57 protein-coding genes and 3 tRNA genes (1 of these 60 cut by a window edge) are annotated in these 56,398 nt (G+C 75.8%); 37 read left to right on the top strand and 23 right to left on the bottom strand.

The annotated features are described in order from the left end of the window. The 4 genes from HLV61_RS19475 to HLV61_RS19460 form a co-directional block, all read right to left on the bottom strand. A protein-coding gene (locus HLV61_RS19475) for an Fpg/Nei family DNA glycosylase (protein ID WP_369258398.1) crosses the window boundary here: on the bottom strand, positions 1–738 show its 5' portion. Its footprint begins 72 nt before the window's first position; 738 of the gene's 810 nt are visible here — the first part of the coding sequence; its start codon is at positions 736–738; its stop codon lies beyond the left edge, outside the window. Next, entirely contained in the window at positions 731–2,104 is a 1,374-nt protein-coding gene (locus HLV61_RS19470) for a cryptochrome/photolyase family protein (RefSeq protein WP_369258396.1), read from the bottom strand. Before HLV61_RS19470 ends, HLV61_RS19475 begins: the two co-directional genes overlap by 8 nt. Before the next feature lie 89 nt (positions 2,105–2,193). Then, a complete protein-coding gene (locus tag HLV61_RS19465) occupies positions 2,194–2,514 on the bottom strand; it encodes a GNAT family N-acetyltransferase (RefSeq protein ID WP_369258394.1) in 321 nt (106 codons plus the stop codon). A gap of 200 nt (positions 2,515–2,714) precedes the next feature. Beyond that, positions 2,715–3,011 (bottom strand): hypothetical protein, encoded by a 297-nt coding sequence (locus tag HLV61_RS19460; RefSeq protein ID WP_369258392.1) that lies wholly within the window; start codon positions 3,009–3,011, stop codon positions 2,715–2,717. 62 nt (positions 3,012–3,073) lie between these two features. Between HLV61_RS19460 and HLV61_RS19455 the strand changes: the two genes are divergently transcribed. The 4 genes from HLV61_RS19455 (at position 3,074) to HLV61_RS19440 (ending at position 7,508) form a co-directional block, all read left to right on the top strand. Beyond that, positions 3,074–4,987: a SpoIIE family protein phosphatase gene (locus tag HLV61_RS19455; RefSeq protein ID WP_369258390.1), complete on the top strand. Its 1,914-nt coding sequence runs from the start codon at positions 3,074–3,076 to the stop codon at positions 4,985–4,987. Positions 4,988–5,164: 177 nt separating this feature from the next. Further along, positions 5,165–5,977, top strand: coding sequence for a class I SAM-dependent methyltransferase (locus HLV61_RS19450; protein WP_369258388.1), 813 nt, complete (start codon positions 5,165–5,167; stop codon positions 5,975–5,977). 204 nt (positions 5,978–6,181) lie between these two features. Then, the gene (locus HLV61_RS19445) at positions 6,182–6,790 is read left to right on the top strand and encodes a helix-turn-helix domain-containing protein (RefSeq protein ID WP_369258386.1); all 609 of its coding nucleotides are present in this window, start codon (positions 6,182–6,184) and stop codon (positions 6,788–6,790) included. Between the two features lie 46 nt (positions 6,791–6,836). Then, entirely contained in the window at positions 6,837–7,508 is a 672-nt protein-coding gene (locus HLV61_RS19440; RefSeq protein WP_369258384.1) for an enoyl-CoA hydratase-related protein, read from the top strand. Between the two features lie 8 nt (positions 7,509–7,516). Here the strand turns inward: HLV61_RS19440 and HLV61_RS19435 are convergent. Continuing rightward, positions 7,517–7,592 (bottom strand) — tRNA-Arg (locus tag HLV61_RS19435). A gap of 94 nt (positions 7,593–7,686) precedes the next feature. On the opposite strand from HLV61_RS19435, the gene HLV61_RS19430 reads away from it, so the two are divergent. Then, positions 7,687–8,025: a hypothetical protein gene (locus HLV61_RS19430; protein ID WP_369258382.1), complete on the top strand. Its 339-nt coding sequence runs from the start codon at positions 7,687–7,689 to the stop codon at positions 8,023–8,025. On the opposite strand, the gene HLV61_RS19425 is transcribed toward HLV61_RS19430, so the two are convergent. Next, entirely contained in the window at positions 7,961–8,860 is a 900-nt protein-coding gene (locus HLV61_RS19425) for an alpha/beta fold hydrolase (RefSeq protein ID WP_369258380.1), read from the bottom strand. The two genes, HLV61_RS19430 and HLV61_RS19425, sit on opposite strands and share 65 nt — an antisense overlap. Positions 8,861–8,935: 75 nt before the next feature. Here HLV61_RS19425 and HLV61_RS19420 point away from each other — a divergent pair, with 75 nt between their 5' ends. From HLV61_RS19420 to HLV61_RS19405, 4 genes are read left to right on the top strand one after another with little or no spacing between them, the layout of a single operon-like run. After that, positions 8,936–9,373: an SRPBCC family protein gene (locus HLV61_RS19420; protein WP_369258378.1), complete on the top strand. Its 438-nt coding sequence runs from the start codon at positions 8,936–8,938 to the stop codon at positions 9,371–9,373. Between the two features lie 41 nt (positions 9,374–9,414). Next, the gene (locus HLV61_RS19415) at positions 9,415–10,269 is read left to right on the top strand and encodes an NAD-dependent protein deacetylase (RefSeq protein WP_369258376.1); all 855 of its coding nucleotides are present in this window, start codon (positions 9,415–9,417) and stop codon (positions 10,267–10,269) included. Then, entirely contained in the window at positions 10,266–10,574 is a 309-nt protein-coding gene (locus HLV61_RS19410; RefSeq protein WP_369258374.1) for a biopolymer transporter Tol, read from the top strand. The genes HLV61_RS19415 and HLV61_RS19410 overlap by 4 nt, the downstream gene beginning before the upstream one ends. Positions 10,575–10,605: 31 nt before the next feature. Beyond that, entirely contained in the window at positions 10,606–11,568 is a 963-nt protein-coding gene (locus tag HLV61_RS19405) for an MSMEG_6728 family protein (RefSeq protein WP_369258372.1), read from the top strand. On the opposite strand, the gene HLV61_RS19400 is transcribed toward HLV61_RS19405, so the two are convergent. From HLV61_RS19400 to HLV61_RS19390, 3 genes are read right to left on the bottom strand one after another with little or no spacing between them, the layout of a single operon-like run. Next, positions 11,538–12,356: a phosphotransferase family protein gene (locus HLV61_RS19400; protein ID WP_369258370.1), complete on the bottom strand. Its 819-nt coding sequence runs from the start codon at positions 12,354–12,356 to the stop codon at positions 11,538–11,540. The genes HLV61_RS19405 and HLV61_RS19400 overlap by 31 nt on opposite strands. Next, complete coding sequence (locus HLV61_RS19395) at positions 12,353–12,772, bottom strand: PaaI family thioesterase (RefSeq protein ID WP_369258368.1); 420 nt, start codon at positions 12,770–12,772, stop codon at positions 12,353–12,355. Before HLV61_RS19395 ends, HLV61_RS19400 begins: the two co-directional genes overlap by 4 nt. Continuing rightward, positions 12,769–13,128: a VOC family protein gene (locus tag HLV61_RS19390; RefSeq protein WP_369258366.1), complete on the bottom strand. Its 360-nt coding sequence runs from the start codon at positions 13,126–13,128 to the stop codon at positions 12,769–12,771. The genes HLV61_RS19395 and HLV61_RS19390 overlap by 4 nt, the downstream gene beginning before the upstream one ends. 91 nt (positions 13,129–13,219) lie before the next feature. Between HLV61_RS19390 and HLV61_RS19385 the strand changes: the two genes are divergently transcribed. Continuing rightward, the gene (locus tag HLV61_RS19385) at positions 13,220–13,927 is read left to right on the top strand and encodes a YbaK/EbsC family protein (protein ID WP_369258364.1); all 708 of its coding nucleotides are present in this window, start codon (positions 13,220–13,222) and stop codon (positions 13,925–13,927) included. A 23-nt stretch (positions 13,928–13,950) separates the two neighbouring features. Here the strand turns inward: HLV61_RS19385 and HLV61_RS19380 are convergent, their stop codons facing one another. The 3 genes from HLV61_RS19380 to HLV61_RS19370 form a co-directional block, all read right to left on the bottom strand. Beyond that, a complete protein-coding gene (locus tag HLV61_RS19380) occupies positions 13,951–14,046 on the bottom strand; it encodes an MscL family protein (protein ID WP_369258362.1) in 96 nt (31 codons plus the stop codon). A gap of 12 nt (positions 14,047–14,058) precedes the next feature. Next, positions 14,059–14,667 carry a Flp pilus assembly protein CpaB gene (gene cpaB / locus HLV61_RS19375; RefSeq protein WP_369258360.1) on the bottom strand — a complete coding sequence of 203 codons (609 nt, stop codon included), beginning with the start codon at positions 14,665–14,667 and terminating at the stop codon, positions 14,059–14,061. A gap of 85 nt (positions 14,668–14,752) precedes the next feature. After that, the gene (locus HLV61_RS19370; protein ID WP_369258358.1) at positions 14,753–15,106 is read right to left on the bottom strand and encodes an FmdB family zinc ribbon protein; all 354 of its coding nucleotides are present in this window, start codon (positions 15,104–15,106) and stop codon (positions 14,753–14,755) included. Between the two features lie 166 nt (positions 15,107–15,272). Between HLV61_RS19370 and HLV61_RS19365 the strand changes: the two genes are divergently transcribed. Beyond that, positions 15,273–15,851, top strand: coding sequence for an MBL fold metallo-hydrolase (locus tag HLV61_RS19365; RefSeq protein ID WP_369258356.1), 579 nt, complete (start codon positions 15,273–15,275; stop codon positions 15,849–15,851). 12 nt (positions 15,852–15,863) lie between these two features. Here the strand turns inward: HLV61_RS19365 and HLV61_RS19360 are convergent, their stop codons facing one another. Next, on the bottom strand, positions 15,864–17,141 hold the full coding sequence (locus HLV61_RS19360) for an aminotransferase class I/II-fold pyridoxal phosphate-dependent enzyme (protein ID WP_369258354.1): 1,278 nt from the start codon (positions 17,139–17,141) through the stop codon (positions 15,864–15,866). 216 nt (positions 17,142–17,357) lie between these two features. On the opposite strand from HLV61_RS19360, the gene HLV61_RS19355 reads away from it, so the two are divergent. Further along, positions 17,358–17,858, top strand: coding sequence for a MarR family winged helix-turn-helix transcriptional regulator (locus HLV61_RS19355; protein ID WP_369258352.1), 501 nt, complete (start codon positions 17,358–17,360; stop codon positions 17,856–17,858). On the opposite strand, the gene HLV61_RS19350 is transcribed toward HLV61_RS19355, so the two are convergent. Beyond that, entirely contained in the window at positions 17,855–18,178 is a 324-nt protein-coding gene (locus HLV61_RS19350) for a DUF1801 domain-containing protein (RefSeq protein WP_369258350.1), read from the bottom strand. The two genes, HLV61_RS19355 and HLV61_RS19350, sit on opposite strands and share 4 nt — an antisense overlap. 83 nt (positions 18,179–18,261) lie before the next feature. Here HLV61_RS19350 and HLV61_RS19345 point away from each other — a divergent pair, with 83 nt between their 5' ends. Continuing rightward, entirely contained in the window at positions 18,262–19,302 is a 1,041-nt protein-coding gene (locus HLV61_RS19345; RefSeq protein ID WP_369258348.1) for an LLM class flavin-dependent oxidoreductase, read from the top strand. A gap of 107 nt (positions 19,303–19,409) precedes the next feature. Here HLV61_RS19345 and HLV61_RS19340 read toward each other — a convergent pair whose 3' ends face one another. Genes HLV61_RS19340 through HLV61_RS19325 form a run of 4 tightly spaced genes read right to left on the bottom strand, consistent with a single transcriptional unit; the run spans position 19,410 to position 24,121 of the window. Then, positions 19,410–20,930 carry a carboxyl transferase domain-containing protein gene (locus tag HLV61_RS19340; protein ID WP_369258346.1) on the bottom strand — a complete coding sequence of 507 codons (1,521 nt, stop codon included), beginning with the start codon at positions 20,928–20,930 and terminating at the stop codon, positions 19,410–19,412. After that, entirely contained in the window at positions 20,927–22,105 is a 1,179-nt protein-coding gene (locus HLV61_RS19335) for a CaiB/BaiF CoA transferase family protein (protein ID WP_369258344.1), read from the bottom strand. Before HLV61_RS19335 ends, HLV61_RS19340 begins: the two co-directional genes overlap by 4 nt. A gap of 23 nt (positions 22,106–22,128) precedes the next feature. After that, positions 22,129–23,484 (bottom strand): SLC13 family permease, encoded by a 1,356-nt coding sequence (locus HLV61_RS19330; protein WP_369258342.1) that lies wholly within the window; start codon positions 23,482–23,484, stop codon positions 22,129–22,131. Between the two features lie 43 nt (positions 23,485–23,527). Then, on the bottom strand, positions 23,528–24,121 hold the full coding sequence (locus HLV61_RS19325; protein ID WP_369258340.1) for a 5-formyltetrahydrofolate cyclo-ligase: 594 nt from the start codon (positions 24,119–24,121) through the stop codon (positions 23,528–23,530). Between the two features lie 67 nt (positions 24,122–24,188). Here HLV61_RS19325 and HLV61_RS19320 point away from each other — a divergent pair, with 67 nt between their 5' ends. From HLV61_RS19320 to HLV61_RS19300, 5 genes are all read left to right on the top strand, one after another. Then, entirely contained in the window at positions 24,189–25,106 is a 918-nt protein-coding gene (locus HLV61_RS19320) for a UTP--glucose-1-phosphate uridylyltransferase (RefSeq protein ID WP_369258338.1), read from the top strand. A gap of 31 nt (positions 25,107–25,137) precedes the next feature. Beyond that, a complete protein-coding gene (glp, locus tag HLV61_RS19315; protein WP_369258336.1) occupies positions 25,138–26,529 on the top strand; it encodes a molybdotransferase-like divisome protein Glp in 1,392 nt (463 codons plus the stop codon). A 10-nt stretch (positions 26,530–26,539) separates the two neighbouring features. After that, entirely contained in the window at positions 26,540–27,151 is a 612-nt protein-coding gene (locus HLV61_RS19310) for a GNAT family N-acetyltransferase (protein WP_369258334.1), read from the top strand. Positions 27,152–27,315: 164 nt separating this feature from the next. Next, positions 27,316–28,014 carry a divisome protein SepX/GlpR gene (sepX, locus tag HLV61_RS19305; RefSeq protein WP_369258332.1) on the top strand — a complete coding sequence of 233 codons (699 nt, stop codon included), beginning with the start codon at positions 27,316–27,318 and terminating at the stop codon, positions 28,012–28,014. Between the two features lie 67 nt (positions 28,015–28,081). Beyond that, positions 28,082–28,155 (top strand) — tRNA-Ala (locus HLV61_RS19300). A 207-nt stretch (positions 28,156–28,362) separates the two neighbouring features. On the opposite strand, the gene HLV61_RS19295 is transcribed toward HLV61_RS19300, so the two are convergent. Continuing rightward, positions 28,363–29,895 carry a dolichyl-phosphate-mannose--protein mannosyltransferase gene (locus HLV61_RS19295; RefSeq protein ID WP_369258330.1) on the bottom strand — a complete coding sequence of 511 codons (1,533 nt, stop codon included), beginning with the start codon at positions 29,893–29,895 and terminating at the stop codon, positions 28,363–28,365. 54 nt (positions 29,896–29,949) lie between these two features. Between HLV61_RS19295 and rsmI the strand changes: the two genes are divergently transcribed. Then, positions 29,950–30,786, top strand: coding sequence for a 16S rRNA (cytidine(1402)-2'-O)-methyltransferase (rsmI, locus tag HLV61_RS19290; protein WP_369258328.1), 837 nt, complete (start codon positions 29,950–29,952; stop codon positions 30,784–30,786). 79 nt (positions 30,787–30,865) lie between these two features. Here the strand turns inward: rsmI and HLV61_RS19285 are convergent, their stop codons facing one another. After that, on the bottom strand, positions 30,866–31,789 hold the full coding sequence (locus HLV61_RS19285; protein WP_369258326.1) for a DUF559 domain-containing protein: 924 nt from the start codon (positions 31,787–31,789) through the stop codon (positions 30,866–30,868). Between the two features lie 169 nt (positions 31,790–31,958). Beyond that, positions 31,959–33,065: a magnesium/cobalt transporter CorA gene (gene corA / locus HLV61_RS19280; RefSeq protein ID WP_369258324.1), complete on the bottom strand. Its 1,107-nt coding sequence runs from the start codon at positions 33,063–33,065 to the stop codon at positions 31,959–31,961. A 110-nt stretch (positions 33,066–33,175) separates the two neighbouring features. On the opposite strand from corA, the gene HLV61_RS19275 reads away from it, so the two are divergent. From HLV61_RS19275 to HLV61_RS19240, 8 genes are all read left to right on the top strand, one after another. Next, the gene (locus HLV61_RS19275; protein WP_369258322.1) at positions 33,176–34,696 is read left to right on the top strand and encodes an amino acid permease; all 1,521 of its coding nucleotides are present in this window, start codon (positions 33,176–33,178) and stop codon (positions 34,694–34,696) included. A 97-nt stretch (positions 34,697–34,793) separates the two neighbouring features. Next, complete coding sequence (locus tag HLV61_RS19270) at positions 34,794–35,399, top strand: hypothetical protein (RefSeq protein ID WP_369258320.1); 606 nt, start codon at positions 34,794–34,796, stop codon at positions 35,397–35,399. Positions 35,400–35,434: 35 nt separating this feature from the next. Then, positions 35,435–37,228 carry a methionine--tRNA ligase gene (metG, locus tag HLV61_RS19265; protein WP_369258318.1) on the top strand — a complete coding sequence of 598 codons (1,794 nt, stop codon included), beginning with the start codon at positions 35,435–35,437 and terminating at the stop codon, positions 37,226–37,228. Next, positions 37,225–38,127, top strand: a complete 903-nt coding sequence (locus HLV61_RS19260; RefSeq protein WP_369258316.1) for a TatD family hydrolase — start codon at positions 37,225–37,227, stop codon at positions 38,125–38,127. Before metG ends, HLV61_RS19260 begins: the two co-directional genes overlap by 4 nt. Positions 38,128–38,153: 26 nt before the next feature. Next, positions 38,154–38,993: a hypothetical protein gene (locus tag HLV61_RS19255; protein ID WP_369258314.1), complete on the top strand. Its 840-nt coding sequence runs from the start codon at positions 38,154–38,156 to the stop codon at positions 38,991–38,993. Between the two features lie 318 nt (positions 38,994–39,311). Beyond that, positions 39,312–40,421: a ubiquitin-like domain-containing protein gene (locus HLV61_RS19250; RefSeq protein WP_369258312.1), complete on the top strand. Its 1,110-nt coding sequence runs from the start codon at positions 39,312–39,314 to the stop codon at positions 40,419–40,421. After that, positions 40,388–41,293 carry a 16S rRNA (adenine(1518)-N(6)/adenine(1519)-N(6))-dimethyltransferase RsmA gene (gene rsmA / locus HLV61_RS19245; protein ID WP_369258310.1) on the top strand — a complete coding sequence of 302 codons (906 nt, stop codon included), beginning with the start codon at positions 40,388–40,390 and terminating at the stop codon, positions 41,291–41,293. The genes HLV61_RS19250 and rsmA overlap by 34 nt, the downstream gene beginning before the upstream one ends. Positions 41,294–41,340: 47 nt before the next feature. After that, on the top strand, positions 41,341–42,249 hold the full coding sequence (locus HLV61_RS19240; protein ID WP_369258308.1) for a 4-(cytidine 5'-diphospho)-2-C-methyl-D-erythritol kinase: 909 nt from the start codon (positions 41,341–41,343) through the stop codon (positions 42,247–42,249). A gap of 6 nt (positions 42,250–42,255) precedes the next feature. On the opposite strand, the gene HLV61_RS19235 is transcribed toward HLV61_RS19240, so the two are convergent. Together HLV61_RS19235 and HLV61_RS19230 are read right to left on the bottom strand one after the other, a co-directional pair. After that, the gene (locus HLV61_RS19235) at positions 42,256–42,843 is read right to left on the bottom strand and encodes a TetR/AcrR family transcriptional regulator (RefSeq protein WP_369258306.1); all 588 of its coding nucleotides are present in this window, start codon (positions 42,841–42,843) and stop codon (positions 42,256–42,258) included. Positions 42,844–42,881: 38 nt separating this feature from the next. Next, a complete protein-coding gene (locus HLV61_RS19230) occupies positions 42,882–43,865 on the bottom strand; it encodes an acyl-CoA desaturase (protein WP_369258304.1) in 984 nt (327 codons plus the stop codon). Positions 43,866–44,077: 212 nt separating this feature from the next. Between HLV61_RS19230 and HLV61_RS19225 the strand changes: the two genes are divergently transcribed. The 10 genes from HLV61_RS19225 to HLV61_RS19180 form a co-directional block, all read left to right on the top strand. After that, positions 44,078–44,150 (top strand) — tRNA-Gln (locus HLV61_RS19225). Between the two features lie 59 nt (positions 44,151–44,209). Beyond that, positions 44,210–45,721, top strand: coding sequence for a bifunctional UDP-N-acetylglucosamine diphosphorylase/glucosamine-1-phosphate N-acetyltransferase GlmU (glmU, locus tag HLV61_RS19220; protein ID WP_369258302.1), 1,512 nt, complete (start codon positions 44,210–44,212; stop codon positions 45,719–45,721). Positions 45,722–45,733: 12 nt separating this feature from the next. Continuing rightward, positions 45,734–46,714 (top strand): ribose-phosphate diphosphokinase, encoded by a 981-nt coding sequence (locus HLV61_RS19215; RefSeq protein WP_369258300.1) that lies wholly within the window; start codon positions 45,734–45,736, stop codon positions 46,712–46,714. Between the two features lie 189 nt (positions 46,715–46,903). Continuing rightward, positions 46,904–47,608: a 50S ribosomal protein L25/general stress protein Ctc gene (locus tag HLV61_RS19210; RefSeq protein ID WP_369258298.1), complete on the top strand. Its 705-nt coding sequence runs from the start codon at positions 46,904–46,906 to the stop codon at positions 47,606–47,608. A gap of 92 nt (positions 47,609–47,700) precedes the next feature. Continuing rightward, positions 47,701–48,264, top strand: a complete 564-nt coding sequence (pth, locus tag HLV61_RS19205; protein ID WP_369258296.1) for an aminoacyl-tRNA hydrolase — start codon at positions 47,701–47,703, stop codon at positions 48,262–48,264. Positions 48,265–48,437: 173 nt separating this feature from the next. Further along, positions 48,438–49,931, top strand: coding sequence for a sugar transferase (locus tag HLV61_RS19200; protein WP_369258294.1), 1,494 nt, complete (start codon positions 48,438–48,440; stop codon positions 49,929–49,931). Between the two features lie 153 nt (positions 49,932–50,084). Continuing rightward, positions 50,085–51,368 (top strand): DUF1972 domain-containing protein, encoded by a 1,284-nt coding sequence (locus HLV61_RS19195; protein ID WP_369258292.1) that lies wholly within the window; start codon positions 50,085–50,087, stop codon positions 51,366–51,368. Further along, entirely contained in the window at positions 51,365–52,114 is a 750-nt protein-coding gene (locus tag HLV61_RS19190; RefSeq protein WP_369258290.1) for a CDP-alcohol phosphatidyltransferase family protein, read from the top strand. Before HLV61_RS19195 ends, HLV61_RS19190 begins: the two co-directional genes overlap by 4 nt. After that, positions 52,111–52,782, top strand: a complete 672-nt coding sequence (locus HLV61_RS19185; RefSeq protein WP_369258288.1) for a hypothetical protein — start codon at positions 52,111–52,113, stop codon at positions 52,780–52,782. Before HLV61_RS19190 ends, HLV61_RS19185 begins: the two co-directional genes overlap by 4 nt. A gap of 233 nt (positions 52,783–53,015) precedes the next feature. After that, a partial coding sequence (locus HLV61_RS19180; protein WP_369258286.1) for a LamG-like jellyroll fold domain-containing protein occupies positions 53,016–56,398 on the top strand: 3,383 nt, incomplete at its 3' end.

The following is a 56,398-nucleotide window of genomic DNA, read 5'->3' as shown; positions in this document are numbered from 1 at the left end:
GCAGATTCGGCAGGGCAGGCCGGTGCGCCGGTAGACGTAGTGCGCGTCCTCGCGGCGGACGGCACCCGAGCGGCGGGAGCGGTCGGCCGGGTGCGTCGTCACGATCCGGCCCAGCCGGACGCCGGCGCGCATGAGCACCACGAGGTCGTCCCACAGCGCCTGCCACTCCTGCTCGCCGACGTCGCGGCCCGGGCGGAACGGCGAGATGCGGTGCCGGAAGAGGATCTCGGCGCGGTAGACGTTGCCGACACCGGCCAGCACCGACTGGTCCATGAGCAGCGCGCCGACCGCCGTCCGGCTGCGGCCGACCCGCGCGTACGACAGCGCCCCGCCGCGGCGGGTGCGCAGCGGGTCGGGGCCGAGGCGGTCGAGGATGGCGTCGACCTCGGGCTGGGTCAGGACGTCGCACGCCGTCGCCCCGCGCAGGTCGGTCCAGACGCCCTCGCCCTTCGGCCCGTCGGCCACCCAGCGCATGCGCAGCGCTCCGCGCGGGGACGGCGGGTCGCCGACGCCGGCGGCGTAGGTGCCGTAGAGCCCCAGGTGCACGTGCAGCACGTCGCCGCCGAAGTCGGCGAACAGGTGCTTGCCGTAGCTGGTGACCTCCTCGAGCACGCGCCCGTCGAGCAGCGCGGCACCGGCGGCGAAGCGGCCCTGCGGGCTGGTCACGTGCACCGGGCGGCCGGCGAACAGCTCCGACTGCTCCCTGGCCAGCCGGTAGAGGGTGTGCCCCTCAGGCATCGCGGACCGCCTGGTAGCGGGCCAGCGCCACCTGGCGCTCCTCGGCGTGGTCGACGATCGGCGCCGGATAGCCCTCCGGCGGCCCGCCGGGCATCGTCCACGGCTCGTGCACGTACCGGTCGGGGACGTCGCGCAGCTCGGGCACCCAGCGCCGCACGTAGGCGCCGTCGGGGTCGAACTGCTGGCCCTGCCGGGTCGGGTTGAACACGCGGTAGTACGGCGAGGGGTCGGTGCCGGTGCCGGCCACCCACTGCCAGCCGTGGTGGTTGCTGGCCAGGTCGCCGTCGACGAGGTGGTCGAGGAAGTAGCGGGCGCCGCGCCGCCAGTCCACGTGCAGGTCCTTGCAGAGGAACGACGCCACGACCATCCGCACCCGGTTGTGCACGTAGGCCTCGCCGTGCAGCTGGCGCATCCCGGCGTCGACGATCGGATAGCCGGTCCGGCCCTCGGCCCAGGCGGTGAAGTGCTCGTCGGCGGCCGGGCCGCTGTCGTACTGCATCGCCTTCATCTGCCCGTTGAACGGCTCGCGCGCGGTCTCGGGGCGGTGCCAGAGGACGTCGGCGTAGAAGTCGCGCCAGACGAGCTCCCCGACGAACTTGTCCACCGCCTCGGCGTGGTCCTCGCCGAGCTGCTGCGCCTCGGCGAACAGGGTCCGCGGGTGCACGGTGCCGTACTTCAGGTGCGCCGAGAGCCGGCTGGTGCCGTCGGTGCCGGGGGTGTTGCGCGAGGTGGCGTAGCCGAGCAGCCGCTGGTCGCGGAACAGCGCCCACGCGTCGCGCCCGGCCCGCTCGCCGGCCGGTGGGAGCACCGTGCCGTCGAGGTCCTGCGCCGGCGGGAGGTCCTCGGTGCGCACGTCCGCGGCCCAGGCGACGTCGTCGGGACGGGGTGCGGGGCCGTGCAGGCCGCGGGCCCGCCAGGCCCGGGCGAAGGGCGAGTAGACCTTGTACGGCGTGCCGTCGTCCTTGGTCAGCCGCCCGGGTGTGACGCCGTAGGGCGATCCGGTGCGGACGAACGGGACGTCGCCCAGCGCCCCCTCGACCGCCGCGTCACGTGCCCGGCCGTAGACGCCGGCGTCGGCGGACAGGTGCACGCTCTCCGCACCGGTCTCGCGGACCAGGTCGGGCAGGACGCGCGCCGGGTCGCCGGAGCGGATGACCAGCGCCCCGCCGGTCTGCTCGCGCAGGTCGGCCAGGCAGCCGCGCAGGAACTCCCGCCGGGGCCGGCCCGACGTCTCCCACAGCCGCGGGTCGACGACGAAGACGGGCACCACCGTGCCGTCCCTGCCCGCCGCCTCGACCGCGGCGACCAGCGCCGGGTGGTCGCTGAGCCGGAGGTCGCGTCGGAACCAGATCAGGGCTGTGGGCACCCCCGCCACGCTAGGCAACGCGGCGGGGTGCCGCAGGTCAGCGACCGGGTGGTCGGCGGCGCGGTGGTGGGCGGCTCAGTGGTGGGGGCTCAGTGGTCGGCGGTGGCCAGGCCGAAGTGCGGCTTGTCCTCGTCGGCGACCAGGTCGAGGGTCTCGGGGTGCTGCTCGATGTAGTGGCGCACGAAGGAGCAGTAGGGCAGGACGGTCAGCCCGCGCTCGCGGGCGGCGTCGAGGACGCCGCTGACCAGGATCTTGCCGAGGCCGCGGCCGCCCATGCTCGGGTCCACCTCGGTGTGCGGCAGCGCCATCGTCCCGTTCTCGACGTGGTAGCTGGCCAACCCGACCACGCGTCCGCCGACCCGCACCTCGAAGCGTCCCCGCTCGGGGACGTCGACCACCGTGCTCTCCATCGTTGCGTTCCCACCTCCGCTGTCCCCCGGCGCCGTTGCCGGGAGGTACGACGTGCTCCTGGAAAGGTAACGCTTCAGAGCCGCAATGGTCTCCTGCTGCGAGCAGTGTCCGCCCAACGGGTCTCTCAGCCGGTGCCGCTCCACAGCGCCAGGACGGCGCCCGCGACCGCCGCCGGCGGCAGGAGGCGCCACGGGAGCGGTCAGGGACGGGGGTTCGTGCGGGTCCAGCCGCGGTCGTCGCGGCGGGCCCCCAGGGCGGCGCGGCAGCGGCGGCAGACGTCCCGGACCTCCTCGGCGTGCCGGCCGGACTCGGGCTGGACGTCGGCCCAGCCCACGTGCGGGAAGCGGGTCAGCCGGGAGCGGGAGAGCGACAGGCCGCAGACCGTCTCGTTGCGCCCCCGCTCCCAGGCGTGCACCTCACCGCTGGGGTAGCGGATCCCGTCGTCGGGGTCGGTCCACCGTCCGGCGGCGGCGACCGCCGCGTTGCGCACTGCCATGCGCGCCTGCGTACCCGCGCAGCGCACGCGGCTGCTCCTCCGCGGTCGGGCAGGATGGACGCGTGGACGCCCGCCCCGCTGTCGACGACGACGGCGCGGAGGGCGGAGCGGCGGCCGCGCCCGGCCGGCTGGCTGCCGTGCGCGCCACCCAGCTCCTGGACGCCGCGGCCGAGGAGTCCTTCGACCGGCTCACCCGGATCGCGCAGCGGCTGACGGGGGCGCCGCTGGCGTTCATGACCGCGGTCGACGACGTCCGCTCGTACTGGCTGAGCAGCCAGGGCCTGCCGGAGGGCGGCCCGACGCAGAACACCGTCGAGGAGTCCTTCTGCCAGTACGTGCTCCGGGGGGACCCGCTCGTCCTGGCCGACGTGACCACCGACGAGCGCACCGCCGGCAACCCCTCCATCACCGGCATGGGTGTGCGCGCGTGGGCGGGGTTCCCGGTCCGGACGCCCGACGGGCAGGTGCTGGGCAGCTTCTGCGTCGTCGACACCGCGGTGCACCCGTGGACCGAGGAGGACGTGCAGCTGCTGGAGGAGCTGGCCGCGATCGCCTCCCGGGAGGTCGCGCTGCGGATGGCCACCCTGGAGGCGCAGGCTGCGCACGTCGTCGCCCGGGCCGAGGCCGACCGGGCCGCGCTGCTCGCGCGCATCAGCGACCTGCTGACCGCCGACCTCGGGCCCGAGGACGTCTGGGAGGCGCTGGTCGCCCTCGCCGTTCCCGACCTCGGCGACCTCGCCCACGTCGGCACCGTCGACGGTGACGGCGGCCTGACCCCGGTCGCGGCCGCGCACCGCGACCGGACGCAACTGCCGGCCCTGCGGGCGTGGATCGACGGCGCGGGGCGGCGCACCGGTGAGCCGGCCGGCCCCGGGCACGTCGCGGTGACCGGGCAGGTGGAGCTCATCGACCTGCCCGAGGCGCCGGGGCTGACCGTCGCCCAGCACGAGGCCGTCGACCTGCTGCGCGTGCGCAGCGCGCTGGTCGCGCCGGTGGTCGTCCGCGGTGGGGTCGTCGCGGTGCTGACGATCGCCCGCGTGCAGGGCTCGGCGCCCTACACCGAGCGCGACCGCGAGCTGGTCGGCGCACTGATGACCCGCGCCGGCCTCGTCGTGGAGGCCGCCCGGGCGTCGTCCTTCGAGCGGGCGGTGTCGGAGACGATGCAGCGGGCCCTGCTGCCGGCCCTGCTGCCCCAGCCCGACCACCTGCAGCTGGCCTCGCGCTACCAGCCCGCCGAGGACGCCCAGCTGGTCGGCGGGGACTGGTACGACGCCTACCTCGACGCCACCGGCACCACCAGCCTGGTCATCGGCGACGTCGCCGGCCACGACATCACCGCGGCCGCCACGATGGGCCAGTTGCGCACCATGCTGCGCATGGCCGGCCACGACGGCACCGCCGGGCCGGCACGGGTCCTGAGCGCCGTCGACATCGCCTGCGACACCCTCCGTCACGACGTGTTCGCCACCGCGCTGGTCGCCCGCGTCGAACGGTTCACCCCGGACGAGCCCGCTCGCGACCGCGCGATCACCTGGAGCTCGGCCGGGCACCCGCCGCCGCTGCTGCTGCACGACGACGGCTCCGTCGACGTCGTCACCGACCGCGTCGGGTTCCCCCTCGGGGTCGACCCGCGGCATCCCCGCCCGGAGCACCACCTCGTCCTGCCCGTGCGCTCGACCCTGCTGCTCTACACCGACGGGCTGCTCGAGCAGCACGACGCCGGCGGGGGACGATCCGCCGACGGACGCGGGACGCCGGCCGGCGCAGGTGCCCGTGACATCGACCGCGGCCTGGAGCGCCTGGCCGACCTGCTGGCCGACAACGCAGGCCTGGACCTCGAGAGCCTGTGCGACCGGGTCATGACGACGCTGCTGCCCGCGGGCGGGGCCGCCGACGACGTCGCGCTGATCGCCATCCGCCCCTACGCCGAGGACCTCCCGCGACCGGCGCACGCCGGCCCGCACGCCCTGCCCTGACCACGCGGGCCGGGCGCCCGGCGGCGACCCCGCGAGCCCCCCGGGTCGCCGGACCCTGGAGCCCCACGAGCGTCCCGACGGACGATCGGGCTGCCCCGTGACCCCGGGCGCGTGGACGGTCGGGGCCGGCGCACGGGGCGGACGAGCACCGCGGTCGTGCAGGGACGGTGGGCGCAGATGACGGAACGAGAGAGCTGGCAGGTCTCCGGGACCGCCGCCGAGGTCTACGAGAGGTGTTTCGTGCCGGCCATCTTCGGCCGGTGGGCGCCGCAACTGGTGGCTGCTGCCCGGGTGTCCTCGGCGGACCGGGTCCTGGACGTCGGCTGTGGCACCGGGGTCCTGGCCCGGGCAGCGGCCGACCGCGTCGCCGACGAGGCGCAGGTCACCGGGCTGGACGTCAACGAGGGCATGCTCGCCGTGGCCCGGCGGATCCGGCCGGGGGTCGACTGGCGGCAGGGGGACGCCGCGGCGCTGCCGTTCCCGGACGATGCCTTCGACGTGGTGGTGAGCCAGTTCGCCCTGATGTTCTTCCCCGACCCCGTCGCTGCGGTCCGGGAGATGCGGCGGGTGCTCGAGCCCGATGGCCGGCTCGCGGTCGCCGTCTGGGGCCCGCACGAGCGGGCGACCGGCTACGTCGTCCTGACCGGGATCGCGGAGCGCCGGTGTGGACGGGCGGCCGCGGACGTCCTCACGGCGCCGTTCGTCCTCGGTGACCGCGACGCGCTGGTCGGCGTCTTCCGAGCCGCCGGCATCGACGACGTGACGGTCGAGTTGCGGCCCGGCACCGTCAGCTTCCCGACCGTCGACGCCTTCGTCGAGACCGAGGTCACGGGCTCCCCGCTGGAGGCGCTCCTGGACGGGGAGGGCTACCGGGGTCTGCTGGCGGAGGCCCGCGACGCCCTGCGGCCGTTCTGCGCCGACGACGGGCGGGTGACCATGCCGCTGGACGCCTACCTGGTCACGGCGGGCCCGCAGCCCACTGCCCGCTGACGAACCGGGGGACGACCGGGGGACCCTCTCCACGGGCGGGACGTGACACCCGGTCATGCGGTCGGCCAGGACTCGTGCTGTCGACCCCGGTCGGTCGGACCGGGCCGCCGGGGACCTCGTGCGGAGGGCATCGTGCTCGCGTAGTGGAGCGCAGGCTCTACTACGCTGCGGAAGTCGCGCCCCGGCCCGCGGAGGAGGTCGCCGATGCCCCGGCCACGCGTCCACGCCCCGGACGCCGTCCTGGACGCCGCCGAGGACCTGCTCGTCGAGCGCGGCCGCGCGCAGCTGACCATCCGCGCCCTGGCCGAACGGTCCGGCGCCTCCAACGGCAGCATCTACCACGCCTTCGGCTCGCTGGAGAGCGTCGTCGGCGCTGCCTGGCTGCGCCGAGCGCGGCAGTTCCTCACCCTGCAGCGCACCGCCGTGGACGAGGCGCTGGCAGCCGGCGACGCCCGGCGGGCGGTCCGGGCCGCGGCCGACGCGCCGGCCCGGCTGGCCGACGGCGATCTGGGCGCGGCGCGACTGCTGGTCGCCCTGCAGCGCGACGACGTGCTCACCGACGCGGTCGCCACGCCGGTCGCCGAGGGCCTGCGGGCGCTCGACGCCACGCTCACCGCCACCCTGCGCCGGCTGGCGCAGGGGTGCTGGGAGCGCGGCGATGCCGCCGCGGTCGAGGTCGTCACCGTCTGCGTGGTGCGGCTGCCCGCGGCGCTGCTGTTCGGCGAGATCCGCGCCGGGGGCGTCCGTGCACACACCCGCGCCCAGCTCGCCGCCGCCGTCGGCGCCGTCCTCGACTGCGGCCCGCCGCCCTGAGCACGTCCCACCCCCGCGCACGGTCACACCACCCCGGAGGAGCCCCATGCCCACGCTGGAGCGTCACGACGACGTCTTCGTCCTCGACCTCGGCGACACCGAGAACCGCTTCCACCCCGACTGGCTGGCCGCGGTCGACGCCGCTCTGGACGAGGTCGAGGGAGCCGACGGCCCCCGCGCCCTGGTCACCGCCGCCACCGGCAAGTTCTTCTCCAACGGCCTGGACCTGGACTGGCTGGGCGCCCACCCCGACCGGCACCAGGACCACGTCCGTGACGTCCACGCACTGCTGGCCCGGATGCTGGCGCTGCCGGTGTTCACCGTGGCCGCGCTGCAGGGGCACACCTTCGCCGCCGGCGCCATGCTCTCCCTCGCTCACGACCTACGGGTGATGCGCGCCGACCGCGGCTTCTGGTGCCTGCCCGAGGCCGACATCGGCCTCCCCTTCACCCGGGGCATGTCCGCACTCATCCAGGCCCGGCTCGCCCCGCAGACCGCCCACGAGGCCATGACCACCGCCCGTCGCTACGGCGGCACCGAGGCTCACGCGGCCGGCATCGTCGACTCCGCCGTCCCCGAGGACGCCGTCCGCTCCGCCGCCGTGGACCTCGCCGCCGCCCAGGCCGGCAAGGCGGGCACCACCCTCGCGACCATCAAGGCCCGCATGTACGCGCCGGTCCTCGACCTCCTGCGCGCCGGGACCGACCCCCGCGGCTGATCTCGCCGTGGTGCCCCCGGCAGGATTCGAACCTGCGACACACGGTTTAGGAAACCGATGCTCTATCCCCTGAGCTACGGGGGCTCGTCGGCGCGGGGCCGACCGGGGCGTGCCGGACGAGGTTACCGGGGTGGCCCGGGAGCGACCGCGCAGCGTCCGGGATGGCTACCGTCGGACCGTGCTCCTCGCGGTGGTCGAGATCGTGCTGCTGCTGGTGGTCCTCGGCCTGCTGGTGACCCGACTCGGCGCCTGGTCGGCGGGGCCGGCCGCGCGACGGCGGGCGGCCCCGGCACTGACGCAGGCGCGCTGGACGGCGGCCCACGCCGAGGTCGACGGCGAGACGCGGGTCCTGCTGCGGCGCTGGCACCCCGGGCCCGACGGGTCGCCGGTGGTGCTCGAGGAGCGGGTCTTCGAGACCTTCCCGTCGGACGACCCCGCTTGGGAGGCGCGGTTCACCGAGGCGATGGCCGGCGCGCGGTACCGGTGCTCGTACCTGGACGCCGAGGAGGAACGCTGACGGCGGGGACCTCGTCGGCGGGGGCCCGGTCGGCGGCGGCGCGGCCGGCGGTCTCCTCCACCAGCCGGACGAGGGTCCGCGGCCGGTCCGACTGCGGTGCGTGGCCGGCCCACACGAGCGGACGGAACCGGGACCCGGGGACCAGCGGCAGGTAGCGGACGGTCTGGCCCGAGGCGATCCAGTCGGCGACGCCCTGCACCAGCGTGACGGGGCAGGCGATGCGGTCCATGCCGCGGGGCACGTCCAGGAGCAGCGCGTAGAGCAGCGTGCGCCAGTAGTCGCGGGCGTCGGAGAAGCCCTCGCGGGCGCCGACCGCCTCCTCGCGGCTGGTCGACCACGGCTGGGCCTTGAGCGGCGCGAGCACGGCGCTGCGGCCGATCCGCGAGCGCGACAGCGGCTCGACCAGCGGCGCCGCCGTCCGCATCGCCACGCGCGCGACCGCCATCCCGGTGCCCTGGAACACGCGCTCGGGCAGCACGTTGAGCCCGGACGGCGCGATGGCGACCACCGACCGCGCCCGGCCGCGGCGGGCCAGTTCCAGCGCCACGCGGGCGCCCAGGGAGTTGCCGAGCACGTGCACCCGGCCGACGCCCTCGGCGTCGAGGGTGCGCTCGACGGCGTCGGTGATCGCCGCGACGGTCGGGCGCTCCTCCAGGTGCCGGGACTCCCCGGACCCGGGCAGGTCCAGCGCCAGGACGTCGAAGCGCTCGGACAGCTCGGGGACGACGGCGGCGAAGTCGCGCCGGGAGCTCCCCATGCCGTGCAGGAGGAGCAGGGGCTCGCCGGCCCCGGAGCGGGCGACGGACAGCGGCATGCGGAGGGGGAGGACGGGCACCGGGGACGGATACCCCGCGCGGCGCCGTTCCCCCGGTGACGTCGGCCACGGGCCCGGTGGGGGGAGGATGGGGTCATGGGACAGGTCGTGGCCACCGCCGAACGCGTCGTCCGTGCTCCCGCGGAGCGGGTCCGCGCGGCGCTCGCCGACTACACCGGCACGCGGCGGGAGGTGCTGCCGGAGCAGTTCAGCGACTACCGCGTGGAGGCCGGCGGCCAGGGCTCGGGCACCCGCGTGCACTGGCGGTTCGCCGCGACGTCGAAGCGGGTGCGCGAGCAGGACGTCGAGGTCAGCGAGCCCGACGGCAGCCTCGTCGAGCGCGACACCCGCTCGTCGATGGTCACCACCTGGACGGTCACCCCCACGGACGCCGAGAGCAGCACCGTGCGGGTGCGCACCACCTGGGACGGCGCGGGCGGCGTCGGCGGCTTCTTCGAGCGCACCTTCGCACCCCGCGGCCTGCGCCGGGTGTACGGCGACCTGCTCGACCGGCTGGAGCGCCGGCTCTCCTGACGCCGGCGGCACGGCGCGCCGTCGCGGAGGACGATGGCCCGGTGACCGCCGCCCTCCCCGCCGTCGCGAGCTCTCCGCCCCTCGACGAGCTGGCCGGCCTGGTCGCCGACGGCGACGTCCTCGTCCTCTCCGGCGCCGGCCTGTCCACCGACTCCGGCATCCCCGACTACCGGGGCGCCACCGGCTCGCTGCGCCGGCACACCCCGATGACCTGGCAGACCTTCCGGCGCGACCCGCGCGGGCGGCACCGCTACTGGGCGCGCAGCTACGTCGGCTGGCCGCAGATGGCCGCCGCCCGCCCCAACGCCGGGCACTCCGCCGTCGCCCGGCTGCAGCGCGCCGGCCTGCTCGGCGGCGTCGTCACGCAGAACGTCGACGGCCTGCACCAGGCGGCCGGCGCGCGCGACGTCGTCGAGCTGCACGGCGGGCTGGACCGCACCGTCTGCCTGGCCTGCGGCGACGTGGCGAGCCGCGCCGTGCTGCACCGCCGGCTGCGGGAGGCCAACCCGGGGTTCGGCCCGCGCGCCGGCGAGGTCAACCCCGACGGCGACGCCGAGCTGCCCGACGAGGTGCTCGACGGGTTCGTCATGGTCGACTGCACCGCGTGCGGCGGCGGACCGCTCAAGCCCGACGTCGTCTTCTTCGGCGAGACCGTGCCGCGCGACCGCGTGGACACCTGCTTCCGCATGCTCGAGGACTCCGGCAGCCTGCTCGTCCTCGGCTCCTCGCTCACGGTCATGAGCGGCTACCGGTTCGTGCTGCGCGCCGCGGAGCTCGGCATCCCGGTGGGCGTGGTGAACCTCGGCCCCACCCGCGGCGACGCGAAGGTCGACGTGCGGGTGGACGCCCCGCTCGGCGAGGTGCTGCCCGACCTCGCCCGCCGCTGCGGCGCGTGACCCGCCGCGAGGTCACCCACACCGACGACGGCCGCTGGATCGTCGTCGACGGACGGCGGTGGCGGAAGGCCGACCCGGCACTGCCCGACGACGTCCGCACCCGGCTGCTCTCGCACCTGGGCACGGCCCGCTCCGCGGTGCGCACGGCGGCCGACCCCGCGGCCGTGCGGGCCGCCCGCGACCGGGTGCAGCTGGCCAAGACCGGCCTGGGGGAGCGCGGCCCGGCCTGGTGGGACCAGGACGACGACGCCCGTCGCGCCCGCTGGGAGTCCGCGCTGGCCGCCCTGGAGTCGCCGGGCGGTTGACCGCCCCTCCGCACGGGCAGGAGGTCCCGCGATGCAGACCTTCCTCCCGGTGACCGACTTCGCGGAGAGCGCGCGGCTGCTGGACTCACCGCGGCTGGGCAAGCAGCGCGTGGAGACGCTGCAGGTGCTGCGCGCCCTCGAGCTGCCCGACTACGGCTGGGCCTCGCACCCGGTCGTGCACATGTGGCGCGGGCGGACGGCGGCCCTGGTGGTCTACGGCCTGGCGATGGTGCGGGTCTGGCGCGAGCGCGGGTTCGCCGACAGCACGCACACCCTGATCGCCGAGTTCGCCCCCGACGTCGAGGGTGCCTCCCAGGACGAGCTGGCCCGCGCCGGCCTGCTGCCCTCCTGGGTGGGCGACGACGCGCTGCACCTGTCGCACCGGTCCAACCTGCTGGCCAAGGACCCGGGCTTCTACCGGCCGCTGTTCCGGCCCCTGTTCGGCGACGAGCCCGACGACCTGCCCTACCTGTGGCCCGGCTCCGACGACGTCCCGCCGGCTCCCGAGCCGGAGGGCACGCGGGTGTGGGTGGCGCGGCCGCGGGCGCACAACGAGCTCGGCGCGTGCCTGGCCGCGGGGGTCGTCGGCCTGGGCACGCAGTCGGGCATCGACGTCGACGCCACCGGCCTGTCACCGGCCGAGCTGCGGGCGCTGGCCAAGGAGATCTCGGGACGGCGGCCGAGCAAGGACCTGCGCCAGCTGTCGACGTTCCTCGACGAGGTCCGGCCCGGTGACCCGGTGGCGCTGCCCGTGGAGCACGGCGCCGGCCTGCTCGTCGGCGAGGTGATGGGCGACTACCTCTTCGACGGCCGGGAGCTGCTGCCGCACCGCCGCCCGGCCCGCTGGGACCGCGTGGTGCCCCGTGCGGCGGCCCGCCCGCCGGCCACGCTGCAGGACCCGCGGGCGCTGTTCTCCGTGGTGATCGACCCGGACGTGCTGCCGCCGTCTCTGGCCGGCACCTCCTACCGGGAGCCCGCGCTGCCCCTGGTCTGATGGCCGGCGACCACGGTCGTCCAGGCCTGCGCGTGCAGCCGGCGCAGCTCCAGCCAGGGCGCGAGCTCGGCGTCGGACGGGCCGGCCATCGCGTCCAGTGCCGCCCGGCCGTCGAGCCGGGAGGTGAGCCGCAGGCAGGCGAGGTCCCACGTGGCCGGGCCCGCGCAGGTGTCCTCGAGGTCGGTCCACCGCCACCCCTCCGGCGTGGCGAGCAGGTTGCCGGGGTGGGCGTCCCCGTGCAGCACCTGCACGGGCCCGGCCAGCCGCGGACGCAGGGCGTCGAGCTGCTCCGCCACCCGCGCGCGGACGGCGGGCTCCACGCCCCAGTCGCCGGCGCGCTCGGCGAACACGGCCAGGTCGTCGAGCGGGGTGTCCAGCGGCGACCCGCTCACCGGGAGCGCGGCCAGGTGGCGGTGCAGTCCGACCAGTTCCGCGGCCACCTCGGCCGGCGTCGGCGTCCGCGGGAGGACCTCGACGTGCGTCCAGAAGGTGAGCGTCAGCCCGTCGTGCACGTGCGGCCCGGGTGGCAGCAGGCCGCTCGGCGGGACGACGGCGGCACCGGCCTCCACCAACGCCGTGGCCAGCGCGACCTCCCGGCCGGACGGGCGGGCGGGATCGGGGCGCAGCAGCGGCGTGAGGGTGGCGACCCGGGCCACCACGGGTGCCGGCGCGAGGTGCACGACGGCGTTGACGCCGTCGTGCAGCACCCGCGGGGTGCCGGACCGGACGCCGTGGGCGGCGGCCACCGCGACCGCGGCGGCCGCCGCGCGGGCGGCGCGCGCGGTCACGCCCCGGGCAGCGGCACGTTCTGCAGGCGCACCTGGCCGCGGGCGACGAGCTTGCCGTCCTCGGCGCGGGTGAGCTGCACCAGCCACAGCTGCAGGGTGCGGCCCTGCTGGACCGGCTCCGCGACCACGTCGAGCCGCCCGGCGGTGACCGGCCGCAGGAAGTCGGTGTTGTTGTTCACCCCGACGGCGAACTGTCCGCGGTCGGCCACGGCCGCGCTGGCACCGATGGAGGCCGCCGACTCGACCACCGCGCAGTAGACGCCGCCGTGGACGACGCCCCACGGGGTGTGCTGGTCGGGACCCAGTTCGACGGTGCCGGTGACCCGGGTGCCGCTGACCTCACCGACGTCGAAGCCGGTGGCGGCGACGAAGGCGCTGCTCGAGGACCGGTCGACGCCGGGCAGCCCGGCGCTCACGCGTCCCACACCAGGCAGAAGGGATGGCCGGCCGGGTCGGCGTAGACGCGGAAGTCGCCGCCACCGCCGGGCAGCTTCCGCGCGCCGAGCGCCAGCACCTGCGGCTCGGCCTCGTCGACGTCGGGCACGTAGACGTCGAGGTGGAACTGCTGGGGGCGCTGCGGATCCGGCCAGTCCGGCGGCACGAGGTCCGGCGCCTGCTGGAACGCCAGCCGGTGGCCCTGTCCGCTCACCACGACCCAGTCGTCGCCGGGGCCGCCCTTGCTCACCTCCAGACCCAGCAGCTCGGCGTAGAAGCCGGCGAGCGCGTGTGCGTCGGGCGCGTCGATCACGACGGAGTGCAACTGACCGATCATGGTCCCCATCCTGACCGGATCCGGCCGCCGGCACCGCCGGGGATCGGGCCGACGATCGCGCCGATCCGGCCACCGGGGCAGGATCGCGGGCGTGCCGGACCCCCTCGACCAGCCCCCCGTCCTCGGCTCGCTGACCTGGGAGCCCGCCGCCGCGCGGCCGGACCTGCTCGGCGGCCCGGTCGCGGCCGCCCTGCCCGGCCTGCCCGGCCCGGTGTGGGTGGCGCCGGTGGACGACGCGCTGGCCGACACCGCGGCGTTCACCGAGGCCTACGGCGTGCCGCCCGAGGCGTCGGCGAACTGCGTCGTCGTGGCCGCCCGCCGGGCCGGTCAGACCACCCTCGTCGCCTGCCTCGTCCTGGCGACCACCCGCGCCGACGTCAACGGGCTGGTCCGCCGGCACCTGGCGGCCCGCAAGGCGTCGTTCGCGCCGCAGGACGTGGCGGTCGCCGAGACCGGCATGGCCTACGGCGGCATCACCCCGATCGGCCTGCCGGCGTCCTGGCCGGTGCTGGTCGACGCCGCGGTGGCCGCCGCCGACCTCGTCGTGGTCGGCTCGGGCACCCGCGGGGCGAAGATCGCCGTGCCCGGGGCCGTCCTGGCCGGGCTGCCGACGGCCGAGGTCCTCGAGGGACTGGGCGTGCCGGTGGCCGAGGTCCCCGCCCCCGACCCGGCACCGGCGGCACCGGCGGCCCCGGCGGAGCGGGCGCCCGACGACCGCGACGTCGGCTGGGGCGAGCGGCCCGACGACCCCGACCGGCGCTACCTCGAGGACCGCCCGCCGCACTGGGGCAGCGACTAGCGGGTGGCGCTCGGCCAGCCGCGTCAGACGACCGCGGTGAACGCCGCGCCGATGACGACCGCGACGGCCGGCTCCACGACGTTGCCGCGCAGCACGAAGTCCTCGGATCCCCCCAGCACGCGGTCATCCCCTCACGCCGCCCCCGGCAGGCTCAACGTGAGCGTGGCGGTGGTGGCCGCCGCGGCGAGCGTGGCGGCCGCGGCCTCCTCGACGGCCAGCACGAGCAGCCCGTCCTCGTCGCCGGGTGCGGCGAGGACCAGCGCCCCGGCGGCGACCACCTCCGCGCGGGCCGCGCCCGGGGCGGTGGCGAGCACGTCGACCCGGTCGCCGGCCGCGGCCAGCCCGGCGACGGCGAGGTCGGCCAGCCGGACCGGTGCGGCGACCTGTCCCGGCGGGAGCAGTGCGGTCAGGCCCGGTCCGAGCAGCCGGACGTCGGTGACCGGCTCGCCGGCCCGCAGCGGCGCGGCGAGCACCCGGCCGCCCAGCGCCGCGGGCTCCGCGGTCGTCCCGGCGGGGACCGCGGCGGCCGGCAGCTCCGCCGTCGTCAGCAGGTCCGGGGTGAGCACGGTGCCCGCCGGCAGGTCGGCGGCGGCGCTGACCACCGGGGTGCCGGCGGGGAGAGCTGCGACCGGCACCGGCGGCGGGCGCAGGGCGAGCACGAGGGCGCCGACGGCGAGCGCCGCCGCGAGGCACCGGCGCAGCAGGGTGGCGGGGGAGCGGGGACGGCGGAGGCGGACCACCGGCCCAGGCTCGGGCCCGGGCGCCCGCGGGAGGCCCGGGACGGCGCAGCTGTGGAGCGGCCGTCCGGCTGTGGACGGCCGGGGCTCAGCCGGCGGCGGCCTTCGTGCCGCCGCCGCCGGAGGAGGACGACGACGTGCCGCTCGCGGACTCCTTCTTCGACGACGACGACGAGCTCGACGACGGGCTCGAGGACGACGAGTCCGAGGACGAGTCCGACGACGACGCGGTGCTCGCCTTCTCACTCGCCGTGGAGCTGGACCGGCTGTCGGTGCGGTAGAAGCCCGAGCCCTTGAAGACCACGCCGACCGAGCCGTAGACCTTGCGCACCGCGGCACCGCAGGTCGGGCACTCGGCCACGGCCGCGTCGGTGAAGGACTGCACCACCTCGAACTGGTGCTTGCCCTGGGGGTTGGTGCAGACGTACTGGTACGTGGGCACGGCGTGGCACTCCTGGTCGAGCGGGGTCGGGTGGGTCCGGCACCGGCGACGGCTGGCACTCAGGACCCTCGACTGCCAATCATGCGCCAGCCTCCCGCGCCCGTCCACGTGATCCGCGCGGTGTCGCCCTCCTGCAGGGGCCCCCGGCCGCTCTACGGTCCAGCCCATGGCCGACCTCGCCCGCACCGCCCGCGTCGACGTCCTCCTCGAGGGCTACGCCCGCCTGCCGCACGTCGCCGGCACGGTCAGCCTGGTCCGCGACGCCGGGCGGGTGGTCGTCGTCGACCCCGGGATGGTCGCCGACCGGGACCTGCTGCTGCGCCCGCTGCACGACCTGGGGGTGGCACCCGGGGACGTCACCGACGTCGTGGTCAGCCACCACCACCTCGACCACACCGTGAACATCGCGCTGTTCCCGGTGGTCCCGGTGCACGACTTCCAGTCGGTCATCGAGGGTGACGTCTTCACCCGCCGCCCGGCCGACGGGGTGCAGCTGACGCCGTCGGTGCGGCTGCTGGCCACGCCCGGGCACACCGAGCAGGACGTTACGACGCTGGTGGGCACTCCCGACGACGTGGTCGCGCTGACCCACCTGTGGTGGACCGGTGAGGGCCCCGCCGACGACCCGTACGCCCCCGACCGCGAGCAGCTCCGGCAACAGCGCGAGCGGGTGCTGGACCTGGCCACACTGGTCGTCCCGGGGCACGGCGCGCCGTTCCGCCCGGGGGCGTCGACCCCGCGCTGAGGGCCGGAGCGGTCAGGCGACGGCGAGCCGCCCGCCGAGCTGCTGCCCGGGCTCCTGCACGTCCCGCGTCGACCGCACGGCCGCGGCCACCGTGCCCGCGGCGGCCTGCAGTTGCTCGGCGGTGTGCGTGGCCATCACCGACAGCCGCAGCACGCCCGCACCGCGGGGCACGGCCGGGTAGGCGACGGCGTTGCAGTAGACCCCGGCCTCGTAGGCGCCCCGCCACGCCGCGGCGGTCGCCTCCTCGCTGCCGGTCGGGACCGCGATCACCGCACCGCTGCCGGGCAGCGGCGGGGTGCCGGCCACCGACAGCTCGACGCGCAGGCGGGCGCCGTTCTCCCGCAGCCGGTCGCGGCGCTCCGGCTCCGCGCGGAGGATGCGCAGCGCCGCGAGGGCCGCCCCCACCCCGGCCGGCTCGTTAGCGGCGCTGAAGACGTAGGGCATGGCGCTCGCGCGGATGCCGTCGGCCACCGCTCCCGACGTCAGCACCGCGCCGCCGACGCTGGCCAGCGACTTGCTGAAGGCGAGCGTCACGGCGTCGACCCGGTCGAGGACGCCGCAGTGCTCGGCCGCGCCGCGGCCCCGCTCGCCGAGGACACCGAGGCCGTGCGCCTCGTCGACCACCAGGCGGGCGCCGTACGCGGCGCACAGCTCGGCGAGCCCGGCCAGTGGCGCGGTCTCACCGGTCATCGAGTAGACGCCGTCGGCGACGACGACCGCGCCGGCCCGCGCGTCGAGCCGGTCCAGCCGCTGCGCCAGCGACTCCAGGCTGTTGTGCCGGAACCGGACGACGGTGCCGCGGCTGGCGGCCGCCCCGGCGTGCACGCTGGCGTGCGCGTGCGCGTCGACGAGCAGGGCGTCGCCGGGGCCGCCGGCGGTGGAGAGCAGCGCGACGTTGGCGTTCACGCCCGAGGAGGTCAGCACCGCGGCCTCGACGCCGTAGTGGTCGGCCAGCTCCTCCTCCAGCTGCAGGTGCAGCCGGGTGGTGCCGTTGAGGACGCGGCTGCCCGAGGTGCTGGTGCCGAAGCGGCGGACGGCGTCGACGGCGGCCTCGACCACGCGGGGGTCACCGGCCAGGCCGAGGTAGTTGTTGCTGCCCAGGTTCACCCGCGGGACGCCGTCGTCGTAGACGGTCACCGGCTCGGGGGCGCCGCCGGTGGGGACGCCGTGCGTGGCCACGCCCGCGCGGTCGTGCTCCCGGAACCGCGCGGCGAGGGGGTTGTCGAGCAGGGGGGCGAAGGCGTCGCGCCGGCCGGCGGAGGAGGGAGCAGGCGTCTGGCCGTGGGGCACGAGGTCTCCGTTCGGTGCGCGGCCGGTCGATCCGGCCGCAGGACACCCTCAGGTGCTGGTCACGGAGCGTCAACGGTGTGTCAGCTCACAGTCCCTGCGGGTGTCACCCGTCCCCCCAACAGGTGTCATGCGGTGGTCGACCGCTCACAGTGCGTACCACCGGGTCGGGCGGCGGAGTGCGCATCCGGATGACGACGCGCCGGTAGCGTCGCCGCCGTGACCGCGCGCTGGCTCGACGACACGCAACAGCGGGCCTGGCGGGCCTGGCTGTCCCTGGCCGAGCTGCTCCCGCGCGAGCTCGACGCCCAGCTCCAGCGCGACGCCGGCCTGTCCCACGCCGCCTACGTCGTGCTGGCGATGCTGTCCGAGGCGCCCGGCCGCAGCCGCCGGATGAGCGACCTCGCACGGCGGGCCAACCAGTCACAGAGCCGGCTCTCGCACACCGTCGCCCGGCTCGAGGACCGCGGCTGGGTCCGCCGGGAGCGCTCGGCCGAGGACGGCCGCGGCAACCTCGCCGTGCTCACCGACGCCGGCTGGGACCTCGTCCGCAGCGTGGCGCCGGGGCACGTCGACGCCGTCCGCGCCGCGCTGTTCGACCCGCTGACCCCCGGGCAGACCGAGTCGCTGCGCGAGGTGCTCGAGACCGTCGTCGAGGCGCTGGACCCCGACAGCAGCCGCCGGGTCGCCCACGGTGGCGGCGCGGGGGCCGCCTGCTAGGCGCGCACCCAGTCCCGGACCGGCCCGGTCAGCACCGGGACGGCGGCCTGGAGGGCCGCGGAGTCGGTGTGGGGGACCAGCGCGCGGTCGGGCCCTCTCCACTCCAGCAGGCCGGTGGGGCCGGCGCAGACGAAGGCGTCCGAGCGCACCCGGGCGCCGCGGTGGAACACCGGCACCGCTCGGCGGGCCCGCGACAGGTCCACCGTCATCCGGCCCACCCCGCCGTGCACGAACGTCGGGGAGCGCCACTTCACCTGCTCGGTGAGCCCGTCGACGCCGTCGAGCAGAGCCGTCCGCAGGCGCTGGACGGCGTGGGCCATGGGGTGCTCCGAGGCGGCCAGCAGGGCGTCGACGCCGGGATCGCGCCCCGGGCCCTCCTCGGGAAGCCGGGGAGGTCCCGGCGGTGTTGCCGCTGATGATGTCCGAGTCCGCGCCTCTGCCGCTGTCCGTCCTCGAGCTGGCCACCGTCGGCACGGGACAGTCCACCGCCGACGCCCTGGCCGCCACCACCCGCGTGGCCCAGGCCGCCGACCGGCTCGGCTTCACCCGCATCTGGGTGGCCGAGCACCACAACATGCCGGCGGTGGCCAGCACCAGCCCGCCGGTGCTCATCGCGCACCTGGCCGCGGTGACCGACCGGATCCGCGTCGGCTCGGGCGGCGTCATGCTGCCCAACCACGCACCGCTCGTCGTCGCCGAGCAGTTCGCCCTGCTCGAGGCGCTGCACCCGGGCCGGATCGACCTCGGCATCGGCCGCGCGCCGGGCACCGACGCGCACACCGCGATCGCGCTGCGCCGCGACCCGGCGGCACTGAGCGCCGACGACTTCCCGCAGCACCTGCTCGACCTGCTGGGGCTGCTCGGCGACCGGCGGGTCGAGGGCGGGCTGGCCGAGCGCTTCGCCGCGACGCCCGCCCCGACCTCCGCGCCGGAGGTGGTGCTGCTGGGCTCCAGCGGCTTCTCCGCCCAGCTGGCCGGGGCACTCGGGCTGCCGTTCGCCTTCGCGCACCACTTCGGCGGGCCCAACGTGCAGGCCGCCGTCGAGCTGTACCGCGCGTCCTTCCGCCCCTCCCCGGCGCTGGAGCGGCCCTGGACCGTGGTGACGGCGAACGTGCTCGCCGCCGACACCGAGACCGAGGCCCGCCGGCTCGCGCTGCCCGGCCAGCTCATGCGCCTGGCCATCCGCACCCACCGGCTGCGCCCGGTGCCCAGCCTGGAGGAGGCGCAGGTCGACCCCGAGCGGGCGGCCGCCGAGGGGATGCCGAGCAACGCCGTCGTCGGGGACCCGGTGCAGGTCGCCGACCAGCTGCGCGAGCTGGCCGCGGACACCGGCGCCGACGAGCTGATGCTGTCGGCGTCCACGCACGGCGTCGGTGAGCGGGTGCGCAGCCTGGAGCTCGTCGCCGCCGCGTGGGGCCTGGCGCCGGCGGCCGTCGCGGCCTGACCGGGGTCCCCGATGATCAGCTGAGCTCACCGTGCTGCGTCCTGGCTCACCGTCGACGCTGAGCCAGGACGCAGCACGATCAGGTCACCTGATCGTGCCGCGGCCCGTCAGCGCCCCAGGCGGCGGTAGCGGTGCAGGCGGCTGCGGTGCCGCTCGGCGTCGTCCCGGCCGAGCAGCCCGGCCAGCTCCGCGCCGAGCACCCGCCCGAGCCTGCGGCAGAACTCGACCGGCTCGTCGGCGGCGTCGGGCCGCTCGGGCACCACGCGGTCGACGATCCCGGCCCGCCACAGGTCGGTCGCCCGCACGCCCTGCGCGGCCGCCATCTCCGCCGCACGGTCGACGGTGCGGTGCACGATCGCCGAGGCGCCCTCCGGCGGCAGCGGGCCCAGCCAGCCGTTGGCCGCGGCGAGCACCCGGTCGGCGGGGACGAGCGCCAGCGCGCCACCGCCGGTGCCCTGGCCGAGCAGCACCGCCAGCGTCGGCGCCTTCAGCGTCACGAGGTCCTCCAGGCAGCGGGCGATCTCCGCGGCCAGCCCGCCCTCCTCGGCCTCGACCGACAGCGCCGCCCCCGGGGTGTCGATCAGCGTGACCAGCGGCAGGTGCAGCTCGGCGGCCAGCCGCATGCCCCGCCGCGCCTCGCGCAGCGCGGCCGGGCCCAGCGGCGCCGACATCACCTGACCCCGACGGTCCTGCCCGAGGACGACGCACGGCGCGCCGCCGAAGCGGGCCAGTGCCAGCAGCAGGCCGGGGTCCTTCTCGCCGGCGCCGGTACCCGACAGCCCGACGACGTCGGTGGCCGCCGTCCGCAGCAGCCGCCGCACGCCCGGCCGGTCCCGCCGCCGCGAGGAGGTGACGACGTCCCACGCGGTGCGGCCGTCCTCGGGGTCGTCGGTCTCGGTGCCGTCCTCGGGCAGGACGCGCTCGGCGTCGCGGACGTCGGTGTGCCACGTCCGCCGGGCCGAGAGCACGCTCAGCGCCCGGTCGGCGAGGTCGGCGACGTCCCGGTGCGGCACGACGGCGTCGATGAGCCCGAGCTCGGCGAGGTGGTCGGAGGTCTGCACGCCGGAGGGGAAGGGCTCGCCGTAGAGCGCCTCGTACACCCGCGGGCCGAGGAAGCCGACCGCGGCGCCGGGCTCGGCGATCGTCACGTGCCCGGTCGACCCCCACGAGGCGAGCACGCCGCCGAAGGTCGGGTCGCGCAGGTAGACCAGGTAGGGCAGGCCCGCAGCCTTGTGCCGGGCGATCGCCGCGGTGATGCCGATCATCTGCAGGAAGGCGACCGTGCCCTCCTGCATGCGGGTCCCGCCCGACACCGGCGCGGCCAGCAGCGGCAGGCCCTCGTCGGTGGCCCGTTCGACGGCCGACACCAGCCGCTCCGCCGTCGCCACCCCGATGGAGCCCGCGAGGAAGCCGAACTCCCCGGCGACGACGGCCACCCGGCGGCCGCGCAGCGTGCCCTCGCCGGTGACGACGGCCTCGTCCTGCCGGCTGCGCTCCGCGGCGGCGCGCAGGTCGGCGGCGTAGGACGGGTCGACGTCGCGGGGGCCGACCGGCGCGTCCCAGCTCGTCCAGGAGCCGGGGTCGAGGACGAGGTCGCGCAGCGTCCGGGCGTCGAGCCGGGGCGTCACTCCTCGAGCCAGGCGCGGATCTCGGCGTCCGAGCCGCCCAGCACCGGGGGCGCCGCGTGCTCGCGGCGCGTGGTCTCGGTCTCGCCGTCGGGACCGGCGGCGAAGAAGCGCAGCGGCGGGCCGGGCAGCTGCAGCCGGCCCAGCGTGGCGTGCTCGACGTCGACCAGGAGCCCCTGCGACAGCGTCTGGTCCCAGCCGTAGACCTCGTCGATCGTGCGGACCTTGCCCGCCGGGACGCCGGCGGCGGCCAGCCGGGCGAGCAGCGTCTCGGGCTCGACGTCGGCGAAGGTGCGCTCGAGCAGCTCGATCACCTGCTGCCGGTTGCCCACGCGCTCGCCGTTGGTGGCCAGGCCCGGCGCGTCGGGGTCGAGGCCGAACTCGGCGCACAGCCGCCGCCACAGCCCCTCCGACCCGCAGGACAGCTGCACGCTGCCGCCCCTGCAGTGGAACAGGCCGTACGGCGCGATCGAGGGGTGGTGGTTGCCCTGCGCGCGGCCCACCTGCCCGCCCACCGTCCACGCCGTCCCCTGGAAGGCGTGCACGCCCACGACGGCGGCCAGCAGCGAGGTGCGCACGACCTGGCCGCGACCGGTCCGCTCGCGCTCCATCAGCGCGGCGAGCACGCCGTAGGCGCCGTACATGCCGGCCAGCAGGTCGCCGATCGGGACGCCGACCCGCTGCGGGTCGTCCGGGCCCGGGCCGGTCAGCGACATGAGCCCGGCCTCGCCCTGGGCGATCTGGTCGTAGCCGGCCCGCCCGCCCTCGGGGCCGTCGTGGCCGAAGCCGCTGATCGACAGCGTGACCAGCCGCGGGTTGAGCCCGGCCAGCACGGCGGTGCCGAAGCCGAGGCGCTCCAGGGTCCCGGGGCGGAAGTTCTCCAGCAGCACGTCGGCGCGCCGGACCAGCTCCCGGAGCAGGTCCTTGTCGGCTGCCTCCTTGAGGTCCAGCCGGACCGACTCCTTGTTGCGGTTGGCCGACAGGAAGTACGTGGACTCCCGGTCGCCGGAGTCCGGCTGGACGAACGGCGGGCCCCAGCCGCGGGTGTCGTCCCCGCCGCCGGGGTTCTCCACCTTGATCACCCGGGCGCCGAGGTCGCCGAGCATCATCGCGGCGTGCGGCCCGGCCAGGGCGCGGGTCAGGTCGACGACGAGGATCCCGTCGAGCGGTCCGGTCATGGGGTCCCTCTCCCTGGTGCGGTCTAGAGCCAGCCCGGGACGACGAAGACCAGCCAGGCCAGGAGCGGTCCGACGGCCACGACGATCCCCGCGTAGGCGAGCATCTGCTTGTAGAAGCGGTCCCTGTCCACGCCCTGCGCGTTGGCCAGCACCAGCGCGCCGTTGGTGGAGAACGGGCTGACGTCCACGATGGTCGACGCCACGGACAGGGCCACCACCACCCCGACGGCGCCGACGTCCCCGGCCAGCAGGAACGGCACCGCCAGCGCGATGGCGACGCCGATGATCGCGGTCGACGACGCGAAGGCCGACACCACCCCGCCGATGTAGCACAGCAGCAGCGCGATGAGCAGCGGGATGCCCAGGCCGATGACCGCCTCGCCGACGTAGTCGATCGTGCCGGCCTCCTGCAGGACGAACACGAAGGTGAGCACCCCGGCGATCAGCAGCACGGTCGACCAGCTGATCTGGCTGACCGCGCCCTTGTGCCGGGCGGCGGCGAACAGCGCCAGCACGGTGGCCACGGTGATCGACACGAAGCCGATGTCGAGGTCGAAGACCAGCGCGAGGACCGCGACGGTCACCAGCCCGACGAGCGTGGCCACCTGGTCCAGCGTCACCCGCGGCGGCGTCGTCCCGTCGCCGCCGTGGTCGCCGTCGTCCCCGCGGAGCTCGTCGGGACCCACGGCCGGGCCGGGGGGAGCGCCGTGGCCGCTCACCACGGGCTCCTCCGCGTGCTCGACGTGCGCGGGGACCGCTGCCGACACCCGGCGCCCGATCAGCTTCCGCCCGCCGAGCACGAGGAAGAGGACGGCGCCGATGGCGAGGTTGAACAGCAGGCTGCCGAAGAACACCGTGACCGGGCTGGAGGGGAGGCCCTCCTGCTCGACGATCTCGTTCACGGTGAGGCCGTACACGCTGATCGGCGAGAACCCGCCGCCCTGCGCGCCGTGGACGACCATCATCCCCATGAGCAGCGGGTTGATGTCGTAGCGCGCGGCGAAGCCCAGTGCGATCGGCGCGACGATCGCGACGGCCGCGGGGGAGAGGGCGCCGATCGCGGTCAGCAGCGCGGTGACGGCGAACATCACCCACGGGATCGCCGCCACGTAGCCGCCGACCAGCCGGACCGCGCCGCGCACCAGCAGGTCGACGGTGCCGTTGTTCTGGGCGATCGCGAACAGGTAGGTGACGCCGATCAGCGTCACGACCAGCTCGGAGGGGAACCCGGTGAGGATGTCGTCGGTGCTCAGCCCGACCGACAGGGTGCCGACGAGGAAGGCGGCCACGAAGGCCAGCGCGCCCATGTTGATCGGCAGGAACGTGGCGATGGCGAAGATGGCGACCAGCGCCAGGATCGTGACGATCTCCGGGGACACGGGGCAGCTCCTCTCGTCGGCGTCGGCGGCCCCGCCCACCGTGTCACCTACCGGCGGGTAGTTCCTGCCAGCCGCCGGCGGGGGTGACGACGGCGGTCACCGGGCGGTCGTGCTCGAGGGCCGGGAGCCGGTCGACGAACTCGTCGTCGTGGACCAGCGCCACGACGACGGCGCCCGGTCGGGCGTGCAGCAGCGCGCGGTCGTAGTAGCCGCCGCCGCGGCCCAGCCGGACGCCCCGGTGGTCGACGGCCAGCGCCGGCACGACGACGACCTCGGCCGTCCCGAGCGCCGTCGGGCCCAGCCGCGGACCGACCGGCTCCGGGAGCCCGAAGCGGCCCGGCGCCAGCCGGCCGGTGTCGACCGCCCAGCGCAGCTCGGCGCCGGACTCGGGCACGACCGGTAGCAGCACCCGCGCACCGAGCTGGGTGAAGGCGGCCGGCAGCCGTCCGTGCCCGGGCTCGGTCTCGTCGGGGGCGAAGGCGGCCAGCACCCGGACCCGGGCCAGGCGCTGCAGCAGCGCCGCGGTCACCGCCGCGGCGACCGCGGCCCGCTCGGCGGGGGACCGCGTGCGGCGGCGGGCGGTGAGCGCCTCGCGCAGCGCGGCCTTGGCGGGCTCGGCGCCCTGCGCGGAGGTCACCCCCGGAGGCTAGTGCCGCAGACCGTCCCGGGCTGGTGTCCCGCGGGCCCTGGATAGGCTCCCGCGCATGTCGACCCCGACGCCGCGTGCGGCGCGCAAGGCCGTCATCCCCGTCGCGGGGATGGGGACGAGGTTCCTCCCCGCCACCAAGGCGGTGCCCAAGGAGCTGCTGCCGGTCGTGGACCGCCCGGCGCTGCAGTACATCGTCGAGGAGGCCGCCCGGGCCGGCCTTCCCGAGGTGCTCATGGTCACCGGCCGCAACAAGGCCGCGATCGAGGACTTCTTCGACCGCACCCCCGAGCTCGAGACGGCCCTGGAGAAGAAGGGCGACGCCGGCCGGCTGGCCGCCGTCCAGGAGTCCACCGACGTCGCGCAGGTGCACTTCGTGCGGCAGGGCGAGGCCCGCGGCCTGGGCCACGCGGTGCTGCAGGCGGCCGCCTTCGTCGGCGACGAGCCCTTCGCCGTGCTGCTCGGCGACGACCTGATCGACGCCCGCGACCACCTGCTCGAGCAGATGCTCGCCGTCCAGGCCGAGCACGGCGGGTCGGTCATCGCGCTGCTCGACGTCGGCCGGGAGAACATCGACAAGTACGGCGCGGTCGCCATCCGGGAGGACTCCCCCCAGGGCGTCGTGACGGTCACCGGCCTGGTGGAGAAGCCGCCGGTCGACGAGGCGCCGAGCAGCCTGGCGATCATCGGCCGCTACGTGCTCGACCCCGAGGTCTTCGCCGTGCTGCGCGAGACCGCCCCCGGCCGCGGCGGGGAGATCCAGCTGACCGACGCGCTGGCCACGCTGGTCGAGCGCGGCTCCCCGCTGCACGGCGTGGTGTTCGACGGCCGCCGCTACGACACCGGCGACAAGCTCGACTACCTCAAGGCGGTCGTCCGGCTGGCCTCCGAGCGCGAGGACCTCGGCCCCGCGCTGCGCGCCTGGCTGACCGAGTTCGTGGCCCAGCTGCCCGCCGAGGGCGCGTCGCAGGCCTGACCGGCTCCCCGCAGGGGGGACGATCGCAGCGATGAGCGAGAACGGCACGCACGGCGCGCGGGACACCACGGCTCTCGACCTCCGCAGCGGGGCCACCGTGGACCCCCCGACGTCCCCGCGGCTGCCGGTGCACGCCACCGCCGCCATCGACCGCGGCGCGGTCCCCCCGCCCCCGCACGCCGCGGAGCCCGAGACGCCGGTGCTGCGCACGGTCGAGACGCACCTCGACGAGATCCTCGCCGCGGTGCCCCAGCCGGAGCCGATCGAGCTCGCCGTCCTCGACGCCCAGGGCCTGCTGTGCGCCGAGGAGGTGGTCAGCGCCCGCGCGCTGCCGGCCTTCGACCAGGCCGCGCTCGACGGCTACGCCGCCCGGGCCGAGGACGTCGCCGCGGCCACGCCCGACGTGCCGGTGGAGCTGGCCGTGGTGGGGGAGAGCGTCGCCGGGGCGGCCGGCCCGACCGCGCTGGCGCCCGGCCTCGCGCAGAAGGTGGGCGCGGGGGCGATGCTGCCGGCCGGCGCCGACGTCGTCGTCCCGGCCGTGTGGACCGACCGCGGCGAGGTCCGGGTGCAGGTCCACGGCGCGCCCGAGGCCGGCGGCTACGTGCGCCGGGCCGGTGACGACGTCTCGCCCGGCACCGTCGCCGTCCGCCTGGGCACCCCCATCGGCCCGGCGCAGATCAGCCTGCTGGCCGCCGTCGGCCGCGACCGCGTGCACGTCCGGCCCCGGCCGCGGGTCGCCGTCCTCTCCGCCGGCACCGAGCTGGTCGACATCACCGCGCAGCCCACGCCCGGGCAGGTGGTCGACGTCAACACCTACGCGCTGGCCGCCGCCGCCCGCGACGCCGGGGCGGCCGCCTACCGGTGGGGGATCCTGCCCACCGAGCGCCGCCGGCTGGGCGAGGTGCTGGAGAGCCAGCTGCTGCGCAGCGACCTGGTGCTCATCGCCGGCACGTTCGCCGCCGACGGCGACATGGTGCAGGAGGTGCTCGCCGAGCTCGGGCCGATGCGCCTCCGTCAGGTGACGATGCACCCCGGCCCGGTCCAGGGCTTCGGCCGGCTGGGCCGCGACGAGGTCCCGGTCATCTGCGTGCCCGGCGAGCCGGTGGCCGCGCTGGTGTCCTTCGAGGTGTTCGTCCGCCCGGCGATCCGCTCGATGCTGGGCAAGCGCCAGCTGTTCCGCCGCACCGTGCAGGCGATCAGCGCCGAGCGGCTGGTCTCGCCGCTGGGCTACCGGCAGTACCTGCACGGCCAGGTGATGCGCCATCCCGACGGCGGCTACGTCGTCGAGCCGCTCGGCGACGGCGACGAGGCGATGCTGGCGCGGATGGCGCGGGCGAACTGCCTGATCGTCGTCGACGAGGACGTCACCGAGGTCGCCGAGGGCGGGCTCGTGACGGTCATGCCCCTGCTGCTGGGCGGCTGACCTGGACCCGGTGCAGCACCCGGGCTGGCCGGCCCGGCTGGCGTACGGACCCGTCGAGCTCGCCCCGCTGCGGCGGGGCGACGCCGCCGAGTGGAGCCGGCTGCGGCTGGCCAACGAGTCCTGGCTGCGGCCGTGGGAGCCCTCGGCGGGGGTGGCCTGGTCGGTGCGGCACACCCCGGCGGCCTACCGCGTCATGCGGCGCTCGGTGAGCCGACGGGCGCGGGCGGGGACGTCGATGCCCTTCGCCGTGCGGGTCGAGGGCCGGCTGGCCGGGCAGGTGACCGTGGACAACATCGTCCGCGGCGCCCTGCGGTCGGGGTCGCTGGGTTACTGGGTCGACCGCTCGGTGGCCGGGCGGGGGATGGCGTCGCTGGCGGTGGCCCTGGTGTGCGACCACGCCTTCGGCCCCGGCGGGCTGCACCGGCTGCAGGCCGACATCCGCCCGGAGAACGGCCCCAGCCAGCGCCTCGTCGAGCGGCTCGGGTTCTCCCGCGAGGGGCTGCTGCGCCGCTACCTCGACATCGACGGCGACTGGCGCGACCACCTCTCCTACGCGCTGCTCGCCGAGGACTCGCCGCGGGGCGTGCTCGCCGTGTGGACCTCCCGCGCCCCCCGCGTCTAGCACGCCGGCGCGGGGTGCCCGTCCGGCGCCATGTCGACACGCCGCCGTCCCGGCCACTCCAGTCACACGACACTCGCGCGACACGCCGCTGACCTCCCTCGTTCGGGTCCCCCACCTGCATAACCTCCCGCGGCAAGTGACTCGTGTGACGGGTGGTGTTCTCGATGGGGTCAGGCGTCCTGCTGGCCGCGCTGGTCGTGCTGTGGTTCGTCGTGCTGGTGCCGATGGTGGTGACGCGCGGCGACTCCTCGGCGACCCGTGCGGAGGTCACTCCGGGCCGGACGCTGCAGCGCCGGCGGGGAGGTGACCCGGTCCGCTCGGCCGAGACGGAGCGGGTGTCGGTGGACCGGGAGTTCCTCCGCCGGACCGGTGAGCTGCGGATCGACGTGCACGCCGTCCGGCGGCGCACGCTGGCCGGGCTGGGGGCGCTGACGCTGCTGGCGCTGGTCGGTGCGCTGACCCTCACGCCGTGGCTGTGGGTGGTCCAGGGGCTGCTCGACGCCGCGCTGGTCGGCTACCTGGTGGTGCTGCGCGCCGTGGTCCGCCGGGAGCGCGCCGCCGCCCGCCGCGCCGCCCGTGCCGCCCGCCCGGCGCCGCGTCCCGCGCCCCGCGTGGCCGAGCCGCTGGTCGCCCGGTCGATCATCTCCGGGCCGGTCGTCGCCGAGGAGCCGGTGCACCCGACCGTCGGCCTGCCGCACCCGAGCCTGCCGCTGGCGCCGGTCCACCCGCTGCGCCCGGCCCGCGTCGTCGCCGCCCGCCCCGTGCCGGTCGGCTGGCAGGACAGCGCCGTCGTCGGCCTGGACGACGACGACATCGGGTTCGCCGACATCGACCTGTACCAGCCGCGGGTGGTCAACGGCTGAACGCGCCCCGGGTGCCACCCCGCCGGTGGCTCCCGGGTCGCGGGCGGTAGTCTCGTCCCCGCAGTCAGGGGCTGTGGCGCAGTCCGGTAGCGCACCTCGTTCGCATCGAGGGGGTCAGGGGTTCGAATCCCCTCAGCTCCACCCAGACCGCACGACCGACGCCGTCGGGGCACACCGCCCCGGCGGCGTCCGTCGTCCCCGGGCCGGGTCCGACGGCGACCGGACTCCGTCGTCCCGCCCGACCGGACCGCGAGGGCCGCCGGCACGACTCGTCGGGACGCCCGACCCGCTGCTCGTGCGGTCCGGCCCCGGCGCACGTCCCGATCCGCCACCGGGGAGCCGGCGACCTCAGAACCACGACGGGAACCACATCCGCAGCAGCCACTCCGCGTGCGACAGCGGCCGGCCGGCCAGCACGGGGTAGAAGAAGGCGAAGGTGCCCGCCACGACGGCGACGTAGGCGCTGACCGCGGCCAGCCCGCCGGTCCGCCGCCACGCCGGGGCGTGCGCGCGGCCGAGGACGTCCTGCAGCACGAGGGTCACGCCGAGCACGAAGAACGGCAGCACCGGCGCCATGTAGAAGACGAACATCGTGCGCTCGGGGTTGAGGAACCACGTCCCCCAGCCCGCGGTCACGAGGACGGCGACGAGGACGGCGGCGGGGTCGCGGCGGGCGACGATCCGCCACAGGGTCCAGACCAGCGCGGGCACGAACGTCAGCCAGAGGGTCGGCGTCCCCACCATGAGGATGTAGCGGATGACCTGGTCGCCCGCGGAGTCGGTGAGGCCCTGCGGGTTCCACAGCAGGATGGGCCGGCCGTTCACCAGCCACGTCCACGGCCCGGACTCCCACGGGTGCGGCGTCGACAGGCCGTTGTGGAACGTCCACCACTCGGCGTGCATGTGCCACCACGACCGCAGCGCGTCGGGGACCCACGGGAAGGCGGTCTCCGGGTTGCGCTGCGCCCACCAGCGGCCCTGCGCGGTCTCCCCGAGGAACCACCCGGCGAAGCCGGCGACGTAGGTGAGGACGGGGACCGCGGCCAGCGCCCACGTGGCGCCGGGCAGGCCGCGCCGCAGCGTGGTCACCGTGGGCTTCGGGACGCCGGCCGCCCGCCAGGCCGAGCGCTCCCAGAACAGCGACAGGACCGCGCAGGCGGCGAGGAAGTAGACGCCGCTCCACTTCACCGAGCAGGCGCAGCCGAAGAGGAGGCCGGCGGCGATCCGCCAGCCGCGGGGGCCGAGGCGGAACCCGCCGGCCGGCACCGGCAGGGAGCCGGCGATCCGGGCGCGCACCCGGTCGCGGTCGACGACGAGGCAGGCGACCGCGCCGAGCACGAACACCTGCAGGAAGACGTCGAGCAGGCCGATGCGGGAGACGGTGAAGGCGAACCCGTCGAGGGCCAGCAGCAGCCCGGCGACCAGGCCGAGGAACGTGGAGCCGGTCAGCCGCCGGGCCAGCCGGGCGAGCAGGACGACGGCCAGCGCGCCCGCCACCGCCGACGGGAGGCGCCAGCCGAGGCTGGTGTAGCCGAACACCTGCTCACCGGCGGCGATCAGCCACTTGCCCAGCGGCGGGTGGACGATGAACGTGTAGCCGCGGTTGTACTCGTGGCCCCAGACGAGCAGGTCGTGCGCCTCGGGCGGGTAGTAGGCCTCGTCGAACAGCAGCGTGTCGGGATAGGTGATGCCGACCAGGCGGCCGGCCAGCGTCACGACGCCGAGCGCCGCGGCCAGCACCCACGACAGCAGCCGGTCGGCCGGCAGGGGGGGCGCGCGGTCCACCCGCGGCCGCGGCGCGGGCCAGCGGCGCGGCGGTCGGGGCGGGAGGTCCTCCGGCGGCGGCCCGGCGTCCGTGCGCTCGGGAGCCAGGACCGCCATGCGCCTCAGGGTAGGTGGGCCGGCCGTGCCCTCCGGCGTGACAGGCTCGTCGCCGTGACGGGACGGCTCGTGCTCGGTGGCGCACCCCTCGGGCAGCCCGGCGACGTCGGCCCGCGGCTGCGGCAGGCGATGGCGTCGGCCGACGTCCTGGCCGTCGAGGACACCCGCCGCCTGCACCGCCTGGCCTCCGACCTCGAGGTCACGCTGACCGGCCGGGTGGTCACCTTCCACGAGTCGGTGGAGCGTGCGCGGCTGCCCGGGCTGATGGCCGCCCTCGCCGACGGGGCGACCGTCCTGCTGCTCACCGACGCCGGCATGCCGTCGGTCTCCGACCCCGGGTACACGCTGGTGCGGGCGGCGATCGACGCCGGCGTCGACGTGACCTCGGTGCCCGGGCCGTCGGCGGTGGTCACCGCGCTGGCGGTCTCGGGGCTGCCGGTGGACCGGTTCTGCTTCGAGGGCTTCCTGCCGCGCAAGGGCGGGGAGCGGCGGTCCCGCCTGACCGCGCTGGCCGACGAGCGCCGCACGATGGTCTTCTTCGAGTCGCCGCACCGGCTGGCCGACGCGCTCGCCGACGCCGCGGCCGCGTTCGGGTCCGCGCGGGAGGCCGCCGTCTGCCGGGAGCTGACCAAGACGCACGAGGAGGTCCGGCGGGGACCGCTGTCCTCGCTCGCGGAGTGGGCCGCCGACGGCGTGCGCGGGGAGATCACCCTCGTCGTCGCGGGCGCCACGCCGGAGCCGGTGGAGCTCTCCCCTGCGGAGCTGGCCGCGCTGGTGGCGGGGGAGGAGGCGGCGGGCGCCACCCGCAAGGACGCGATCCGCGCCGTCGTCACCCGCACCGGCCTGTCCCGCCGCACCGTCTACGACGCCGTCGTCGCCGCCAAGCCCTGAGGCATAGGAAGCAATCCGCACGTATCGAGCCGCCAGACGTGCGGATTGGTTCCCATGCCTCGCCAGTCGAGCGGCCAGGTCAGCCGACGCGCAGCTGTGCGGCGCGCGTCCGGTAGACCTCGAGGACCCGCCTGCGCACCGCGTCAGGGTCGCGCCGGACGTCGGCGTAGGTGAAGCGGAGGACGACCCAGCCGTGCGCCGCCAGTGCGGTGTCGCGGGCGAGGTCCCTGCGCCGGTCCTCAGGAGACGTGTGATGGCGTGCGCCGTCCAGCTCCACCGCCAGTTTGACCTCGGGCCAGGCTCGATCGAGCCGGATCCCGCCGCTCGGCAACCGCAGTCGGTACTGGCCGATGCTCGGCGGCAGCGATCGGTGGCGGAAGACCCCGAGCACCCCCAGCGCCTCGAGCTCGCTCTCGCAGCCGTCGTGCACGAGATCGATCGCCTGCGCCAGCGTGCGGTGACCTCCGACGTTCGGACGCTCGGCGAGTGCGTCGCTCAACCTGGACGCGGTCACGAGCCGGCGTCGTGCCGCGTCCAGCAGGAGCGGGCGGCGGTCGCTGCTCGGCAGCAGCGGCCACGAGTCGACCAGTGAGCGCGCGACGTCAGTGACGAGCAGCCCATGCCGGACGACGCACTGCGGCGGCTGGGTGCGGAAGCGGAGACGACGGTGGACCACGAGCTCCGGGCTGCCCGCGCGGCGGACGGACTGGTCGACGGTCAGGTGCACGGGACGGCGGAGGTCGAGAACGCCCCAGACGGCGAGCGCGGAGGTGTGGCTGAGGGCGGCGCCGGGGCCGGCGTGCCTCAGGGCGGCGCGGAGGAGCAGGTGGTCGTCCACCTGCTGGTCCTTCAGGCAGTACACGTGCGGGAACAGGCGGGCGAGCGACCGGCGGCCCACGAACCCGTCGAGCACCGTTGCCGGCACGTGCGCCAGCAGTTCCTGGCGGCTGGCGATGCCGCCGCGCTGGCTGATGATCTCGGTGATGTGCTCACGCCACTGCATCCGCCGACCGTGACGGCGCGACTGTCACCGCGGACCGGCGGCAGCGCACCTGTGGATGCACCGAACTCGTCCACACCACCGCTGGCACCGATGCGGCATAGGAGGCTATGCGCACGTCCAGGCGGCCAATACGTGCGGATAGCTTCCTATGCCTCACCCCCGGGATGCGCTAGAGCCAGCCGTTGCGCTTGAAGCCGCGGTAGAGCAGGCCGCAGGTGACGGCGATGACGAGCCACACCAGCGGATAGCCCCAGCGCCACTGCAGCTCGGGCATGAACTCGAAGTTCATCCCGTAGATGCCGGCGATCGCTGTGGGGACGGCGATGATGCCCGCCCACGCCGAGATCTTGCGCATGTCCTCGTTGTCGGCCATCGACGTGCGCGCCAGCGAGGCCTGCAGGATCGACGACAGCAGCTCGTCGAGGCTGCCCACCTGGTCGCGCACCCGGATCGCGTGGTCGAGGACGTCGCGGAAGTACGAGCGCATCGGCTCGGGCACGCCCTCGATCTGCCGCTCGGCCAGCTTCGCCAGCGGCACCTCCAGCGGCGCCACGGCCCGGCGCAGCGACATCAGCTCCCGCTTGAGCTGGTACAGCCGGCCGATGTCGTCGGTGCGCTGGGGGCTGAACACCGACGCCTCGAGCTCGTCGACGTCGTCCTGCACCTGCTCGGCGACGTCGACGAAGGAGTCGACGACGAGGTCGGAGACCGCGTAGAGCACCGCGGCGGGGCCGAGGCAGAGCAGGTCGCGCTGCTCCTCGAGCCGCTGGCGCAGCTCGGTCAGGTCGTTGTGGTCGCCGTGCCGGACGGTGATCACGTGGTGCGGGCCGACGAAGACCATCACCTCGCCGGTGTCGACCACCTCGCTGGTGGCGGTGAGCTGCTCGTGCTCCACGTAGCGCGCCGTCTTGAGCACCATGAACAGGTCCTCGTCGTAGCGCTCGAGCTTGGGCCGCTGGTGGGCGTAGACGGCGTCCTCGACGGCGAGCGGGTGCAGGCCGTAGTGCTCGGCGATCGCGCCCAGCTCGGCCTCGGTCGGCTCGAAGAGCCCGAGCCACACGAACCCGCCCCGCTCGACGGCGGCCGCCAGGGCCTCGCCCGGGTCGACCGGCGGCTCGCGCCGGCCCTGCACGTAGACGGCGCAGTCGACGATCGCGTCGACGTCCGGCGGCCGCGAGGAGGCCGGCCGCGGCGCCCCGGCCGGCCGGGGGTGCGTGGTGGGCACGAACGGCCCGGGGTGGGGACCCGGAGGTGCGTCCGTCCGCTGGTCGGTCACGGTGCGCCTCCTCCCGTCCCGCCGCGGTGGCGGGAGTGGGTGGAGCGTAGGCGTGCGGGACCGCGGCCCCCGTGCCACGCTGCCGGGAGTACCCCGCCGAGGAGGACGCTGTGACCGCAGGCACGCGCCGGGTGAAGTCGGTCGAGGACTCCATCCGTGACACGGAGGAACCCGAGCACCGGCTCAAGAAGAACCTCTCCGGCCTGGACCTCGCGGTCTTCGGCGTCGGGGTGATCATCGGCACCGGCATCTTCGTGCTCACCGGCGAGGTGGCGAAGACGACGGCCGGGCCGGCGGTGGCCGTCTCGTTCGTGATCGCCGGCGTCGTCTGCGGGCTGGCCGCGGTCTGCTACGCCGAGTTCGCCTCGACCGTGCCGGTGGCCGGCTCGGCATACACGTTCTCCTACGCCACCCTGGGCGAGATGGTCGCCTGGATCATCGGCTGGGACCTCGTCCTGGAGCTCGCCCTCGGCGCCGCCACGGTGTCGGTGGGCTGGTCGGGCTACCTCAACCAGCTGCTCGGCGACCTCGGCATCCCGCTGCCGACGTCGATCGCGGGGGAGACCGCGACGGTCAACATCCCGGCGATCGCCGTCGCGCTGCTGATGACCGCCGTCCTGGTCCTCGGCATCAAGTTGTCCTCGCGGGTGACCAGCGTGATCGTGGCGATCAAGGTCGCCATCGTCCTGCTGATCATCGTGCTCGGCCTCTTCTACCTGACCGCGGACAACTACACGCCGTTCGTGCCGCCCGCCGAGCCCGCGGCCGAGGGGGAGGGCGGCTGGCACGCCCCGCTCATCCAGATCCTCGGGTTCAGCCAGGGCAGCTTCGGCTGGGGCGGCGTGATCGCCGGCGCCTCGATCGTGTTCTTCGCCTTCATCGGCTTCGACATCGTGGCGACGGCGGCCGAGGAGACGAAGGACCCGCGCAAGGACCTCCCGCGCGGCATCATCGGCTCGCTGGTGATCTGCACGCTGCTCTACGTCGCCGTCTCGCTGGTCGTCGTCGGCATGCAGCCCTACTCGGAGCTGTCCACCGAGGCGCCGCTGGCCGAGGCGTTCAGCAGCGTCGGGCTGTCCTTCGTCTCCAGCCTCATCTCCGTGGGCGCCCTGGCCGGGCTGACGTCGGTCGTCATGATCCTGATGCTCGGGCAGTCGCGGGTGCTGTTCGCGATGAGCCGCGACCACCTGCTCCCGCCCGGCCTGGCCGCGGTCCACCCGAAGTACGGCACCCCGTACAAGATCACGATCGGCACGGGCATCGGCGTCGCGCTGCTGGCCGGTTTCCTGCCGCTCGGGACGCTGGCCGAGCTGGTGAACATCGGCACCCTGTTCGCCTTCGTGCTCGTCTCGATCGGCGTCGTCGTGCTGCGGCGCACCCGGCCGGACCTGCACCGCTCCTTCCGGGTGCCGCTGGTGCCGTTCCTGCCGATCGTCTCGGCGCTGGCCTGCCTCTACCTGATGCTCAACCTCCCGGCCGACACCTGGGTGCGGTTCGCGGTCTGGATGGCGATCGGCGTCGCCATCTACTTCCTCTACGGCCGCAAGCGCAGCCGCCTGGCCGGCGCCGAGGGTGAGGCCGCCGCCGAGCGCCTCGCCGCCGACCGGGAGGCCCGCGGCAGCGCCCGCTGACCCCCGGAGGGGTGAGGCCCCCTCCGTCCCGGCTCCAGCGCCCCCGCGCGGACGACGACCTGACCGGTGACCGACGTCCCCGGCCAGGAGCAGACCCGTGGCGACCAGCGTCCTCGACGCCCCCTCCTCCGTCCCCGCCGCGCCCGCGCGGCGGCCGGTCCCCGTGCTCGCGCTCGCCGCGGTGTGCGGACTGGAGTCCGTCGCGCTGCTCGCCGGCGGCCTGACCGGTCTCGACGGGCTGTCCACCGCCGCACCGCAGCCCTCGGCGCCGCTGCTGGTGGCGGTGCTCGGCGGGCTGGCCGGCTGGGTCGTGCTCTGCGCGGGCAGCGCGCTGGCGGCCCTCGAGGGCGGACGGCGGCTGGCCGGCGGCCTGGCCTGCGCCGAGGTCGCCGCCGTCGCGGCGCTGTTCGTCGTCGGCCTGCTCACCCCGGTGGTCGGGAGCCTGCCCGCCACGCTGCCCGTGCCGGCCCTCGCGCTGCTCGCCCTCGCGGTGCCGGTGGGCAAGCTGCTGCTGACCTCGGCGCCGGCCACCCTCGCCTGGGCGCAGGCCGCCCCGCCGCGGGTGCGCACCGCCGCCCCGGGCCGGCACCCGCGCCTGCAGGTGGCCACCGTGGCGCTCATCGGGGTGGCCCTCGGCGCCCTCGTGGTCACCACGCCGGTGGCCGGTGAGCTGCCGCCGGTGAGCAGCGTCGCCGGTCGCTGACCCGGCGGGTGGGCGGTGCTCACTACTCTCGTCCCGTGAGTGATCGGCACATCCTGACCGCGGTGGCCTGGCCCTACGCCAACGGCCCCCGGCACATCGGCCACGTCTCCGGCTTCGGCGTCCCCTCCGACGTCTTCAGCCGCTACCACCGCATGGCCGGGGACCGCGTCCTCATGGTCAGCGGCACCGACGAGCACGGGACGCCGATCACCGTGGCCGCCGACGCCGAGGGGGTGAGCCCACGGGAGATCGCCGACCGGAACAACCGGCTGATCGTCGGCGACCTGCAGGCGCTGGGCCTGAGCTACGACCTGTTCACCCGCACCACCACGGTCAACCACGCGCAGGTGAGCCAGGAGATCTTCCTCGGCCTGCTCAAGAACGGGTACGTCTTCCCGCAGACGACGCTCGGCGCGATCAGCCCGTCGACCGGCCGCACGCTGCCCGACCGCTACATCGAGGGCACCTGCCCGATCTGCGGCTACGACGGGGCCCGCGGCGACCAGTGCGACAACTGCGGCAACCAGCTCGACCCCACCGACCTGGTCAACCCGGTCAGCCGGATCAACGGCGAGACGCCGCGCTTCGTGGAGAGCGAGCACTACTTCCTCGACCTGCCGGCGTTCACCCGCGCGCTGGGCGACTGGCTGGCCACCCGGGACAACTGGCGGCCCAACGTCCTCAACTTCAGCCGGAACCTGCTCACCGACCTCAAGCCGCGCAGCTACACCCGCGACATCGACTGGGGCGTGCCGGTGCCGCTCGACGGCTGGCGCGACCGGCCCGACAAGCGCATCTACGTGTGGTTCGACGCCGTCGTCGGCTACCTGTCGGCCTCGATCGAGTGGGCCCGCCGCTCCGGGGACCCCGAGGCCTGGCGGCAGTGGTGGCAGACGCCGGACTCCGACGCCTACTACTTCATGGGCAAGGACAACATCGTGTTCCACGCCGAGATCTGGCCGGCCCAGCTGCTCGGCTACGACGGCGAGGGCGACCGCGGGGGCTCCCCGGGCTCGCTCGGCCGGCTGAACCTGCCCACCGAGGTGGTCTCCAGCGAGTTCCTCACGATGGAGGGGCGCAAGTTCTCCTCCTCGCGGCAGGTGGTCATCTACGTCCGCGACTTCCTCGCCCGCTACGACGCCGACGCGCTGCGCTACTTCGTCGCCGTCGCCGGCCCCGAGTCGCAGGACACCGACTTCACCTGGGCGGAGTTCCTCCGGCGCAACAACGACGAGCTGGTGGCCGGCTGGGGCAACCTGGTCAACCGCACGGTGTCGATGGCGGCCAAGAACGTCGGCGCCGTCCCGACGCCGGGGGAGCGGACCGACGCCGACCGCGCGCTGCTGGCGGCGACGTCGTCGGCCTTCGGCCCGATCGGCGACCTGCTCGCCCGCAACCGGCAGAAGGCCGCGGCCACCGAGGCGATGCGGGTGGTCGGCGAGGCGAACAAGTACCTGTCCGACCAGGCGCCGTGGAAGCTCAAGGAGGACCCGGCCCGCCGGGACACCGTGCTGCACACCGCCCTGCAGGCGATCAGCGACTGCAACGCGCTGCTCACGCCGTTCCTCCCGCACTCCGCGCAGAAGGTGCACGAGCTGCTCGGCGGCACCGGCGTGTGGTCGCCGACGCCGGAGATCCGCGAGGTCACCGACCTCGACGACGGCTCGCCCTACCCGGTCATCACCGGCGACTACGACGCCGTGCAGGCGGTGTGGGCGTCCCGGCAGCTGCAGGCGGGCACGCCGCTGTCCCCGCCCACCCCGGTGTTCCGGAAGCTCGACGACTCCGTGGTCGAGGAGGAGCTCCGCCGGCTCGAGGGCGAGGAGTGAGCCGGTCCTCGGCGTCGCGCGCGAACCGGCGGGGGGAGCCGCCGCCGTCCCCGGAGCCGCTGCCGGCGCCGGCGGTCGACAGCCACACCCACCTCGACATCGTGCTGAACGGCTTCCGCACCGACGAGCCCGCGGACGACCCGGCGGACACGGCCGCGGTGGACGCCGAGATCGCGGCCGCGGCCGCCGTGGGGATCCCGCGGCTGGTGCAGGTCGGCGTCGACGTGCCCTCCTCGCGCTGGTCGGCGGAGCTGGCGGCCCGGCACCCGGGCGTGCTGGCCGCCGTCGCCGTGCACCCCAACGAGGCGGGCGAGGGCACGGCCGACGACGAGGCGCTGGCCGAGATCGACCGCCTGGCGGCGCTGCCGCGGGTGCGCGCGGTGGGGGAGACCGGGCTGGACCGCTACCGCACCGGCCCGGAGGGCTGGGCGGCGCAGGAGGCGTCCTTCCGGGCGCACGTGCGGATCGCGAAGGAGCGCGGCGTCGCGCTCGTCATCCACGACCGCGACGCGCACGAGGAGGTCCTGCGCGTCCTCGACGACGAGGGGGCGCCGGAGCACACCGTGTTCCACTGCTTCTCCGGCGACGCCGCCTTCGCCACGGCCTGCGTCGAGCGCGGGCACGTGCTGTCCTTCGCCGGCACGCTGACCTTCGGCAACGCCGGGTCCCTGCGGGAGGCGGCGGCGCGCACGCCGCTGGACCAGCTGCTGGTCGAGACCGACTCGCCCTTCCTCACCCCGGTCCCGTACCGCGGCCGGCCCAACGCCTCGCGCCTGGTGCCCCACACCGTCCGGGCGCTGGCCGAGGTCACCGGTGTGGAGCTCGAGCAGTTGTGCGACGCGTTGACCCGGAACGCCGAGCGCGTCTTCGGCCCCTGGGACCCCGACCCCACCGGCTAGTCGCCCCGGCGTTGCACACTGGACACGTGGGCCGCCTCATCGCCGTCGTGCTCTTCATCGCCGTCCTGGTGCCCGGCGTGCTGCTCGCCCGCGCGTGGGCCCTGGCGGCCGGCCGCCGCGCCGTCGCGTCGGCCGGCGTGGAGTTCGCCACCCCGACGCCCGAGGGCGTGGCCACGCTGCACCGCCAGGCGGTGCACGGCCGCCGCGTCCGGTGGCTCGGGTTGCTGCTCGGCCTCGTCGGGATCGCCGCCAGCGTCGTGATGTTCGGCGAGGCGTCGGTCTTCCTCTGGCTCCCCGCCCTGGTGGTCGGCCTGCTCACCGGGATCGTCCTCGCCGAGGCCAGCCGGCCGCGGCCGCGCTGGCGGCTGTCGGACCCGGCCCGGCGGCCCCGCCGCAGCGAGCAGGTCTCGCTGTGGCTGCTCTGGACCACCCGCGGCGTCGTCGTCGCCGAGCTCGCCGTCGCGGTCGTGATGTGGCGGCGGGGGGACCTCACCGACACCGTCGGCTGGGTCGCCGTCCTCGTCCCGCTGGTGACGTGGCTGCTGGCCGAGGCCGCCCTGCTGCGCGCGCTCGTCCGCCCGCTGCCGGCCGCGGGCGCCGACGTGCCGGTCGACGAGGCGCTGCGCACCTGGACCGCACACCTGGTCACGGCGGCGACCAGCGTCCTCGCCCTGCTGCCCCTGGGCACCCTGCTGCTGGCGGCCGGCATCGACCTCGGTGACCGCGTGACCGACGGCGTCGACCTGCTGCCGGTGGCCCTCGTGGCAGGCGGCTTCGCGAGCCTGGCCGCGGGGCTCGCCGTGGCGGTCTTCCTCGTCACCTGGCTGCGCCCCGTGCGGGTGAGCGAGCGGGCGCTCGCCGGCTGAGCGGGCGCCGCTCCCCCGTCGAAGCGCCCGTCACACCGTGACGTCGCTCACCAGCTGACCTCACGCTGCGCAGCCGTCCCACCCGTCACACACGGCGCGTTCCTCACTGACCGTGTCGGCGCGGCTCCGTGTCGACGTGTCGCCCTGCTGCTTCACTCCGTCCGCACAGTTGCCACACGCACCGGGCTCGTTATCGTGTCGTGACTGACAGCCGGAGTGGGGACCGACCCGGGCGGCGTCCGACGGTCCCGCCTCCTCCCGAGGCTGTCGTTCGCGCGCACGACCCCCTGCCCGGTCCTCCGACCCCGTGGAAGTGTCGTGCCCCGAACGCTGAAGCTCGCCCTCTGCGCCCTCGTCCTGCTCGGACTGGTGGGCGGGTCCGTGGCCTGGTTCGCCGCGCAGAAGTCGCTCACCCTCACCGTGGACGGCCATGCCTCCGAGGTCAGCACCTACGCCGACACCGTCGGGGAGGTGCTGGAGGAGGAGGGGCTGCAGACGCAGTCGCACGACGTCGTCCTCCCGGCGCCCGAGGCCGAGGTCGGCGACGGCGACACGGTCGTGGTCAACCGCGCCCGCCCTCTGCAGCTCACCGTCGACGGCGTCTCGCGCGAGGTCTACGTGACCGCGCTGTCGGTCGACGAGGCCCTCGACCAGCTCGGCTACCGCGCCGAGGACATGGTGCTGTCGGCCAGCCGCAGCGAGCGGCTGCCGCTCGACGGCATGGTGCTGTCGATCACCACCCCGAAGGACGTCACGCTCGTCGCCGACGGCGCCACCCGGGTGGTCACCACCACGGCCGCCACCGCGAGCGACCTGCTGGCCGAGCAGGGCGTCAGCCTCGGCCCGGACGACCGGATGAGCCTGCTGGCGACCCAGCCGCTGCTCAACGCCATGCGGCTGCAGGTCTACCGCGTGCAGGTCGTCGAGGAGGTCGTCACCACCGCCGTCGACTTCCAGACCGTCGAGACCGACGACCCGGCCGCCCTCGAGGGGACCGAGACCGTCACCCGGGAGGGTGTGGAGGGCGAGCAGGCCACCACCTTCCGGGTCACCTACGTCGACGGCGTGCAGAGCACCCGCGAGCAGCTGGACACCGCCGTGACCCGCCCCGCGGTCGACGAGCTCGTCAGCGTCGGCACCAAGGAGCGCCCGGCCCCGGCCGCCAGCAGCGGCAACTCCCCCTCCGCCGACGGGCTGAACTGGGCGGCGCTCGCGCAGTGCGAGTCCGGCGGCCGCGCCACCGCGGTGAGCGGCACCGGCAAGTACCACGGCCTGTACCAGTTCTCGGAGGCCACCTGGCGGGCGGTCGGCGGGACCGGCCTGCCCTCGCAGGCCTCGGCCGACGAGCAGACCCACCGCGCGCAGCTGCTCTACCAGCGGGCCGGTGCCGGCCAGTGGCCGCACTGCGGCCCGCGCCTGTTCAGCTGAGCCCCGGTACCGAGCCGCTGAACACCCCCGAGCAGACCGGCGGGCTGCTGGGCCCGGCCGCGATCCGCGAGCTGGCCCAGCAGCTCGGTCTGCGTCCGACCAAGACGCTCGGGCAGAACTTCCTGCACGATGCCAACACCATCCGGCGGATCGTGCGCACCGCGCAGCTGCGGCCCGACGACGTCGTCCTCGAGGTCGGCCCGGGGCTGGGCTCGCTGACCCTCGGCCTGCTGCCCGCCGCCGCGGCCGTCACCGCCGTCGAGATCGACCCGCGGCTGGCCGCGCTGCTCCCGGACACCGTGGCCGCCCGCCGGCCGGACCTGGCCGCCCGGCTGACCGTCGTCGAGGCCGACGCGCTGCGGGTGACCGACCTCCCCGGGCCGGCTCCCACGGCGCTCGTGGCCAACCTGCCGTACAACGTGGCCGTGCCCGTCCTCCTGCACCTGCTCGAGCTGCTGCCCTCCCTCCGGCGTGCCCTGGTGCTCGTCCAGGCCGAGGTGGCCGAGCGGCTGGCCGCACCACCGGGCAGCCCCGCCTACGGCGTGCCGTCGGTCAAGGCCGCCTGGTACGGCACCGCCAGCCGGGCCGGCAGCGTCGGCCGCCGGGTGTTCTGGCCCGAGCCCAACGTCGACTCCGGGCTGGTCGCCCTCGACCGGCACGACCCGCCGCCCGGTGACCGGGCCGCCACCTTCGCCGTCGTCGACGCCGCGTTCGCGATGCGCCGCAAGGGCCTGCGCGCGGCCCTCGCCCGCTGGGCGGGGAGCCCCGCCGCGGCCGAGGAGCGGCTGCGCGCGGCCGGCATCGACCCCACCACCCGCGGCGAGCAGCTGTCGGTGTCCGACTTCGCGCGGCTGGCGGCGACCGCCCCGTGAGCTGGTCGTCCCCGGGCGGTCCCGGGCACACCCGCGGGGACGGCGCGGTGTCCGCGCACGCCCCCGCCAAGGTCAACGTCTCCCTGGCCGTCGGCCCGCTGCGCGAGGACGGCTTCCACGACCTGCAGACGGTCTACCTCGCCGTCTCGCTGCTGGACACGGTGACCGTGCGCCGGGGCGAGGGGCTGTCGGTCACGGTGACCGGCGAGGGCGCCGGCGGGCCCGACCCGGTGCCCACCGACCGGCGCAACCTGGTCTGGCGGGCCGCCGAGCTGCTCGCCGAGCACGCCGGGGTCGCCGCCGACGCCGCCATCGCCGTCGACAAGGTCATCCCGGCCGCCGCGGGGCTGGCCGGGGGCAGTGCCGACGCCGCGGCCGCGCTGGTCGCCCTCGACGCGCTGTGGGGCACCCACGCCACCCGCGGCGACCTCACCGGGCTGGCCGCGCAGCTGGGCAGCGACGTGCCGTTCGCCCTGGCCGGCGGCGTCGCGCTCGGCAGCGGCCGCGGGGAGCGGCTCACGCCCGTCCTGGCCCGGCGGCCCTGGCACTGGGTGCTCGGGATCGCCGCGGCCGGGCTGTCGACCCCGGCGGTCTACGCCGAGCTCGATCGGCTGCGGGCCGAGGGGCGCCTGCCCGAGGGCACCGCGTTCCCCTCGCCCGAGCCGGTGGTCGCGGCGCTGCGCAGCGGTCCGGTGGAGGCCCTCGCCGCGGCGCTGGCCAACGACCTGCAGGCGGCGGCCGTCTCGCTGCGTCCCGCGCTGCGGCGGGCCCTCCGGGGCGCCACCGACGCCGGTGCCGCCGCCGCGGTGGTCAGCGGGTCGGGCCCGACGGTGGCGGCGCTCGCCGCGGACGAGGACGCCGCGGTGCGCCTGGCCGCCGTCCTCGCGGGGGAGGGTGTGTTCCGCACCGTCCGGGTCGTGCACGGCCCGGTGCCCGGCGCCCGTCTGGTGGGCTGAGCCGGGTCAGCTGCGCTCGTGCCGCAGCGCCGGGTCGGGATCGAGGCGGGACAGCCCCGCGAAGGCGAGGTCGACCAGCCGGGCGGCCACCTCCGCCTTGCCCGGTGTGCGGGTCTCCAGCCACCACTGGCCCACCTGCGCGACCATCCCCACCAGCGCCTGGCTGTAGAGCGCGGCCAGCAGCGGGTCGTAGCCGCGCTCGCCGAGCCGCTCGCCGAGCAGGTGCTCGACCCGCCGGGCGAGCTCGCCGATCAGCGAGGACCAGGAACCGGGGGAGTCGCGGGAGAGCACGCGGAAGCCGTCGGTGTCCTCCTCGACGTAGTCCAGCAGTGCCAGGGCGGCCCGCTCGAGCAGCGCCCGCGGGCTGCCGCCCGCGGCCAGCGCCGAGGTGAACCGGTCGAGCACCCGCTCCATCTCGCGGTCGACGACGACGGAGTAGAGCCCCTCCTTGCCGCCGAAGTGCTCGTAGACGACCGGCTTGCTGACGTCCGCGCGGGCGGCCAGCTCCTCGATCGAGGTGGCCGCGTAGCCGCGCTGGGCGAACACCTCCCTGCCGACCGCGACGAGCTGTTCGCGCCGCTGCGCGGCGGTCATCCGGCGGCGGGGCCGGGGCCGGGGCGCCCCGGCGGCGCTCAGGAGGCGGCGCTCGCGGCAGGGACGCGCTTGGCGGCCAGGCGGACCGGGTCGGGCCACTTCACCGAGTGCGCCCAGCCGAGCTTCTCGAACGCCCAGATCACGCGGGCGCTGATGTCGATCTGGCCGCGCAGGACGCCGTGGCGGGCGCAGGTCGGGTCGGCGTGGTGCAGGTTGTGCCAGGACTCGCCGGCGCTGAGGACCGCCAGCGGCCAGAAGTTGGTGGCGCGGTCCCGCGAGGCGAAGGGCCGGCTGCCCACCACGTGGCAGATCGAGTTGATCGACCAGGTGACGTGGTGCAGCAGCCCGGTGCGGACCAGCCCGGCCCAGAAGAACGCGCTCCACGCGCCGGCCCAGCTGCCGGTCACCAGGCCGCCGATCGCGGCGGGCAGGGCCAGGCTCAGGAACGCCCACAGGCTGAACAGCCGGCTGGTGATCGTCAGGCCGCGGTCCTTGAGCAGGTCCGGGGCGTAGCGGGCGGCGTTGGTCTGGCGGCGGTCGAACAGCCAGCCGAGGTGGGCGTGGAACATGCCCTTGAGCAGCGCCCGCGTGTCGGTGCCGTACCGCCACGGGGAGTGCGGGTCGCCCTCGCGGTCGGAGAAGGCGTGGTGCCGCCGGTGGTCGGCCACCCACTGCACGACCGGGCCCTGGATCGCCATGCAGCCGGCGATCGCCAGCGCGATGCGCAGCGGCCGCGTCGCCTTGAACGAGCCGTGCGTGAAGTAGCGGTGGTAGCCGACGGTGACCCCGAGGAGGGGCACGAAGTAGAAGGCGGTGAAGAGGGCGACGTCGAGCCAGGTCAGCCCCCAGCCCCACACGACCGGGACGATCGCGGCCAGGGCGAGGAACGGGACGACGACGAAGACGTAGAGGACCAGCTGCTCGAGGTGGCCCTTCTCCTTCCCGTAGGCGCTGGCCGGCAGGCCCTTGTCCGGGTCTGCGGGGGAAAAGGCCGTCGGCCGGGTGAGGGAAGGGGCGGACACATGGCCTCCAGGGGTCGTCCGTCGCGGGCCGCGCGCGTCTGGGGACCGGCGGCTACGAGGCCGTAACCTACGTCACCGTAGGACCGGCCGCTCCTCGGGGAGTCCGTCCCTCCTCCCCGGCCTCTCCCCGCTCCGGCACACCGCTCCCGTGCCCCTGCCGGTCCCGCGCCCTAGGCTCGTCCTCCGCGGCGCCGTGCGGGGACGGCGCGCGATGGGGGATGGGGTAATCGGCAGCCCGCCGGCCTTTGGAGCCGGGAAGTCTCGGTTCGAGTCCGAGTCCCCCAGCGGCGTCCGACCGGCAGCGTCCGACCGGCAGCAGCCATCCCACCGTCCCGAGGAGTCCCGTGAGCCCGCAGCAGGTAGTCGCCGCCGTCGTCGTCCTGGCCGCCGGCCAGGGCACCCGGATGCGGTCGGCCACCCCGAAGGTCCTGCACGAGCTCGGCGGGCGCAGCATGCTCGGCCACGTCCTGGCCGCGACCGCGCCGCTGGAGGCCGGCGTCACGCTGGTCGTCGTCGGCTCCGGCCGGGAGGCGGTCGAGGCGCACCTGGCCGCGGTCGCGCCGGACGCCCGCCCGGTGCTGCAGGCCGAGCAGCGCGGGTCCGGGCACGCCGCGCAGGTGGCCCTCGACGCCGTCCCCGACCTCGAGGGCCCGGTGCTCGTGGTCAACGGCGACTCCCCGCTGCTCACCCCCGCCACCCTCGGTGCGCTGGTGGCCGCGCACTCCGCCGCCGGCAGCGTCTTCACCGTGCTCACCGCCGAGGTCGGCGACCCGACCGGGCTCGGCCGCATCGTCCGGGGTGCCGACGGCGCGCCGCGGGCGATCGTCGAGGAGAAGGACGCGACCGACGAGCAGCGCGCGATCCGCGAGGTGAACGCCGGCGTGTACGTCGCCAGCGCCGCCACGCTGCGCCGGGTCCTGGCCGGGCTGTCCACCGACAACGCCCAGGGCGAGCAGTACCTGACCGACGCGCTCGCGCCGCTGGTCGAGGGCGGTGCCCCCGTGGCCGCCGTCCGGGCCGAGGACCCCGTCGACGTGCTCGGCTGCAACGACCAGCGCGAGCTCGCCGCGCGCCGGCGGACGCTCAACGACCGGGTCCTCGACGCGCTCATGGTCGCGGGCGTCACCGTCGTCGACCCGGCGACCACCTGGGTCGACGTCACCGCCGCCGTCCTCCCCGGGGCGCGGCTGCTGCCGGGCGTCCAGCTGCACGGGACGACGACCGTGGCCGCCGGTGCCGTCGTCGGCCCGGACACCACGCTGACCGACTGCACGGTGGGGGAGGGCGCCACCGTGCTGCGTTCGCACTGCAGCCAGGCCGAGGTCGGGCCGCGGGCGACGGTGGGCCCGTTCAGCTACCTGCGGCCGGGCACCCGGCTGGCCGCCGGCGCCAAGGTCGGCGCCTTCGTGGAGACCAAGAACGCCGTGGTCGGCGAGGGGTCGAAGGTGCCGCACCTGTCCTACGTCGGTGACGCGACGATCGGCCGCGGGTCGAACATCGGCGCGGCGACGGTGTTCGTGAACTACGACGGCGTGACCAAGAGCCACACGACCATCGGCGACGCGGTGCGCGTGGGCTCGGACACCATGCTGGTCGCGCCGGTCACCGTCGGCGACGGCGCCTACACCGCCGCGGGCTCGGTGATCACCCAGGACGTCCCGCCGGGGGCCATGGGTGTGGCGCGGGCACGCCAGCGCAATGTGGCAGGCTGGGTGGGACGCCGCCGCCCGGGCACCGCCGCCGCGCAGGCCGCGGCGGCAGCCACAGGAGCAGCGGCCGAGGGCACGGCCGGGAGCCGGCCCGACACCGACGGACCGGACCGGCCGGCGGAGCCCGCGGCCTCCCACGAGCAGTGAGGCAGTGAGCCGATGAGTGCGATCCGGCAGACCACCAGCAAGAGCCTGATGCTCTTCTCCGGTCGGGCCTACCCCGAGCTGGCCGCCGAGATCGCCGGGCACCTGGGCGTCACGCCGACGCCCACGGCCGCCTACGAGTTCGCCAACGGCGAGCTGTTCGTCCGCTTCGAGGAGTCCGTCCGCGGCTGCGACGCCTTCATCGTCCAGAGCCACTCCGCGCCGATCAACACCTGGCTCATGGAGCAGCTGCTCATGGTCGACGCCGCCAAGCGCGCGTCGGCCAAGCGGATCACCGTCGTCGCGCCGTTCTTCCCGTACGCCCGGCAGGACAAGAAGCACCGCGGCCGCGAGCCCATCTCCGCCCGCCTGGTCGCCGACATGTTCAAGACCGCCGGCGCCGACCGGTTGATGACCGTCGACCTGCACACCGCGCAGATCCAGGGCTTCTTCGACGGCCCGGTCGACCACCTCTTCGCCCTCGACCTGCTGGTCGAGCACGTCAAGGGGCGCTGGGGCGACCGCGACATCACCGTCGTGTCGCCGGACTCCGGTCGGGTGCGCGTCTCCGAGCGGTGGAGCGACAAGCTCGGCGGCGTCCCGCTGGCCTTCATCCACAAGACCCGCGACCCCATGCGGCCCAACGAGGTCGTCGCCAACCGCGTCGTCGGTGAGGTCGAGGGCCGGGTCTGCATCCTGGTCGACGACATGATCGACACCGGCGGCACGATCGTGAAGGCCGCCGAGACGCTGTTCGAGGCCGGCGCCGCCGACGTCATCGTGTGCGCCACCCACGGCGTCCTGTCGGGTGCCGCGGTCGACCGGCTGAAGAACAGCCGCGTCAGCGAGGTCATCGTGACCAACACGCTGCCGATCGAGCCGGCCCGCCTGTTCGACAAGCTCACCGTGCTCTCGATCGCCCCGCTGCTGGCGCGCGCGATCAAGGAGGTCTTCGAGGACGGCTCGGTCACCAGCCTCTTCGACGGGGCGAGCTGACGCCTCCGGGCGATGGTCAGCGGTCAGCGGTCAGCGGCCGGGCGGTCGGGCGGTCGGGTACCCTGACGAGGTTGCCCGGCGAGGGAGACGGCCCGTCCGTACTCCGTGATCGACGTGCGTGTGCCCCGAGGGGTGTGCCGCGCCGTGTGCCGGCCGCTGCCGAACCCACCTCCCGAGGAGCACACCACCGTGGCTGACTACCGCCTCGCCGCCGAGGCCCGCACCGAGTTCGGCAAGGGCAGCGCCCGCCGGACCCGCCGCGCGGGCCGCATCCCCGCCGTCCTCTACGGGCACGGCCAGGACGTCGTCCACCTGTCGCTGCCGGCCCGCGAGTTCGCCGCGGTCCTGCGCAACGGCGGCACCAACGCCCTGGTCACCGTCGTCCTCGACGGCACCGAGCACCTCGCGCTGACCAAGGCCGTGCAGCGCGACCCGCTGACCCGCGAGCACGAGCACGTCGACCTGCTGGCCGTCCGCCGGGGCGAGAAGACGACCGTCGAGGTGCCCCTCGTCGTCGTCGGCGAGCCCGGTGTGGACGCGATCACCAACCACCAGCTGAACACCGTCTCGATCGAGGCCGACGCGACCGCGCTGCCCGACGCGATCGAGGTCGACGTGACCGGCCGGACGGCGGGCCAGAACATCACCGCCGCCGACCTCGTCCTGCCGCGGGGCGCGACGCTGATCACCGACCCGGAGGCGCTGGTCATCGGCTTCCTGGGCGCCCCGACCGCCGAGGCCCTCGAGGCAGAGCTCGCCGAGGCCGAGGCCGAGGCCGGCATCGAGCGCGAGGAGTCCGCGCCGGCCGCCGAGGGCGTCGGCGAGGGCGACGTCGTCCCCGAGCCGCAGGACCAGGGCAGCGGCGAGTCGATCGCGTCGACCGAGAACAGCTGAGGTCCCCGCTGAGCGAGAGCACTCCCCGCAGGGGCGCCGGCACCGCCGGCGCCCCTGCGGCGTCCCCTCCCTCGGACGGCCCCTTCCTCGTCGTGGGCCTGGGCAACCCCGGGCCGGGCTACGCGGGCAACCGGCACAACGTCGGGGCGATGGTGCTCGACGAGCTCGCCGCCCGCGCCGGCGTGAAGCTGACCGCCGGCAAGGGTGCCCGCGCCCGCGCGCTGGCGGCCGAGGGGCGCCTGGCCGGCCGCCGCGTCGTCCTGGCCCGCCCGACGACGTACATGAACGAGTCGGGCGGCCCCGTCCGCGGCCTGCTCGACTACCACAAGCTGCCGGTCACCGACCTCGTCGTCGTGCACGACGAGCTCGACGTCCCCTTCGCGGCCGTGCGCCTGAAGCGCGGGGGTGGCGAGGGCGGCCACAACGGCCTGCGCTCGATCAGCCGCTCGACCGGCACGAGGGACTACCTGCGCGTGCGGGTCGGCATCGGCCGCCCGCCGGGCCGGCAGGACCCGGCCGACTTCGTGCTCAAGGACTTCTCCGCGACCGAGCGCAAGGAGCTCGACCTGCTCGTCGCCGAGGCCGCCGACGCCGCCGAGGAACTGCTCACCCTGGGCCTCGAGGCGGCCCAGAACGTGGTGCACCCCCGCACCTGACGGGCCTCCCCTTCGAGTGAAGTGGTCACTCTCCGCATTGCCTCCGTGGTGACGGGCTGTGAGTGTTGCCGATGCGCAGGGGGAAAGCGCACGCGGCTCGTGGGTTCGTCTGTCACGTGGCGTCATCAGCTCCTCCCTCGCGTACGGAGAGTCACGCGGGTCGAGGGGGAGACGTGCTGCTGGACCACCACGGCGCAGGACCGGGTACGGCGACGCGGACGCTGCGCCGCCCCGTCCGCGCCAGCGCCCCCGGCCGTCCCCGCGTGGCGTCCCGCCCGCAGACGCGTCCCTGGGAGAGCCGCTACTCGGCCGCCCTGCACGTCCTCGACCTGACCGCCGCCGTCGCGGCGACCGGCACGGTGCTCCTGGTCTCGGCGCCGGACGTCCGGCCCGGCCTGCTGCTGCCGGCCGCGGTGATGGTGCTGGCCTGGCCCGCGCTGCTCGCCGGTACCGGCGCCCACGACGGGCGGGTCTTCGGCACCGGCAGTGACGAGTTCCGCGGCGTCGGCCGGGCCGGCTTCCTGCTGCTCGCGCTGAGCAGCTTCGTGTCCTACGTCGCGCAGCTCGACCTCAGCCGCGCCCTCGTCCTCCTCGCCGTCCCCACCCTCACCGTCCTGACCCTGGCCGGACGGTACGGTGCCCGGCTCCGGCTGCGCCGCCTGCGCGCCCGGGGCGCGTGCACCAAGCGGGTGGTGGTCGTCGGCCGCGGCGGCGCGGTCACCGACCTGGCCGCCCGGCTGCGCCGTGACTCCTCGGGACTGGAGGTCGTGGCCGCGTGCGTGACGCCCGACAGCCGCAGCGGCGTCGCCGCGGCCCTCCGCGTCCCCGTCTCGGGGCTGGACGACGTCGCCGCCGCGGTCGCCCGGCACGGCGCCGACACCGTCGCGGTGACCTCGGCGAGCGAGACCGCGGCGGAGTACCTGCGCCGGCTGTCCTGGCAGCTGGAGGGCACCGGCACCGAGCTGCTCGTCGCCCCGGGCCTCATCGAGGTCGCCGGTCCGCGGCTGCACATCCGCCCCTTCGAGGGCCTGCCGCTGCTGTCGGTCGAGCAGCCGCGCTTCGAGGGCTGGCGCCGGGTGGTCAAGGGCGGCGTCGACCGCGCCACGGCCGCGCTGGCCCTGGTCTTCCTGACGCCGGTCCTGCTGGTCATCGCCCTCGCCGTCCGACTGGACAGCCCGGGCCCGGTCCTCTACCGCCAGGAGCGGGTGGGGGTGAACGGCCGGGGCTTCACCATCCTCAAGTTCCGCAGCATGGCCGTCGACGCCGACCGCCGGCTGGCCGAGCTGCTCGACCGCAACGAGGGCGACGGGCTGCTGTTCAAGATGCGCCGCGACCCCCGGGTCACCCGGGTCGGCCGCTGGCTGCGCCGCTTCTCCCTCGACGAGCTCCCGCAGCTGCTCAACGTGCTCGGCGGCTCCATGTCGCTGGTCGGCCCGCGTCCACCGCTGCCGGCCGAGGTCGAGCGCTACGACTCCTCGGTGAGCCGCCGGCTGCTGGTCCGGCCCGGCCTGACCGGCCTGTGGCAGATCTCCGGCCGCAGCGACCTCTCCTGGGAGGAGGCCGTGCGCCTGGACCTCCGCTACGTGGAGAACTGGTCGCTCGCCCTCGACGCGCTGATCCTCGTCAAGACCGTGCGCGCCGTCGTCAGCAGCTCCGGCGCGTACTGACCGGCTCACTCCCGCCTCACCCCCGTCCCACCCGGCGGGGGGACGAGTGCACCCCCGTCCCGTCCCTAGCGTCGGCCGAGGGCTCCTCCCGGAGTCCCCGACGTCCCGTCCGCGCGTCCGCGCGGCGCCGCACACTCCCCGGAGGACCGACCGATGGCCCGCTTGAGCATCGCCATGGTGGGGACCCGAGGCGTCCCCGCCCGCTACGGCGGCTTCGAGACGGCGGTCGAGGAGGTCGGCCGCCGGCTCGCCGACCGCGGGCACCGGGTGGTCGTCTACTGCCGCACCGCCCCGGGCGCGCAGGAGCCCCTGCCGGCCGCGCACCTCGGCATGGAGCTGGTGCACCTGCCCGCCGCCCGCCGCCGGTCGCTGGAGACCCTGAGCCACAGCGCGCTGTCGGTGGGGCACCTGCTGGCGCACCGCACCGACGCCGCGATCGTCTTCAACGCGGCCAACGCCCCGCTGCTGCCGGTGCTGCGCGCCGCGCGCATCCCGGTCGCCACGCACGTCGACGGGCTGGAGTGGCGGCGCGCCAAGTGGGGCGCGGCCGGCCGGCACTACTACCGGGTGGCCGAGTCGCTGGCCGTCCGCTGGTCCGACGTCCTCATCGCCGACGCGCAGGGCATCGCCGACTACTACCGCGACACCTTCGACGCCCCCACCACGCTGCTCACCTACGGCGCCCCACTGGTCGAGCCGGGGTCGGACCTGCTGGCCGGGACCGGCCTCGAGCCCGGCGGGTACCACCTGGTGGTCGCCCGGTTCGAGCCGGAGAACCACGTCGACGTCGTCGTCGAGGGCTACGCCGCCAGCGACGCCGGCAAGCCGCTGGTCGTCGTCGGCTCGGCGCCCTACGCCGACGCGTACACCCGCCGGGTGCACTCCCTGGCCGACGACCGGGTGCGCTTCCTCGGCGGGGTGTGGGACCAGGAGCTGCTCGACCAGCTCTACGCCAACTGCTGCACCTACCTGCACGGGCACTCGGTGGGCGGCACCAACCCCTCGCTGCTGCGGGCCATCGGGGCCGGCGCCGCCGTGACCGCCTTCGACGTCGACTTCAACCGCGAGGTGGTCCGGGACTCCGGCCGGTTCTTCCGGACGCCGCAGGACGTGGCGCGGGAACTGGCCGCGGCCGAGGCCGACCCCGAGCGGGTGGCCCGCGCCGGGCGCCGGGCCCGCGAGCTGGCGCGCGGCTACGACTGGGACGAGGTCGCCGACGGCTACGAGGACCTCGCGCTGCGGCTGGCCGCCCGCGACGTGCCGCGCCGCCGGCCCAGCGGCCGGCGCCGTCCGACCGCTGCGGACGCGCCGCGGTCGGCGCCGGCGCTCACGCCGGTGGCCGCCGCGCTGCCCGACGACGTGGTGCCCGACAACGTGGTGCCGTTCCCGGCCCCGGTCCCGCTCGGCCGGTACGAGATCCGGGCCGGCCAGCAGTGACCGCCACCGCCGTCCCGGTCGCCGGGGAGACCGTCGCGCGCACGGTCCGCCGGCTCGCCGGCGCGCAGAAGGGCGCCCAGGGCGCCCCGGCGTACTCGCGGTTCGTCAACCGCCCCCTGGGCCGGGTGCTGGCCGCGCTCGCCTTCCACGCGGGTCTCACGCCCAACGCCGTGACGGCGCTGAGCGCGGCGTGGACGGCGGCCGGGATCGTGCTCCTCGCGGTCGCTCCGCCCGGCTGGGGCGCCGGCGCCGCGATCACCGCCTGCCTGGTGCTCGGCTACGCGCTCGACTCCGCCGACGGCCAGCTCGCCCGGCTCCGCGGAGGCGGCTCACCGGCGGGGGAGTGGCTCGACCACGTCGTCGACAGCGCCAAGATCGCCAGCATCCACCTCGCGGTCCTCCTGACCCTGTCCCGCGTCGACGACCTGGCCCGCGGGTGGCTGCTCGTCCCGCTGGCCTTCTCCGTCGTCGCGGTCGTGCACTTCTCCGCCACGCTGCTCAACGAGGCACTGCGCGCCCAGCACGGCGTGCGCACGCGGGCGGCACGCTCCGACGCGCGGCCCGGCGTGCTGCGCTCGCTGCTGGTGGCGCCCACCGACTACGGCGTCCTCTGCCTGGTCTTCGTCCTGCTCGGTGCGCCCGCGGTCTTCCTCGGCGCGTACGGGCTGCTCGGCCTCGGCACCGCCGCGTACGTCGCGCTGGCCCTGAGGCGCTGGTACCTCGAGATGGGAGCACTGCCCCGATGAACGTCCCGCCGGCCCGCCCGGAGACCCCGACCCGGCGTCGTGAGGCGGCGGCCGGGGCCGCGCTCGCCCTCGTCGCCGCCCTGCTCGTGGGCCTCGTGGCCCTCGTCGGCAGCGGAGGGGATGCCGGCCGGCCGGCCGCCTCGCCGACGTCCGCGCCGGCCTCCTCCCCGGCGCCCGCGCCCGTCCCCCCGCCGATCCCCGACGAGGGGACCCCCGGTGGGGTCACGACGCCGCCGGCGCCGTCGACCGGGCCGGCCGACGCGCTGGCGCCGCTGCTGCCGGCGGTGGCCCTCGACGCCCCGGCGAGCGGCGACGACGGCGTCTCCGCCGAGGTGGTCTCCCTCGAGGCCGTCGACGGCACCGGGTCCGGCGTCGGGAACGTCGCCGGGCCGGCGCTGCGGGTCACCGTCCGCCTGGCGGCGGGGACGGCGGGCCCGGTCGTGCTCGACCTGGTGGGCGTCACCCTGGCCCACGGGGCCGACCAGACGCCGGCGTCCCCGCTCGACGACCCCTCCGCGGCGCCGCTGACCGGCCCGCTCGCGCCGGGGAGCGTGGCCGAGGGCGTGTACGTCTTCAGCGTCCCCGAGGACGCCCGCGAGCTCGTGACGCTCACCGTCGGCTACCGCGCCGACGCCCCCTACCTGGTCTTCACCGGCGCCGCGCCCTGACCTGACGCACGCCCGTCCGTCGGCGGCGAGCGGGACTCCCGGACCGGGGGTCCCGCCCGTCGTCGTCCCCTGTCCCGTCACGCCGAGTGACCAGGTGTCGTGTCCGAACGTGCGGCTCACCTGCGCTTTCTCACCGATCCGGGGGATGTCGACCGACCGGCGGTGACGCTTAGTGTTCGTCCGCTGGTCCGTGGAGACCGGCGATCACTGCAGGACATCGGGGGAAACTCAGCATGACTCCACACGTGGCCGCCTGGGGGAAGTCCCTCGTGGCCGGCCTGGTCGGCCTCCTCGTCATGGTCGGCGCGGGCACACCGCCCGCGGCCGCGGACACGGCGCCGCCCGCCCCGGCCGGGCCCACCTCGCCCACGACGGTGTCGGCCGACCCGCTGCCGACGGTGCAGATCAACGGTGTCGCGTGGGCCCAGGTCGTCGTCGGCACCACCGTCTACGTGGCCGGCCGCTTCACCAGCGCCCGCCCCGCCGGAGCGCGGGCCGGCACGCAGGAGACGCCGCGCGACAACCTCCTCGCCTACGACATCCGCACCGGCGAGCTGGTCCCCGGCTTCGCCCCCAGCCTCAACGCCCAGGCCATCGCGCTCGCGGCCTCGCCGGACGGGTCGCGGCTGTACGTGGGTGGCGACTTCACGCAGGCCGACGGCCAGGCGCGCTACCGCGTCGCCGCGTACGACACCGCCACCGGCCAGCTCGTTCCCGGGTTCCGCCCGGCCGTGGACGCCCAGGTGCGCGCCATCGCCGCCTCGGACACCACCGTCTACCTCGGCGGCAACATCTCCGCCGTCGGCACCGCGCCGCGCAACCGGCTCGCGGCCGTGCGCGCCGCCGACGGGGCCCTGCTGCCCTGGGCGCCGGTGCCGGGCGTGGGCTCGACGGCGGGCAACCGCCTCCCGAACCAGCCGCAGGTGAACGCCCAGACGAGCAACCAGGTCATGGCGATGGTCCTCGCCGGCCCGGACGGACAGGTGGTCGTGGGCGGCCGGTTCGACTCGCTCAACGGCACCAAGGCCACCGGCGTGGGTGCCCTGGACGGCGTCAGCGGCGCGACGCGCCCCTTCGCGGTCAACCAGTTCATCACCAACCAGGGCGTGAACTCGGCGATCTACAGCCTCTCCACCGACGGCACGAACGTCTACGGCACCGGCTACGACTACTGGGGCCCGGGCGATCTCGAGGGCACCTTCGCGGCGAGTGCCGCCGGTGGCGCCGTGCGCTGGTTCGCCGACTGCCGCGGTGACACCTACTCGGTCTTCCCCTCCAACGGCGCCGTGTACACCGCCTCGCACGCGCACGACTGCGCCAACATCGGCAGCTTCCGCGAGGTCAGCCCGCAGGTCTTCCGGCACGCCAACGCCTTCAGCATCGCGCCGTACACGACCAACACCACGGCCAACAACTGGAACGGCGCCCGGCTCGCCGGTCAGCCGGGGCCGGCCCACCTCGCGTGGCACCCGACGTTCGACGCCGGCAGCTTCACCGGGCAGTACCAGGCCGGCTGGTCGGTGTCGGGCAACGCGGACTACGTCGTCTACGGCGGGGAGTTCCCCTACGTCAACGGCCGGGCGCAGCAGGGCCTGGTCCGCTTCGCCGTCCCCCGGATCGCCCCCAACAAGGTCGGTCCGGCGACGGCACCGGCAGCGCCGACGGCGACGCCCGTCGAGGGCGCGGTCCGGCTGACCTGGCCGTCGACCTGGGACGCCGACAACGAGTCCCTCACCTACCGGGTGTACCGGGACAGCACCGCCACGGCCTCGGTCTGCGAGGTCACGGCGCCGACCCGCCCGTGGCAGCTGCCGGCCCTCGGCTGCTCCGACACCGCGGCGACCGCCGGTGCGCACCGCTACCTCGTGACGGCGACCGACGCCTTCGGCAACCGGGTCGAGTCGGCCTGGACCACCGTCACGGTGCCGGCCGCCGGTGCCGGCGCGGGGACCCGCGTCTACGAGCAGATGGTCGCCGCCGACGGTGCCGTCGGGCACTGGGCGCTGGGTGAGGCGGGCACCACCGCGTTCGACCACTCCGGCGCCGCGGACATGACGATCGGCTCGGGCGTCACGCGCGGCGTGACCGGGGCCGTCGCCGGTGACCGCAACACCGCGATGCGCTCCTCCGGCACCTCCACCGGCGCGCTGTCCGCGACCGCCGCCGCCATCGCGGCGCCCCAGGTCTTCTCCCTGGAGGCGTGGTTCCAGACCACGACCACCCGCGGCGGCAAGATCGTGGGCTTCGGCAACGCGCGGTCGGGCCTGAGCACCGCCTACGACCGGCACGTCTACATGGACGCGCAGGGCCGGGTGTCCTTCGGGGTCTACAACGGCGCCACGCGCGTGCTGTCCAGCCCCACGGCGCTCAACGACGGCAGGTGGCACCACGTCGTCGGCACGCTGAGCGGTGCGGGGACGTCCTTCTACGTGGACGGCGTGCTCGTGGGCACGGACCGGTCCGTGGTCTCGGCCGAGGCGACCAGCGGCTACTGGCGGATCGGTGGCGACAAGAGCTGGCTGACCGGCCTGGACTGGTTCGCCGGCCAGATCGACGAGGTCGCCGTCTACCCGGCGGCGCTCTCCGCCGCGCGGGTCGCCGCCCACCACACGACGGCCACGACCGGGCGGGCGCCGAACACGGCGCCGACGGCGGCGTTCACCGCCGCGGTGGACGGCCTGGCGGTGTCGGTGGACGGCTCCTCGTCCACCGACGCGGAGGGTGCGCTGGCCGCGCACGCCTGGGACTTCGGGGACGGCGCGACCGGCACGGGGGCGACGGCGTCGCACACCTACGCGGCGGCCGGCACCTACCAGGTGACCCTCACGGTCACCGACGCCGCCGGCACCGCCGGCACGGTCACCCGCCCGGTGACGGTGACCGCGCCGCCCGCTCCGCCCACCACCGGGGCGGTGGCCGCCGACGCCTTCGGCCGCGAGGTCGCCGCCGGCTGGGGCCCCGCCGACCTCGGCGGTACCTGGGCGGTGACCGGCGCCTCGGCGAACGCCGCGGTGACCGGCGGCTCGGGCCGGCTCGGTGCGGCCGCGGGGGGGACGAGCGCGGCCACGCTGCCGGTCTCGGTCCGGGACGTCGACGTGCGGGGCACCGTCGTCGTCGAGCGGGCTCCCACCGGCGGGGGCAGCTACGTGTCCCTGGTCGGCCGCAGCGCGGGCAACGACCGGTACACCGCCCAGCTCCGGTTCAGCGCGACCGGTTCGGTCACCACCAGCCTGACCCGGGTGAGTGGCGGGGCGGAGACGGTGCTCGGCTCCTCCCGGATGCCCGGCACCTACGCGCCGGGCACCGCGCTGCAGGTCCGCTTCGCGGCGGAGGGCTCCGGCACCACCACCCTCCGGGCCAAGGTGTGGGCCGCCGGGACCGTCGAGCCGGCCGACTGGCAGGTCCAGGCGACCGACGCCACGGCGGTGCTGCAGCGGGCCGGTGCGGTGCGGCTGGACCTGTACCACTCCACCACCGCGACGTCGGCCCAGACCGTGCGTCTGGACGACCTGCTGGTCGCCGGGACCGGCGTGCCGGCCCCGCCGGCGGACACGGCGCCGACGGCGGCGTTCACCGCCGCGGTGGACGGCCTGGCGGTCGCGGTGGACGGCTCCTC

This window comes from Geodermatophilus amargosae (assembly GCF_041028265.1).
Lineage (GTDB): Bacteria > Actinomycetota > Actinomycetes > Mycobacteriales > Geodermatophilaceae > Geodermatophilus > Geodermatophilus amargosae_A.
Note: the sequence above shows the minus strand (reverse complement) of the source record. Positions and strands in the feature narration are given on the sequence as shown.

Coding starts and splice junctions, on each gene's coding strand:
- HLV61_RS19465 (WP_369258394.1), bottom strand. CDS start 2,514: ATGGAGAGCACGGTGGTCGACGTCCCCGAGCGGGGACGCTTCGAGGTG.
- HLV61_RS19460 (WP_369258392.1), bottom strand. CDS start 3,011: ATGGCAGTGCGCAACGCGGCGGTCGCCGCCGCCGGACGGTGGACCGAC.
- HLV61_RS19450 (WP_369258388.1), top strand. CDS start 5,165: ATGACGGAACGAGAGAGCTGGCAGGTCTCCGGGACCGCCGCCGAGGTC.
- HLV61_RS19445 (WP_369258386.1), top strand. CDS start 6,182: ATGCCCCGGCCACGCGTCCACGCCCCGGACGCCGTCCTGGACGCCGCC.
- HLV61_RS19440 (WP_369258384.1), top strand. CDS start 6,837: ATGCCCACGCTGGAGCGTCACGACGACGTCTTCGTCCTCGACCTCGGC.
- HLV61_RS19420 (WP_369258378.1), top strand. CDS start 8,936: ATGGGACAGGTCGTGGCCACCGCCGAACGCGTCGTCCGTGCTCCCGCG.
- HLV61_RS19405 (WP_369258372.1), top strand. CDS start 10,606: ATGCAGACCTTCCTCCCGGTGACCGACTTCGCGGAGAGCGCGCGGCTG.
- HLV61_RS19390 (WP_369258366.1), bottom strand. CDS start 13,128: ATGATCGGTCAGTTGCACTCCGTCGTGATCGACGCGCCCGACGCACAC.
- HLV61_RS19365 (WP_369258356.1), top strand. CDS start 15,273: ATGGCCGACCTCGCCCGCACCGCCCGCGTCGACGTCCTCCTCGAGGGC.
- HLV61_RS19350 (WP_369258350.1), bottom strand. CDS start 18,178: ATGGCCCACGCCGTCCAGCGCCTGCGGACGGCTCTGCTCGACGGCGTC.
- HLV61_RS19335 (WP_369258344.1), bottom strand. CDS start 22,105: ATGACCGGACCGCTCGACGGGATCCTCGTCGTCGACCTGACCCGCGCC.
- HLV61_RS19320 (WP_369258338.1), top strand. CDS start 24,189: ATGTCGACCCCGACGCCGCGTGCGGCGCGCAAGGCCGTCATCCCCGTC.
- glp (WP_369258336.1), top strand. CDS start 25,138: ATGAGCGAGAACGGCACGCACGGCGCGCGGGACACCACGGCTCTCGAC.
- sepX (WP_369258332.1), top strand. CDS start 27,316: ATGGGGTCAGGCGTCCTGCTGGCCGCGCTGGTCGTGCTGTGGTTCGTC.
- HLV61_RS19295 (WP_369258330.1), bottom strand. CDS start 29,895: ATGGCGGTCCTGGCTCCCGAGCGCACGGACGCCGGGCCGCCGCCGGAG.
- HLV61_RS19285 (WP_369258326.1), bottom strand. CDS start 31,789: ATGCAGTGGCGTGAGCACATCACCGAGATCATCAGCCAGCGCGGCGGC.
- HLV61_RS19235 (WP_369258306.1), bottom strand. CDS start 42,843: ATGACCGCCGCGCAGCGGCGCGAACAGCTCGTCGCGGTCGGCAGGGAG.
- HLV61_RS19215 (WP_369258300.1), top strand. CDS start 45,734: ATGAGTGCGATCCGGCAGACCACCAGCAAGAGCCTGATGCTCTTCTCC.
- HLV61_RS19195 (WP_369258292.1), top strand. CDS start 50,085: ATGGCCCGCTTGAGCATCGCCATGGTGGGGACCCGAGGCGTCCCCGCC.
- HLV61_RS19185 (WP_369258288.1), top strand. CDS start 52,111: ATGAACGTCCCGCCGGCCCGCCCGGAGACCCCGACCCGGCGTCGTGAG.